The organism is Burkholderia sp. SIMBA_051 (assembly GCF_046534915.1).
In the GTDB taxonomy this organism is placed as follows: domain Bacteria; phylum Pseudomonadota; class Gammaproteobacteria; order Burkholderiales; family Burkholderiaceae; genus Burkholderia; species Burkholderia ambifaria.
Window position 1 is genome coordinate 1 of the sequence record NZ_JAWRXS010000009.1, and the last position, 56371, is coordinate 56371.

General features: G+C 67.6%; 50 protein-coding genes (1 of these 50 cut by a window edge). 18 read left to right on the plus strand and 32 right to left on the minus strand.

Annotation, left to right across the window (positions count from 1 at the left end; genetic code table 11):
- Window positions 1–258: 258 nt before the first annotated feature.
- From SB771_RS22050 to phnS, 7 genes are read right to left on the minus strand one after another with little or no spacing between them, the layout of a single operon-like run.
- Complete coding sequence (locus tag SB771_RS22050; protein WP_175660135.1) at window positions 259–810, minus strand: phosphonate degradation HD-domain oxygenase; 552 nt, start codon at window positions 808–810, stop codon at window positions 259–261.
- A gap of 4 nt (window positions 811–814) precedes the next feature.
- The gene (phnY, locus tag SB771_RS22055) at window positions 815–2269 is read right to left on the minus strand and encodes a phosphonoacetaldehyde dehydrogenase (RefSeq protein ID WP_175660134.1); all 1455 of its coding nucleotides are present in this window, start codon (window positions 2267–2269) and stop codon (window positions 815–817) included.
- Entirely contained in the window at window positions 2266–3576 is a 1311-nt protein-coding gene (gene phnA / locus SB771_RS22060) for a phosphonoacetate hydrolase (RefSeq protein WP_175660133.1), read from the minus strand. The genes phnY and phnA overlap by 4 nt, the downstream gene beginning before the upstream one ends.
- On the minus strand, window positions 3573–4433 hold the full coding sequence (phnV, locus tag SB771_RS22065; RefSeq protein ID WP_105830456.1) for a 2-aminoethylphosphonate ABC transport system, membrane component PhnV: 861 nt from the start codon (window positions 4431–4433) through the stop codon (window positions 3573–3575). The genes phnA and phnV overlap by 4 nt, the downstream gene beginning before the upstream one ends.
- Complete coding sequence (phnU, locus tag SB771_RS22070; protein ID WP_175660132.1) at window positions 4423–5343, minus strand: 2-aminoethylphosphonate ABC transporter permease subunit; 921 nt, start codon at window positions 5341–5343, stop codon at window positions 4423–4425. Before phnU ends, phnV begins: the two co-directional genes overlap by 11 nt.
- Window positions 5321–6424 carry a 2-aminoethylphosphonate ABC transport system ATP-binding subunit PhnT gene (gene phnT / locus SB771_RS22075; protein WP_175660131.1) on the minus strand — a complete coding sequence of 368 codons (1104 nt, stop codon included), beginning with the start codon at window positions 6422–6424 and terminating at the stop codon, window positions 5321–5323. Before phnT ends, phnU begins: the two co-directional genes overlap by 23 nt.
- A gap of 34 nt (window positions 6425–6458) precedes the next feature.
- Window positions 6459–7547, minus strand: a complete 1089-nt coding sequence (phnS, locus tag SB771_RS22080) for a 2-aminoethylphosphonate ABC transporter substrate-binding protein (RefSeq protein WP_006756348.1) — start codon at window positions 7545–7547, stop codon at window positions 6459–6461.
- Between the two features lie 253 nt (window positions 7548–7800).
- On the opposite strand from phnS, the gene SB771_RS22085 reads away from it, so the two are divergent.
- Window positions 7801–8910 carry a 2-aminoethylphosphonate--pyruvate transaminase gene (locus tag SB771_RS22085; protein WP_175660130.1) on the plus strand — a complete coding sequence of 370 codons (1110 nt, stop codon included), beginning with the start codon at window positions 7801–7803 and terminating at the stop codon, window positions 8908–8910.
- Window positions 8911–9012: 102 nt separating this feature from the next.
- On the opposite strand, the gene SB771_RS22090 is transcribed toward SB771_RS22085, so the two are convergent.
- The 3 genes from SB771_RS22090 to aroQ are packed head-to-tail and all read right to left on the minus strand — an operon-like array spanning window position 9013 to window position 11694.
- Window positions 9013–10353 carry an MFS transporter gene (locus tag SB771_RS22090; RefSeq protein WP_175705295.1) on the minus strand — a complete coding sequence of 447 codons (1341 nt, stop codon included), beginning with the start codon at window positions 10351–10353 and terminating at the stop codon, window positions 9013–9015.
- Between the two features lie 34 nt (window positions 10354–10387).
- Window positions 10388–11242 (minus strand): shikimate dehydrogenase, encoded by an 855-nt coding sequence (locus tag SB771_RS22095; RefSeq protein WP_175660128.1) that lies wholly within the window; start codon window positions 11240–11242, stop codon window positions 10388–10390.
- Entirely contained in the window at window positions 11239–11694 is a 456-nt protein-coding gene (gene aroQ / locus SB771_RS22100) for a type II 3-dehydroquinate dehydratase (protein ID WP_006756352.1), read from the minus strand. The genes SB771_RS22095 and aroQ overlap by 4 nt, the downstream gene beginning before the upstream one ends.
- 256 nt (window positions 11695–11950) lie before the next feature.
- Here aroQ and SB771_RS22105 point away from each other — a divergent pair, with 256 nt between their 5' ends.
- Both SB771_RS22105 and SB771_RS22110 read left to right on the plus strand, forming a co-directional pair.
- A complete protein-coding gene (locus SB771_RS22105; RefSeq protein ID WP_175660127.1) occupies window positions 11951–13843 on the plus strand; it encodes a bifunctional sugar phosphate isomerase/epimerase/4-hydroxyphenylpyruvate dioxygenase family protein in 1893 nt (630 codons plus the stop codon).
- Window positions 13844–14128: 285 nt separating this feature from the next.
- The gene (locus SB771_RS22110; RefSeq protein ID WP_011659625.1) at window positions 14129–14392 is read left to right on the plus strand and encodes a hypothetical protein; all 264 of its coding nucleotides are present in this window, start codon (window positions 14129–14131) and stop codon (window positions 14390–14392) included.
- A gap of 75 nt (window positions 14393–14467) precedes the next feature.
- Here the strand turns inward: SB771_RS22110 and SB771_RS22115 are convergent, their stop codons facing one another.
- Window positions 14468–15262, minus strand: a complete 795-nt coding sequence (locus tag SB771_RS22115) for an AraC family transcriptional regulator (protein ID WP_011659626.1) — start codon at window positions 15260–15262, stop codon at window positions 14468–14470.
- Between the two features lie 643 nt (window positions 15263–15905).
- Between SB771_RS22115 and SB771_RS22120 the strand changes: the two genes are divergently transcribed.
- Together SB771_RS22120 and SB771_RS22125 are read left to right on the plus strand one after the other, a co-directional pair.
- Window positions 15906–17042, plus strand: a complete 1137-nt coding sequence (locus SB771_RS22120; RefSeq protein WP_011659627.1) for a branched-chain amino acid ABC transporter substrate-binding protein — start codon at window positions 15906–15908, stop codon at window positions 17040–17042.
- Between the two features lie 320 nt (window positions 17043–17362).
- Window positions 17363–18673 (plus strand): MFS transporter, encoded by a 1311-nt coding sequence (locus SB771_RS22125; RefSeq protein WP_105830464.1) that lies wholly within the window; start codon window positions 17363–17365, stop codon window positions 18671–18673.
- A gap of 155 nt (window positions 18674–18828) precedes the next feature.
- On the opposite strand, the gene SB771_RS22130 is transcribed toward SB771_RS22125, so the two are convergent.
- The 3 genes from SB771_RS22130 to SB771_RS22140 all read right to left on the minus strand — a co-directional run bounded on the left by SB771_RS22130 (window position 18829) and on the right by SB771_RS22140 (window position 20418).
- Complete coding sequence (locus tag SB771_RS22130) at window positions 18829–19266, minus strand: DoxX family protein (RefSeq protein ID WP_105830465.1); 438 nt, start codon at window positions 19264–19266, stop codon at window positions 18829–18831.
- 224 nt (window positions 19267–19490) lie between these two features.
- On the minus strand, window positions 19491–19946 hold the full coding sequence (locus SB771_RS22135) for an RbsD/FucU family protein (RefSeq protein ID WP_006752322.1): 456 nt from the start codon (window positions 19944–19946) through the stop codon (window positions 19491–19493).
- A 79-nt stretch (window positions 19947–20025) separates the two neighbouring features.
- On the minus strand, window positions 20026–20418 hold the full coding sequence (locus SB771_RS22140; protein ID WP_175660126.1) for a nuclear transport factor 2 family protein: 393 nt from the start codon (window positions 20416–20418) through the stop codon (window positions 20026–20028).
- Window positions 20419–20590: 172 nt separating this feature from the next.
- Here SB771_RS22140 and SB771_RS22145 point away from each other — a divergent pair, with 172 nt between their 5' ends.
- Entirely contained in the window at window positions 20591–21076 is a 486-nt protein-coding gene (locus SB771_RS22145; protein ID WP_175660125.1) for a cysteine hydrolase family protein, read from the plus strand.
- A 68-nt stretch (window positions 21077–21144) separates the two neighbouring features.
- Here the strand turns inward: SB771_RS22145 and garD are convergent, their stop codons facing one another.
- Window positions 21145–22698, minus strand: a complete 1554-nt coding sequence (gene garD, locus SB771_RS22150) for a galactarate dehydratase (protein WP_105830468.1) — start codon at window positions 22696–22698, stop codon at window positions 21145–21147.
- 239 nt (window positions 22699–22937) lie between these two features.
- Here garD and kdgD point away from each other — a divergent pair, with 239 nt between their 5' ends.
- Window positions 22938–23852, plus strand: a complete 915-nt coding sequence (kdgD, locus tag SB771_RS22155) for a 5-dehydro-4-deoxyglucarate dehydratase (protein WP_006752326.1) — start codon at window positions 22938–22940, stop codon at window positions 23850–23852.
- A 136-nt stretch (window positions 23853–23988) separates the two neighbouring features.
- On the opposite strand, the gene SB771_RS22160 is transcribed toward kdgD, so the two are convergent.
- Both SB771_RS22160 and SB771_RS22165 read right to left on the minus strand, forming a co-directional pair.
- Window positions 23989–24540 carry a hypothetical protein gene (locus SB771_RS22160; RefSeq protein ID WP_175660124.1) on the minus strand — a complete coding sequence of 184 codons (552 nt, stop codon included), beginning with the start codon at window positions 24538–24540 and terminating at the stop codon, window positions 23989–23991.
- Between the two features lie 272 nt (window positions 24541–24812).
- Entirely contained in the window at window positions 24813–26390 is a 1578-nt protein-coding gene (locus SB771_RS22165; protein WP_175660123.1) for an aldehyde dehydrogenase (NADP(+)), read from the minus strand.
- Window positions 26391–26638: 248 nt separating this feature from the next.
- On the opposite strand from SB771_RS22165, the gene SB771_RS22170 reads away from it, so the two are divergent.
- Window positions 26639–28042, plus strand: a complete 1404-nt coding sequence (locus SB771_RS22170) for an MFS transporter (RefSeq protein WP_279607310.1) — start codon at window positions 26639–26641, stop codon at window positions 28040–28042.
- Between the two features lie 61 nt (window positions 28043–28103).
- Here SB771_RS22170 and SB771_RS22175 read toward each other — a convergent pair whose 3' ends face one another.
- Together SB771_RS22175 and SB771_RS22180 are read right to left on the minus strand one after the other, a co-directional pair.
- Window positions 28104–28829 (minus strand): site-2 protease family protein, encoded by a 726-nt coding sequence (locus SB771_RS22175; RefSeq protein ID WP_011659638.1) that lies wholly within the window; start codon window positions 28827–28829, stop codon window positions 28104–28106.
- Window positions 28826–29779, minus strand: a complete 954-nt coding sequence (locus tag SB771_RS22180; protein WP_175660122.1) for a DUF2167 domain-containing protein — start codon at window positions 29777–29779, stop codon at window positions 28826–28828. The genes SB771_RS22175 and SB771_RS22180 overlap by 4 nt, the downstream gene beginning before the upstream one ends.
- Window positions 29780–30044: 265 nt before the next feature.
- Between SB771_RS22180 and SB771_RS22185 the strand changes: the two genes are divergently transcribed.
- Window positions 30045–30893, plus strand: a complete 849-nt coding sequence (locus tag SB771_RS22185; RefSeq protein WP_175660121.1) for a helix-turn-helix domain-containing protein — start codon at window positions 30045–30047, stop codon at window positions 30891–30893.
- An 18-nt stretch (window positions 30894–30911) separates the two neighbouring features.
- Here the strand turns inward: SB771_RS22185 and SB771_RS22190 are convergent, their stop codons facing one another.
- Genes SB771_RS22190 through SB771_RS22215 form a run of 6 tightly spaced genes read right to left on the minus strand, consistent with a single transcriptional unit; the run spans window position 30912 to window position 37166 of the window.
- Window positions 30912–32123: an acyl-CoA dehydrogenase family protein gene (locus SB771_RS22190; RefSeq protein ID WP_175660120.1), complete on the minus strand. Its 1212-nt coding sequence runs from the start codon at window positions 32121–32123 to the stop codon at window positions 30912–30914.
- Window positions 32120–32977 (minus strand): hypothetical protein, encoded by an 858-nt coding sequence (locus SB771_RS22195; protein ID WP_175660119.1) that lies wholly within the window; start codon window positions 32975–32977, stop codon window positions 32120–32122. Before SB771_RS22195 ends, SB771_RS22190 begins: the two co-directional genes overlap by 4 nt.
- 56 nt (window positions 32978–33033) lie before the next feature.
- The gene (locus SB771_RS22200) at window positions 33034–33690 is read right to left on the minus strand and encodes a methionine ABC transporter permease (RefSeq protein WP_006752338.1); all 657 of its coding nucleotides are present in this window, start codon (window positions 33688–33690) and stop codon (window positions 33034–33036) included.
- Complete coding sequence (locus tag SB771_RS22205; protein WP_175660118.1) at window positions 33683–34858, minus strand: methionine ABC transporter ATP-binding protein; 1176 nt, start codon at window positions 34856–34858, stop codon at window positions 33683–33685. Before SB771_RS22205 ends, SB771_RS22200 begins: the two co-directional genes overlap by 8 nt.
- Window positions 34859–34876: 18 nt before the next feature.
- Window positions 34877–36295, minus strand: a complete 1419-nt coding sequence (locus tag SB771_RS22210) for an LLM class flavin-dependent oxidoreductase (RefSeq protein WP_175660117.1) — start codon at window positions 36293–36295, stop codon at window positions 34877–34879.
- A 10-nt stretch (window positions 36296–36305) separates the two neighbouring features.
- Complete coding sequence (locus tag SB771_RS22215) at window positions 36306–37166, minus strand: MetQ/NlpA family ABC transporter substrate-binding protein (RefSeq protein ID WP_105830478.1); 861 nt, start codon at window positions 37164–37166, stop codon at window positions 36306–36308.
- A gap of 434 nt (window positions 37167–37600) precedes the next feature.
- Between SB771_RS22215 and SB771_RS22220 the strand changes: the two genes are divergently transcribed.
- The 5 genes from SB771_RS22220 (at window position 37601) to SB771_RS22240 (ending at window position 43846) form a co-directional block, all read left to right on the plus strand.
- The gene (locus SB771_RS22220) at window positions 37601–38965 is read left to right on the plus strand and encodes a 2-hydroxycarboxylate transporter family protein (RefSeq protein WP_175660116.1); all 1365 of its coding nucleotides are present in this window, start codon (window positions 37601–37603) and stop codon (window positions 38963–38965) included.
- Between the two features lie 145 nt (window positions 38966–39110).
- Window positions 39111–41015: an ATP-binding protein gene (locus SB771_RS22225; protein ID WP_175660115.1), complete on the plus strand. Its 1905-nt coding sequence runs from the start codon at window positions 39111–39113 to the stop codon at window positions 41013–41015.
- Window positions 41005–42366, plus strand: a complete 1362-nt coding sequence (locus SB771_RS22230; RefSeq protein WP_166721234.1) for a sigma-54-dependent transcriptional regulator — start codon at window positions 41005–41007, stop codon at window positions 42364–42366. Before SB771_RS22225 ends, SB771_RS22230 begins: the two co-directional genes overlap by 11 nt.
- Window positions 42367–42391: 25 nt before the next feature.
- On the plus strand, window positions 42392–42733 hold the full coding sequence (locus tag SB771_RS22235; RefSeq protein ID WP_175660114.1) for a DUF3579 domain-containing protein: 342 nt from the start codon (window positions 42392–42394) through the stop codon (window positions 42731–42733).
- 261 nt (window positions 42734–42994) lie between these two features.
- A complete protein-coding gene (locus SB771_RS22240; RefSeq protein WP_011659650.1) occupies window positions 42995–43846 on the plus strand; it encodes an alpha/beta fold hydrolase in 852 nt (283 codons plus the stop codon).
- Window positions 43847–43938: 92 nt separating this feature from the next.
- Here the strand turns inward: SB771_RS22240 and SB771_RS22245 are convergent, their stop codons facing one another.
- Complete coding sequence (locus SB771_RS22245; RefSeq protein ID WP_175660113.1) at window positions 43939–44379, minus strand: PACE efflux transporter; 441 nt, start codon at window positions 44377–44379, stop codon at window positions 43939–43941.
- 98 nt (window positions 44380–44477) lie between these two features.
- Here SB771_RS22245 and SB771_RS22250 point away from each other — a divergent pair, with 98 nt between their 5' ends.
- A complete protein-coding gene (locus tag SB771_RS22250; RefSeq protein ID WP_175660112.1) occupies window positions 44478–45368 on the plus strand; it encodes a LysR family transcriptional regulator in 891 nt (296 codons plus the stop codon).
- Window positions 45369–45550: 182 nt separating this feature from the next.
- Here the strand turns inward: SB771_RS22250 and opcM are convergent, their stop codons facing one another.
- Genes opcM through SB771_RS22270 form a run of 4 tightly spaced genes read right to left on the minus strand, consistent with a single transcriptional unit; the run spans window position 45551 to window position 52458 of the window.
- Window positions 45551–47092: a multidrug efflux transporter outer membrane subunit OpcM gene (gene opcM / locus SB771_RS22255; protein WP_175660111.1), complete on the minus strand. Its 1542-nt coding sequence runs from the start codon at window positions 47090–47092 to the stop codon at window positions 45551–45553.
- 10 nt (window positions 47093–47102) lie between these two features.
- The gene (gene ceoB, locus SB771_RS22260) at window positions 47103–50303 is read right to left on the minus strand and encodes a multidrug efflux RND transporter permease subunit CeoB (RefSeq protein ID WP_175660110.1); all 3201 of its coding nucleotides are present in this window, start codon (window positions 50301–50303) and stop codon (window positions 47103–47105) included.
- Between the two features lie 45 nt (window positions 50304–50348).
- Window positions 50349–51566, minus strand: a complete 1218-nt coding sequence (gene ceoA, locus SB771_RS22265; RefSeq protein WP_011659655.1) for a multidrug efflux RND transporter periplasmic adaptor subunit CeoA — start codon at window positions 51564–51566, stop codon at window positions 50349–50351.
- A 31-nt stretch (window positions 51567–51597) separates the two neighbouring features.
- Window positions 51598–52458 (minus strand): alpha/beta hydrolase, encoded by an 861-nt coding sequence (locus SB771_RS22270; protein ID WP_011659656.1) that lies wholly within the window; start codon window positions 52456–52458, stop codon window positions 51598–51600.
- Window positions 52459–52628: 170 nt separating this feature from the next.
- Here SB771_RS22270 and ceoR point away from each other — a divergent pair, with 170 nt between their 5' ends.
- Window positions 52629–53633, plus strand: a complete 1005-nt coding sequence (gene ceoR, locus SB771_RS22275; RefSeq protein WP_006750356.1) for a putative multidrug efflux transcriptional regulator CeoR — start codon at window positions 52629–52631, stop codon at window positions 53631–53633.
- Window positions 53634–53686: 53 nt separating this feature from the next.
- Here the strand turns inward: ceoR and SB771_RS22280 are convergent, their stop codons facing one another.
- Together SB771_RS22280 and SB771_RS22285 are read right to left on the minus strand one after the other, a co-directional pair.
- Window positions 53687–54631 carry a hypothetical protein gene (locus tag SB771_RS22280; RefSeq protein ID WP_175660109.1) on the minus strand — a complete coding sequence of 315 codons (945 nt, stop codon included), beginning with the start codon at window positions 54629–54631 and terminating at the stop codon, window positions 53687–53689.
- Window positions 54603–54920: an H-NS family nucleoid-associated regulatory protein gene (locus tag SB771_RS22285; protein ID WP_175660108.1), complete on the minus strand. Its 318-nt coding sequence runs from the start codon at window positions 54918–54920 to the stop codon at window positions 54603–54605. The genes SB771_RS22280 and SB771_RS22285 overlap by 29 nt, the downstream gene beginning before the upstream one ends.
- Window positions 54921–55172: 252 nt before the next feature.
- On the opposite strand from SB771_RS22285, the gene SB771_RS22290 reads away from it, so the two are divergent.
- Window positions 55173–55859 (plus strand): response regulator transcription factor, encoded by a 687-nt coding sequence (locus tag SB771_RS22290; RefSeq protein WP_138849574.1) that lies wholly within the window; start codon window positions 55173–55175, stop codon window positions 55857–55859.
- 322 nt (window positions 55860–56181) lie between these two features.
- Window positions 56182–56371: the 5' portion of a DUF4148 domain-containing protein gene (locus SB771_RS22295; protein WP_175660107.1), read on the plus strand. It continues 107 nt past the right edge of the window; only the first 190 of its 297 coding nucleotides appear in the window; it begins with the start codon at window positions 56182–56184; its stop codon lies off the right edge, out of view.

Sequence of the window (56371 nt, forward strand, 5' to 3'; positions counted from 1 at the left end):
GTCTTTCTTCGCTCGTCAACAACTTTCTGAACTGCTTCGTTGCGACGGCGAGGGGTTCAACTTCGTGTGCGCCGGGGTTCCTACAGCAACCCTCGTCAGCACCGCTTCCCTTCCCTCCCGCGCCGCGTTTCCGTTAGCGCGAAAGAGGCGTGATTGTAGGCACCTGCCTCGAACCGCGCAAGGGGTTTCTCGAAAAAAATATAAGGCCCCGCACGCTACCGCGCACGGGGCCTTCCTTATATGGACGCACCCGGGCCGTCAGGCCACACGCACCTGGCGCGCCACTATCTCCATATAGTGATCGAGGTTCGGCGTCACCTTGCCCTCTTCCTTCGCCGTATCGTCCCAGCGGCGCAGACGCAGCGCATCCTCCGCGAACGGGCGTTGCAGGAATGCCGCCGTCTCCTTCTCGCTGAAAACGCCGCCTTGCAGTGCGAGACTGCGCACCGAATCGGGCGACAGGCTCTCGAAGTAGCCGGCGTCCGTCCGGCACAGGCAACGCTTCGCGTCGACGTGCAGCCGGATCGGCTCCAGCACCGCATCGTTGAACAGCGGCCGCAGGAACGGCAGCGCGTAATACTGATGAAGATCGTCGATTCCGCGTGCGCTCGGCGTCTCGCCCTGGCGATTCAGCAAATGACCGAGGTCGTGCAGGAATGCCGCCGCGACCAGCGCGTCGTCGGCGCCCGCCTCCTCCGCCAGCAAGCCGCTTTGCAACGCATGCTCCAGCTGCGTGACCGGTTCGCCGCTATAGGCGACATGGCCATGTTCGCGATACAGCCCGTGGATCTCTTCCACCGTCAGTGCCATCCGCTTACTCCCAAGGCAGCGAAAACGTCTTCAGGTTCGTGAAGCTCTTCATCGCTTCCTGAACGCCTTCCTTATAGCCAAGCCCCGAATCCTTGACGCCGCCGAACGGCGACAGCTCGATCCGGTATCCGGGCACTTCCCATACATTCACCGTCCCGACGTTCAGCTCGTTCACGAACCGCACGACCGCGGCCGTACTGTCCGTGCACACCCCCGACGACAGCCCGAATGCCGTGCCGTTGCTGATCCGGATCGCATCGTCGATCGTGTCGAACGTCATGACGGGCGATACGGGGCCGAAAGTCTCCTCGCGCACGATCGTCATCGACGGATCGACGTTGTCGAGCACGGTCGGCGAATACAGCGCACCGCGCCGCACGTTGCCGGTCAGCAGGCGCGCACCCTGCGCGAGCGCCTCGCTGACCCGCGCCTCGAACAGCCGCGCCGCCGCGTCGTCGATCACCGTGCCCATTTCGTTCGCGGGATCGAACGGATCGCCGTAATTCCATGCGCGCGTCTTCTCGACGAGCAGCTCGGTGAACGCCGGCGCGATCGAGCGCTGCACCAGGATCCGCTTGACGGCCGTGCAGCGCTGCCCCGAATTCCGGTACGAACCGAGCACGGCCAGCGATGCCGCACGTTCCAGATCGGCATCGTCGAGCACGATCAGCGGATCGTTGCCGCCCAGCTCCAGCACGATGCGCCGGTAGCCGGCCCGCGCGGCGATCGCCTTGCCGATCGACACGCCGCCCGTGAAGGTAATCAGCGATGCATGCGGATGCGTGACGAGTTCGTCCGCGATCTCGCGCGGGTCGCCCGTCAGCACCTGCAGCATCGGCTCGGGCAAGCCGGCCTCGTAGAGCAGGTCCGCCAGATAGAACGCCGACAGCGGCACCTTCTCCGACGGCTTCACGATCACGCGGTTGTTGGTCGCGATCGCCGGCGCGATCTTGTGCGCGACCTGATTCATCGGGTGATTGAACGGCGTGATCGCGACGATCACGCCATCGAGCGGCTGCCGTTGCGAGAACACGCGTCGCGCCTTGCCGTGGGGTGTCAGGTCGCACGAGAAGCTCTGCGCGTCGTCGCGCAGCGCCTCGACCGACGCGAACTTCAGCACGTCGGCGACGCGGCCGATCTCGTAGCGGGAATCCTGTTTCGACAATCCCGATTCGAGCGTGATCAGGTCGGATGCCGCCTCGGCACGCTCGCGCAGTAGCGCGGCCGCACGTTCGAGGATCTGCGAACGCTCGTAACGCGTGAGCGCGGGCCGGTATGCCATCGCGTAGTCGAACGCGGCACGCACGTCGTCGACGCTCGCCCGCGGCGCCGTACCGACACGCGTGCCGGTGTAGGGATCGGTGACGTCGAACACACGATCGCGCGTCGCACGCGTGCCGCACCAGCGCAGCGCCTCGGCGCGAAACGCGGGGTGGTCCTGGCGGGGATGAGCCATCATGACGCGACCCGGTTCAGCACGAAATCGAACACGTCGAAGTTGCGCGGCCGACGTGCGGGGTCGTCCCGCTCGATCCGACGGTTGAACAGCAACGGCACTTCCTGCTCGGACACGCCGCCGTGCGAACGCAGCGGCACGGTCAGGCCGGACAGGTCGTGTTCGCGCTCGCGCGTGCCGAGCGTCATGTCGCGTCGCGCGATCACGACGAGATCGCCGATCCGGTCGGCCGGCAGCTCGAAGCGGGCGGCCGCTTCCGCGTTGTCGAGCACGAGCTCGACGCCGTCGAGCCCGCCGACGCGCCACATCGCATCGGTCCGGTCGACACCCGGCGCCAGATACACGGTCGCGAACGAGCCGAGCGCGCCGTGGTGCACGACGTACGGATCGGTGATCGGCAGGATCACGCGCGCGGCCCGCGCACCGAACCAGCCGTCGAACGCGTCCTGCAGATAGATCACGTTCGGGCGGCCGGTTGCCGGATCGTGCTTCGCGTTCATCCCGTGGTCGGCCGTGAGCCCGAGCGCCCAGCCGAGCGCGTCGAGCTGCGCGAGATAGCCGTCCATCATTGCGTAGAACGCGTTCGCGCCGGCACTGCCCGGCTCGCACTTGTGCTGGACGTAGTCAGTGGTCGACAGGTACATCAGGTCGACCTGGCGCGTCTGCGCGAGCCGCACGCCGGCCGCGAACACGAATTCGGACAGCGCCGCGCTGTATACGTCGGGCGACGGCAGGCCGACCCAGTCGAGCACGTCGGCGATCCCGTTTTCCGCGAGATTCGCCTGCGCGGCCTTCTCCGCGGAAAAACAGATGCCGTTCATCTGCCAGCCGAGCAGCCGGCGCAGCTTGTCCTTCGCCGTGACGACGGCCACCCGCGCGCCGGCGTCGGATGCAGCCGCGAGCAACGTGCCAGCCCGCAGGTAGGCCGGGTCGTTCATCATCACTTCGGCGCCGCGACCGCCGTCGGCGGCCGGATCCCAGAAGTAGTTGCCGCAGATCCCGTGGACCGAGGGCGGCACGCCGCAGACGATCGACAGGTTGTTCGGGTTGGTGAAGGTCGGCACCACGCAGTCGGCGCGCCACGCGGTGCCTGCCGCGATCATCCGGCCGATGAACGGCGCGACGCCCGCCTCCACCGCACGCTCGAGATAGTCGTACTCGCAGCCGTCGACGCAGACCACGACGGTCGGTTCGACCGGCAGCCGGTAGCGCCGGCCGTTCACGTCGACGGAACGACCCGCGAGATCCGTCGATACCTTGCCCGCGGCCGCTTGCTCGCCGGGCAGCCGCAACGCGAACGCGGCGTTCATGATGCGGCCCGCGTGCCGCGCGGCACGCGCGCGGCGATCAGCAGCAGCGCCGCGAGCGACGCCCCGAGCATCAACAGCGACAGCGCCGATGCCGGCAGGTAGTAACCCCGCTCCACCTGGCCGATCACGACGATCGGCACGGTCGCGAAACCCGGCGGATAGACGGTCAGCGTCGCGCCGAGTTCGCCGAGCGACAGCGCGAAGCCGAGCGCGAGACTCGCACGCAGCGCCGGCACGAGCTGCGGCAGCAGCACGCGGCGCAGCACCATCGCGGGCGGCGCACCGAGGCTCGCCGCCGCTTCGCGCAGCACGGTCAGTTCCGGCCGCAGCGCGGCGGCCGCGCAGCGATAGCAGAACGGCAGAATCAGCGCGAGCTGCACGAGCACGACGATCGCCGCGGAGCTCGACAGGTCGAGCGGCTTCTGGTGATACGCGATCAGCACCGCGAGCCCGAGTACGACGCTCGGCACGCCGTTCGGCACCATCACGAGCGCGTCGACGAGCGCGCCGAGGCCGCGCCGGTCGCGCCCTTCGAGCGCGAGCGCGAGCCACAGCCCGAGGATCGTGCCGAGCGCCGACACGCCGAAGCCGATTTCGAGGCTCGTCAGCAGCGCGTCGTATTCCGGCGACGCCAGCCGCTCGAACCAGCGCAGGCTGTAGCCGGCCGGCAGAATCGTGCCCGACCACTGCGTCGACACGCTCGACAGCGCGACGACCACGACCGGCAGCACGAACAGCCAGAAGCAGGCGAACGCGGCCAGCGCGAGCGCGGCGCGCGACGCATGCTTGAGCAGCGTGTCGCCCCAGCCGATCTGGTGGCGCGGCACGGCTGCCCCGATACGGAATTCAGCGGACATCGTTCCCTCCCGTCGCACGCCGGTTCACCCGGCGATAAACCGCATAGAGCGCCAGCGACAGCGCGAGCATCACGACCGCGCCGGCCGATGCGGTCGGCAGGTCGAGGTCGACGGTCGCGCTGCTGTAGATCGCGACCGGCAGCGTCACGAGCCGCGCGCTGCCGAGCACGAGCAGGATCCCGAACTCGTTCAGCGTCAGCAGGAAACACAGCACGGTGCCGGCGGCGATGCCCGGCCACGCGATCGGCAACACGACGCGGCGCGCGAGCATCCAGCCGGACGCGCCGAGACTGCGCGCCGCCTCGATCAGGCGCAGGTCGAGCGTCGCGAACGACGCGAGCGTCGGCCGCACGACGAACGGCGTATAGAACACGGTCTGCGCGAGAATCACGCCGCCGATGCCGAACAGGAAGTCGAGCGGCGGGTTCTCGAGATGGAACAGCTGCTGCAGCGCGATGCTGATCGAGCCTTGCGAGCCGTACAGGAAGATCAGCGTGAACGCGACGAGGAACGACGGGAACGCGACGTACAGCTCCAGGAAGCGCGTGACGAGCGATGCGCCCGGGAACGGCCTGAAGAACAGCAGCGCGGCCAGCAGCACGCCGAGCACCGACGCGGTGCCGGCGCTCGCGAACAGCACGCCCACGCTCGTCAGCAGCACGCTGCGCGTATCGGGGTTGCCGAAGAACGTCCGGTACGCGGCGAAGCTCAGCCCGTGATCGCCGGACACGCTCAGCAGCACGAGCCGCACCAGCGGATAGATGACGAGCGGGCCCAGCACGACGAGCGCGAGCGCGGCGAGGTGCAGGTCGCCCCTGCGCTTGCGGCGCCGCGCGGCGGCGGCATGCGCGGCGGCCGACGCGAGCGCCCGCGGCGGCAGGCCGGCTTCAGGGCTCGATAAGGACGACATCGTCTGCCTCGCAATGCAGGGAAACGCGCGCACCGCGCTCGGGAGCCGCGCCGCGGCCGCGTTGCATCGTGACGCGCACGGGCTCGTCGGGCGCCGCGTCGATCACGACCGCGATCGACAGGTCCGCGCCCTGCCATTCGACGGACGACACCGTGCCGTGCAGGCCGCCCGCCGCGAGCGGCATCACGGTCAGGCGCTCGGGGCGCACGCAGGCGACCTTGTCGCGCACGTCGTGGCGCGGATCGCCGAGCGGGAAGATCACGTGCGGGGGCAGCAGGTTGGCGGGGCCGAGATAGCGCGCGACGTAGCCGTCCCGCGGCGTGTCGTACAGCTGCTGCGGCGTGCCGAGCTGCGCGATGTGGCCGTCGCGCATCAGCAGTGCGCGGTCGGACAGCACGAGCGCGTCGTCGCGGTCGTGCGTCACGCAGACGACGGTCAGGTTCGGCAGGCGCTCGTGCAGCGCCTTCAGTTCGCTGCGCACCGATGCGCGCAGGTTGGCGTCGAGCGCCGACAGCGGCTCGTCGAGCAGCAGCACGTCCGGTTCGATCACGAGCGCACGCGCCAGTGCGACGCGCTGCTGCATCCCGCCCGACAGTTGCGCGGGCAGATGATGGCCCGCATCGCCGAGCTGCACGAGCTTCAGCGCGTCGGCGACGCGGCGCGTCACGTCCGACGAGGCCATGCCGCGGGCGCGCAGCCCGAATGCGACGTTCTCGAACACCGACAGGTGCGGGAACAGCGCGTAATTCTGGAACAGCAGACCGAGATTGCGCTTGTGCGGCGGCGCATAGGTCAGGTCGCGTCCGGCCACGGTCAGCGTGCCGGTCAGGCCGTCGGCCTTCACGAACCCGGCGATGAAGCGCAGCAGCGTGGTCTTGCCGCAGCCGCTCTTGCCGAGCACGGTCAGAAATTCTCCGGCGCCGATCGACAGCGACAGATCTTCCAGCACCGTGCGTGCGCCGTAGCGCACGCTCAGGTGCTCGATCCGCACGCCGCCCGGCGCGCCGGACCGCAGCGTCGCTTGCGGTTCGGCGGCGCCGAATGCGCCGGGATGGGTCAGGGTGGTTTCCACCGGGTTCATCCTCTTGCTCACTAATACAGGCGGCGCGCGCCGATCACTTCGGCTTGACGACGTCGAGCTGCTTGCCCGAGCTGCCGATCACGTCCTTCTTCCAGCGCTCGATCCACACCGGCTTCTTCGCCATCACCTGGCTCCAGTCGACTGGGATCAGCTTCACGCCCGCGATCGCCTTCTTGACCGCCTCGCCGTTCTTGCCGGCCAGCGGAACGTCGGTGCGACCCGGGATGCCGTACATGTCCGGCACCTTCGACTGCACTTCCGTCGACATCAGGTAGTCGATCAACTTCTTGCCGACGTCCTGGTTCGGGCCGCTCTTGATCAGACCGATGCCGTACGGCAGCTGGAACGTGGTCGGCTGGTCGCCGTCCTTCGCGGCCAGGAAGATCGGCTTGACGGACAGCGCGCCGTGCTCGGCGTCGTCGAGGTCCATCTGCAGGTCGCCGTTCGCGACGCTGATCTCGTTGCGCGACAGCAGCACGTTCAGGTAGCCGGTGCCCTTCGTGTGGAACTTCACGCTCTGCGACAGTTTCGCGAGGTAGTCGAACGCCTTGTCCTCGCCCATCAGCGAGGTCGTCAGGATCAGCACGGCCATCCCGTCGCCGGCGGTCGCCGGGTTCGAGTACGCCACCTTGCCGGCATAGCTCGGCGACAGCAGGTCGGCGAACGTCTTCGGCTGGTTCTTCACGACGTCCGGGTTGATCGCGAACGAGAAGTAGTTGTTCACGAACGTCGCCCACGTACCGTCTTCCGCCTTCGCGATCGCCGGCACGTTCTTGTAGTTCACGCTCTGGTACGGCTGCAGCAGGCCCATCTGGCCGGCTTGCTGAATGAACGGCGGCAGCGTGACGATCACGTCCGCCTTCGGCGAGTTCTTCTCGATGTTCGCGCGGTTGACGACCTCGCCGCTGCCCGCCGTCACGATGTTGACCTTGACGCCTTCCTTCTTCTCGAAGGCCGGCAGCACATCGCGATAGAGGTTCTCGAGACCGTCCGCCGTATACAGCACGACCGCGTTCGCCGCATGCGCGGGCAATGCGACGCCCATCAGGCCGGCGACGCCGGCAGCCAGCGCGAGCTTGCGGAACGCGCCGGCAGCGGCGCGCGAGGAATTCTGCAGTGTCATCTCACTTCTCCGTAGGCGGAACACCAGCGGCCGGGGCACGATCCGGCTCGTTTCAGTCGGGCAGACCGACAACCGGCCGGCCTCGCTGCCGCGCTGCAGGTGGTGTCGCGCGGCAACCGAAGGATCACAGCGTTCGATGACAAAGCCGTGACGCGCGCCACAATTTCCACAAAATGACACATTTTGCCAATATCATGCAAGTCACTCAGAAATGCCGCCTCCCCGTTTCGTCCGACCTTTGCTGGAGAAAACCATGCCCGATCCGATTCTGCTCACGCCCGGCCCCCTCACCACGTCCGCCACAACACGCCACGCAATGCAACATGACTGGGGCTCGTGGGACGCCGCTTTCAATCAGTTGACGGCCAGCGTCTGCGCGGACCTCGTCGCGATCGCGCGCGGCGGCGACGAGTACGTGTGCGTGCCGATGCAAGGCAGCGGCACCTTTTCGGTCGAGGCCGCCCTCGGCACGCTGGTGCCGCGCGACGGCGTCGTGCTTGTGCCCGACAACGGCGCGTATTGCGCGCGCATCCTGAAGATCCTCGGCCGGCTCGGCATCGAAGCGATCGCGTTGCCGTTCGGCGAGGACGCAGCGGCCGACCCCGCGGCGGTGGAAGCCGCGTTCGCGCGCGAGCCGCGCATCACGCATGTCGCGCTGGTGCACCTGGAAACGAGTGCCGGCATCCTGAATCCGCTCGACGCGATCGCGGCCGTGTGCCGGCGGCACGGCAAGCGGCTGATCGTCGACGCGATGAGTTCGTTCGGCGCGCTGCCGATTACGCTGGCGGACAGCGGGATCGACGCACTGGTGTCGGCGAGCGGCAAATGCCTGGAAGGCGTGCCGGGGATGGGGTTCGCGATCGTGCGGCGCGACGCGCTCGATGCATGCGAAGGCAACTCGCCGTCGCTCGCGCTCGACCTCCACGACCAGCACGCGTACCTGCGCAGGACGGGCCAGTGGCGCTTCACGCCGCCGACCCACGTGATCGCCGCGCTGCGCGCCGCGCTCGACCAGTATCTCGCCGAAGGCGGCCAGCCCGCGCGTGGCGCGCGCTATGCGGAGAACTGCCGGACGCTGGTCGAATCGATGCGCGCACTCGGCTTCGCGCCGTTCCTCGACGCCAGCGTGCAGGCGCCCGTGATCGTCACGTTCCATGCGCCCGACCATCCGGCCTACGATTTCCGCCGCTTTTACGACGCGGTGCGCGACGCGGGCTTCATCCTGTATCCGGGCAAGCTGACGAAAGTGGAGACGTTCCGCGTCGGCTGCATCGGCGCGATCGATGCCGGCGACATCCGCCGCGCGGTCGCGGCGATCGCGCAGGCGCTCGAATCGCTCGGGATTGCCATGCAGCGCGCGTGAGCGCGGATGCATGAGCCGGCCCGCAATCCGGCGGCAGAAATAAAAACGCCCGGCGACCCAAGGTCGCCGGGCGAATGCACCGAGCGTGCGTGGAGCCGGTACTTACAATTCGATCCGCTTGATGTCGCCGACGACGAAGATGTACGACAGTGCGCCGATCAGCGCGATCACGCCGATGAACACCAGCGCGCCGACGAACGAACCGGTCGACGCGACGATGAAGCCGACGACGAGCGGCGTGACGATCCCCGCGAGGTTCGCCGCGAAGTTGAAGATGCCGCCCGTCACGCCGAGCAGGCCGTCCGGCGCGATGTCGGACACGAGCGTCCAGCCGAGCGCGGCCATCCCCTGCGCGAAGAAGGCGATCGACATGATCGCGATCACGGCTTCGTTGCTCTTCACGTAGTTCGCGAGAATGATCGTCGACGCGAGCAACAGGCCCGCGATGATCGGCAGCTTGCGTGCGAGGTTCGCCGACTTGCCGCGACGCAGCAGCCAGTCGGAGAAGATCCCGCCGAACATCACGCCAACCGACGCGGCGATGAACGGCATCACCGCGAAGAAGCCGATCTTCAGCCAGCCCATGTGGCGCTCGGTCGCGAGATAGGTCGGGAACCAGGTCAGGAAGAACACGAGCGTCGAGTTGCCGGCGAACTGGCCGAGGCAGATACCCGCGAGCTGGCGCTTCTTCAGCAGCTGGCCGGCCATCGACCAGCTGAACTTCTTCTGCTCGCCCTTGCCGCCCTTGTCGCCCTTGCGCGCAGCGTGCACGAGACCGCCGCCTGCCTCGATGTAGGCAAGTTCCTCCGAGTTCGCGGCCGGATGATCACGCGGCTCGTGATAGAACTTCCACCAGATCAGGCCGAACGCGATACCGACCGCGCCGACGACCCAGAACAGCGAACGCCAGCCGAACGCGCCCATCAGCGCGAACAGCACCGGGCTGAAGAACGCGAGGCCGATGTATTCGCCGACGGTATACGTACCGGTCGCCATCGCGCGCTCGCTCTGCGGGAACCAGGTCGCGACGACGCGGCTGTTGGTCGGGAAGCACGGCGCCTCCGTCACGCCGAGGCCGAGCCGGCACGCGAGCAGCGTCGCGATGCCCGGCACGAAGCCCTGCAGGAACGTGCACAGCGACCACAGCGTCATCGACCAGTAATAAGTGACCTTGCTGCCGAAGCGGTCGAGGAACAGGCCGCCGGGCACCTGCATCGCGACGTACGTCCACGAGAACGCGGAGAACATGATGCCCATCACCGCCGCGTTGATGCCGAGCTCCTTGGTGAGCTGCGGCGCAGCCACCCCCAGCACGGTACGGTCGAGATAGTTGATCATCGTGCCGATCGCGAGCAGCGCGAGAATCTTGTAGCGCGCCGATGTCCGCCGGACCGTGCCGGCCGCCTGCGCTGGCGCGGCGTTCGTGTGGGTGGTGTGCTGCATGGTTGTCTCCTGGTTTCTCTTTTGGATCGAAGGATCAGCGCGCGACGAGCGACTGAAAGTGTTCGAACATCCGCTCGTCGTCCGGCGTACGTCCGGTGAAGATCTCGAACGCATCGACGGCCTGGTACACGGCCATCCCGCCGCCCGGCAGCGTCGCGCAGCCGGCCGCCCGCGCCGCGCGGATCAGTTCGGTTTCGAGCGGGAAATACACGATGTCGGCCACCCACATTCCCGCGTGCAGCAGTTCGGCCGGCAGCGGCAGGCCCGGATGCTTGGTCATGCCGGTCGGCGTGGCATGGATCAGGCCCGTCGCGGCGCGCATCGCGGCCGCGAGATCGCTGCCCGGCGTGACCCGGGCGGCCGGGAAGCGCTGCTGCAGTTCGCTCGCGAGCGTGTCGGCACGCGTGCCGTCGACGTCGAAAATCGTCAATTCGGCGGCACCCATCTGCAGCGCCGCATGCGCGACGGCCGCGCCCGCGCCGCCCGCACCGAGCTGGACGACGCGCTCGAGCGACGCGCCGGGAAGCCCGCGGCGGAACGACTTCGCGAAACCCGACCAGTCGGTGTTGTGACCGATCCGCTTGCCGTCCTTGAACAGCACGGTGTTCACCGCGCCGAGCGCGCGCGCATCGTCCGACAGCGCGTCGAGGTGCTCGATCACGCGCTGCTTGCACGGGTGCGTGATGTTCAGCCCGTTGAAGCCCATCCGCTGCGCGGCCTCGAGCAGTTGCGGCAGCGCGTCGACGGTCAGGCCGAGTGCGTCGAGATCGATGCGCCGGTACACGTAGCCGAATCCCTGGCGGAATCCTTCTTCCTCATGCATCGCGGGCGACAGCGAACCGGCGATGCCCTGGCCGATCAGGCCGATCAGAAAAGACGGGCGGCTCATCGTGCGGCTCCCTGCGCAAAAAGGGTCGACAGGCGCTGCAGCGCGAATACGTAGCCTTCGGTGCCGCAGCCGCAGATCACGGCCTCGGCCACCGCCGACACATACGAGTGGTGACGGAACGCCTCGCGGCGATGCACGTTGGAGATATGCACCTCGATCACCGGTTTCGCGATCGCGGAAAGCGCGTCGGCCAGCGCGACCGACGTGTGCGTATAGGCAGCCGGGTTGATCACGATGCCGTGCGTGTCGTGACGCGCGGCATGCAGCCAGTCGATCAGCTGGTGCTCGGCGTTCGACTGGCGAAAGTCGATCTCCAGCCCGAGCCCGTCGGCCGCCGTGCGGCAACGCTGCTCGAGATCGGCGAGGGTTTCCGCGCCGTAGATATGGGGCTCGCGGGTACCCAGGAGATTCAGGTTCGGGCCGTTCAGTACCAGCACCTTGTGCTTGCTCATGACGATTTCTGCTCTTAAAAAAAGGGGGCGGAACGTTGCCCGCTGCGCCCGTGACATCAGGAAGTTGGCGCTAGTGTGCGCCGGCATGCAAGCGCTGTCTTTTCGGGTTTTCGCTAATTTGTACCAACTAGTTAGTTTGTATAATCCCTCTCACTTCCCTAGTAAATTCGGGATATGGCGTTCGTCGTGAATTCAACGACTGGTTCATTCGGGTCCGATCGGCCGACGCCACCCCGCTCATCCGCAGGATTCCCCCATGCAGCGCTCGATCGCCACCGTGTCACTGTCCGGCACCCTCGCCGAGAAGCTCGCCGCCGTCCAGGCCGCCGGCTTCGACGGTGTCGAAATCTTCGAGAACGACCTCGTCTACTTCGACGGATCGCCCGCCGACGTGCGGCGCATGGCCGCCGATCTCGGCCTCGACATCGTGCTGTTCCAGCCGTTTCGCGACTTCGAGGGCGTGAGCCCGGCCCAGCTCGCCCGCAATCTCGACCGCATCCGGCGCAAGTTCGACGTGATGCACGCGCTCGGCACCGACCGCATCCTGGTGTGCAGCAACGTGTCGCCCGACACGATCGCGGACGACGCGCTGCTGGTCGACCAGCTCGGCGCGCTCGCCGAAGCCGCGCGGCAGGCCGGCGTGGTCGCCGCGTACGAGGCGCTCGCGTGGGGCCGCGTCGTGAAGCGGTACGGCCATGCGTGGCAGCTCGTGAATGCGGTGAACAGCCCGCACCTCGGCCTCGCGCTCGACAGCTTCCATACGCTGTCGCTCGACGATTCGCCGGACGCGATCGCCGACATCCCCGGCGACCGGATCGCGTTCGTGCAGATCGCCGATGCGCCGAAGCTCGCGATGGACGTGCTCGAATGGAGCCGCCACTTCCGCTCGTTCCCCGGCCAGGGCGACTTCGACCTCGCGCGCTTCACGGCTCGCGTGATCGAGTCCGGCTATACGGGGCCGCTATCGCTCGAGATCTTCAACGACGGCTTCCGCGCCGCGCCGACCGCGATCACGGCTGCCGACGGCCACCGCTCGCTGCTCTATCTGGAAGAACTGACGCGCGCGCGGCTCGCACAGGACGGCCGCGCGCCGGCTGCCGACCAGCCGCTGTTCGCGCCGCCGGCGCCGCCCGCGCACGTCGGGTTCCAGTTCATCGAGTTCGCGGTCGACGCGCAGGCGGCGGCCACCGTCGGCGCATGGCTCGGCAAGATGCGGTTCCGGCTCGCGGGCCGCCATCGGTCGAAGGACGTGACGTTGTTCCAGCACGGCGCCGCGTCGATCGTGCTGAACGCCGAGCGCGACTCGTTCGCCGATGCGTTCTTCCAGCAGCATGGGTTGTCGCTCTGTGCGTCGGCGTTTCGCGTCGACGATGCGAAGGTGGCGTTCGAACGCGCGGCCGGTTTCGGCTACGCGCCGTTTTCCGGGCGCGTCGGCCCGAACGAGCGCGTGCTGCCGAGCGTGCAGGCGCCGGACGGCAGCCTCGAATACTTCGTCGACGAGACGCCGAACGCGCCGACGCTGTATGAATCGGATTTCGTGCTGACCGACATCGACGGCCCCACCGAGGTCGGGCCGCTGACGGGCATCGATCACGTCTGCCTCGCGCTGCCGGCGGACGCGCTCGATACGTGGATCCTGTTCTTCAAGACTGCATTCGGCTTCGAAGCCGAGCGCAGCTGGCTCGTCCCCGACCCGTACGGCCTGATGCGCAGCCGTGCGGTGCGCAGCGCGGACGGCTCGGTGCGGATCGCGCTGAACGCGTCGGTCGACCGCCATACGGCCGTCGCCGAATCGCTGGACCGCTATCACGGCACGGGGCTGAACCACGTCGCGTTCCGGACCGACGACATCGTGAAGACGGTCGCCGCGTTTGCAGCCGACGGCGTGCCGTTCCTGCGCATTCCGCCGAACTATTACGACGATCTCGCCGCGCGCTACGCGCTGCCGGACGAGCTGATCGACACGCTGAGCGCCCACCATCTGCTGTACGACCGCGATGAAAACGGCGGCGAATTCCTGCATGCGTATACGGAACTGGTCGACAACCGCTTCTCGCTCGAGATCGTCGAGCGGCGCGGCGGCTACGACGGCTACGGTGCGGCAAACGCGGCCGTGCGGCTCGCCGCGCAGGCCCAGCGCAGGAAATAAGGAAGCAACGGGAAGTTCGTTCCGGGTCGGCGCGGCAGGGGAAACCAGGGGCCTCCGTCGCGCCCGCCGCTCGGGCGCACCATCGTGGGGAATGTGGCCGCGACGCCCGCCCGGCAAGGTTGACGCTTGCGCATCCGACACGACCGGCCAGTGCGAGTTACATCCGGTAATGCTTGCCGCGCCGCAACATCGGCGCGGTGGCTGCCATTTTAAGAATCGCTTAAGTCTTTCTCGGCACCATCCGCAACCAGTACCCGATGGATATCTCGAAAAAGGAGGACAGCGATGAGCGCCGTAGATGCACCCGCGGGCCGCCAGCCCGCCCCCCCTGCGAAAAAGACGATGCTGCGCCGTTTGCTCAGCCATCACGAAATCGCGACGCTGCTCGTGCTGCTGCACGCGCCGATCGGCGCGAATGCCAAACCCGAATTGCCCGCGCTGCAGGAAGCCGGTCTCGTCGAGATGATCAAGCTCGACGCCGACACGTCACCGCGCTTCCGGCTGACCGAAGACGGCACGGCCGTCCTGAAAGGGCTCGGCTACCGCTGAGCCGACGCTTTCCCCGCTCCCCGTTCCCGCCACACCCCGATCATCGCGAACCGCCGGCCCGGCCGGCGCGTCGCTTCACCCCGCCCGATCCTGCAGCATCAGCCGGTATTCGGTCGGCGTCACGCCGACCGTCGCCTTGAACTGGCGCGTGAACGCGCTGTGATCCGTATAACCGCATAGCGCCGCCACGTCCGTCACCTTGTCGTGCGTGACGAGCAGCGCCGTGGCCGCGTCGAGGCGCGTCTTCAGCAGCACCTGGCGCGGCGTCAGGTGAAACACCTTGTGGAAGTAGCGTTCGAGCTGCGCGACCGACATCCCGGCCATCTGCGCGAGCTGCTTGAGGTTCAGCGGCTGCACGTAGTGATCCTGGATGTGCTGGACCACGTCGGCGAGCTTGCTGTACGCCGGATGCGAGCCCTCTTGCGCCTTCAGGTCGCGCGAAATGCCCGCGAGGCCGACCACCTTGCCGGCCGCGTCGCGCAGCGGCTCCTTGCAGGTCAGGCACCAGCCCGGCTGACGGCCCGGATACAGATGCAGCTCGAGCTGGTCCATCAGTTGCTGGCCGGCGGTGATCGTCGCCATGTCCTGCTCGAAATAGGTGCGGCCGAAGCGGCGCGGAAACACTTCGTCGGTCGTCTTGCCGAGCAGGTCGCGCTTGTCCTTGTAGCCGCAGCGCATGGCCAGCGTGCGGTTGACGAGCGCGTAGCGGCCGTTCGCATCCTTCACGAAGAACGCGACGTCGGGCAGCGCGTCGAACACCGGCTCGAGCAGGCGGAAGTGCGCGAGCATCGCGCCGAGATCGGCGTTGTCGGGCTGGTAGCGCAACGTATCGGACAGGCTCATGGGCGGTGCGGCAAGGAAGGTCGTCATCCCGGCATCTGCGAAGGGGGTGGCTGATGGCGTCGATTATAGGAGCGCCCTCTCGAACGCGTGTTGGCGATCGCGGGCGGGCGAGCGGGACGGCTCGGCTCGGCTCGGCGAACGGTGGGACGCGCAATGCGTCGCCGATCGGCGGTGATTCAGCGATCGCATACGTTGGCGCATCGTACGCCGTGAGGTTGTGCGCACAACCAACGCGCCACTCGCGTGTCCGGCGGGGACGATTTCGCGTCGGCCACCGCCGGCAGCGACATCCAGCGCCCTCCGCCGGCGCCGCGACCGCACACGCCCGACCCGCCATCCTAGAAATGCCGGCGTGTCGCGTCTTGGCGCGTTTGCGCACTCCTCATGACGATTTCAGCATATATCAGGGTTATCGACGATATGCCGAAATCGTCGCCGGCCGCGCACCGAACGCGCAAGACGCGGGCATTTTCGCTACCTAGACTTCGCTCAACGGTTACGAGACGACATCCCGCCGCCACCGCGCACGCCGATTCCGGCACAACCCGCGCGGCGCACGGCGAGCCGCACCGCCCTCCCATAGGCGTGCAAACCGATACGTCTCGCCCGGTTTACCGCACCGGCCCGCTGGCCGGCGGCGGCCCAACCACGCCATCAAGGGGAAGTGAAAGTGAAGCTGAAGGTATCGCACGTCGCGCTGGCTGCTGCCTGCGCACTGTCGGGCGCACACGCCATCGCCGCCGACGTCGTCAAGATCGGTTTCGCCGCACCGCTGACGGGGCCGCAGTCGAACTACGGCGCGGACATGCAGAAGGGCGTGCAACTCGCGATCGCCGATTTCAACGCGACGCACCCGACGATCGGCGGCAAGCCCGTCACGTTCCAGCTCGACTCGCAGGACGACCAGGCCGATCCGCGCACCGGTACGACCGTCGCGCAGCGGCTGATCGACGACAATGTCCGCGGCGTGATCGGCCACTTCAACTCGGGCACGAGCATTCCCGCGTCCGACCTGTACGATCGCGCGGGGCTGCCGCAGATCTCGATGGCGACGTCGCCGCAATACACGGCGCGCGGCTACAAGACGACCTACCGGCTGCTGACGAGCGACGCGCAGGCCGGCCGCATCGTCGGCACCTATGCGGTGAAGTCGCTGCACTTCAAGCGCATCGCGATCATCGACGACCGCACGGCCTACGGCCAGGGTATCGCCGACGAATTCGCGAAGGCCGTGCAGGCCGCGGGCGGCACGATCGTCAAGCGCGACTTCACGAACGACAAGGCGCTCGACTTCTCCGCGATCCTGACCAATCTGAAGGGCGTCAACCCCGACGCGATCTTCTACGGCGGCGGCGATGCGCAGTCTTCGCCGATGATCCGCAAGATGCGCCAGCTCGGCATGAAGTCGGCATTCGTGACCGGCGAGATGTCGCGCTCGCCGACGTTCCTGAAGGTCGGCGGCGAAGCGGCCGAAGGCGCGATCGTCTATATGGGCGGCCTGCCGAAGGAAAAGATGCCGGGCTTCGCCGGCTACGCATCGCGCTACAAGGCACGCTTCAATGAAGACGTGATCACCTACTCGCCCTACGCGTACGACGGCACGATCGCGCTGCTCACCGCGATGAAGGACGCGAACTCGACCGACCCGAAAGTCTATACGCCGTACCTCGGCAAGGTGTCGGTCAAGGGCGTGTCGGCGCCGAGCATCGCGTACGACGCGAAGGGCGACCTGAAGGATGCGCCGGTGACGATCTACAAGGTCGAGCACGGCGCGTTCAAGCCGGTCGACACGATCGCCGGCAACTGATCGCGGGGCCCATGCCCCGCGCGGCGCGGCAAGCGGTTCACCCCGCCTGCCGCGCCGCTTGCGTTTCGGCTCGATGAAGTCCGAAACACGCCTCGGCGCGCCCCCGCGCCCGCGCATTTCGCGCTCCTGTAGAATCCCCCCACCCGCTTTGACGCCTCGTCTGCGTTGCGCCCCATCCCGGTGCGACGGCGCGTGTTTCGTGCCCCATCCGGCACCCGGCACGCTTCGACGATGCAAGCCGCGCCTTGTCAGTCCATGCCGATAGCGGGCCCTGGAGACGCAGCACCGACAACTACATTCGAAAACCGATCGTCCTGACCATGCAAGCTTCCGAATTGAGCGGCGTGCCTCGCGCCGCCGAACGCGCGCTCACGCGCAGCGACTACAAAACCCTTGGCCTTGCCGCACTCGGCGGCGCCCTCGAGTTCTACGACTTCATCATCTTCGTGTTCTTCGCGCCGGCGATCGGGCAGCTGTTCTTCCCGCACGACATTCCCGACTGGCTGCGCCAGTTGCAGACGTTCGGCATCTTCGCGGCCGGCTATCTCGCGCGCCCGCTCGGCGGCGTGATCATGGCGCACTTCGGCGACCTGTTCGGCCGCAAGCGGATGTTTACGCTGAGCGTGCTGATGATGTCGGTGCCGACGCTGCTGATGGGTCTGCTGCCGACTTACGACACGGTCGGCATCCTCGCGCCGGTGTTGCTGCTGCTGTTCCGCGTGCTGCAAGGCGCGGCGGTCGGCGGCGAAGTGCCGGGCGCATGGGTGTTCGTGTCGGAGCACGTGCCGTCGCGCCACATCGGCTATGCGTGCGGCACGCTGACCGCGGGCCTCACGGCCGGCATCCTGCTCGGCTCGCTGGTCGCCGCCGGCATCAACAGCCGTTACTCGGGCGCCGAAGTCACCGCGTTCGCGTGGCGCATTCCGTTCCTGCTCGGCGGTGTGTTCGGCCTGTTCTCCGTGTACCTGCGCCGCTGGCTGCACGAGACGCCGGTGTTCGCCGAGATGAAGGCGAAGAAGGCGCTCGCGGCCGAGATTCCGCTGAAGGCCGTGCTGCGCGACCATGGCCGCGCGGTGATCGTGTCGATGCTGCTCACGTGGATGCTGTCAGCGGCGATCGTCGTCGTGATCCTGATGACGCCCGCGCTGCTGCAGAAGCAGTTCCATCTGACGCCCGCGACCACGCTGTTCGCGAACAGCGTCGCGACGCTGTGCCTGACGGCCGGCTGCGTCACCGCCGGCTCGCTCGCGGGCTGGATCGGCGCGAAGCGCGTGCTCGGCATCGGCGGCTTGGTGCTGGCCGCGTGCTACTACCTGCTGTTCGTGCAGGTCGCGGCCGACGCGTCGACGCTGCCGCTGTACTACGGGATCGCCGGCTTCGCGGTCGGCACGATCGGCGCGGTGCCGTTCGTGATGGTCCGCAGCTTCCCGGCCGTCGTACGCTTCTCGGGCATCTCGTTCTCGTACAACGTCGCGTATGCGATCTTCGGCGGCCTCACGCCGGTGATCGTGTCGCTGATGATGAAGTCGAATCCGCTCGCGCCGGTCGTGTACGTCGCGGCGATCTGCGTGCTCGGCGCGATCGCCGTGCAGTTCTCGAAGGATGCGCCGGATCTGAACGACGCACGCTGAACGCCGCCACGTCGGCGCGCACGCGCCGGCTCCATGAACGAAGGGCCGAATCCCGCGGCGTGCGGAATTCGGCCCTTCTGTTTTGCTTCAGTGCGACGACGTGCGTGGTGCGTGCGTTGCCCGGTTCAGCTCGAATCAGCCCGAATCAGGTCGACTCAGCGCAGCGCGCCATACGACGAACTCGGCCGGCGCAGCGCGTCGATGCTCGCGCCGCCCGCGCCGGTCACGAACAGCAGCAGGAAGCCGCCGGCGATCGCGACGTTCTTCCAGAAGTGGATGACCATGTCGTGCTGGACCGCTGCGTCGGTCGCGTCCCAGAAATTGTGTCCGACCATCGCGGTCGCGATCGTATAGAACGCCAGCAGCAACGCGAGCGGCCTGACCTTGTAGCCGACGATCAGCAGCAGGCCGCCGAGCGCTTCGATCGTCACGACGATCGGGCCCATCACCTGCGGATAGGGCACGTTCAGCGCGTGCAGATAGCCGATGAAATCGCTGTAGCCGAGCAGCTTCATCACGCCGCCCCACAAGAACAACGCCGCCAGCGCCAGGCGCGCGAAAAAAATGACGCCGGAATCGACGGAACGCGTCATGCCTCTCTCCTCGTATGCAATTCGGCCGTCCGCACGGGGCACACCCATGCGGTTCGGGGCCGCGTGGCCCTGCGGGGCCCGCGGCAAATGGGCCAGCATAGAGGGTCTTTCCGCGCTGTCCAAGAAAAAGGTTGTAGCAAATCTTTACACTGCGGCGGGGGCGCAGGCACGGCGGCGCTATGAAAAGCGGCGTTCGCCCGTGCCGCAAATAAAGGGAACCGGCCCTAAGCCGCGTCGCTCAGCAGCACGCCCTTCTTGAACAGAAAGCAGCCGTAGCCGCGCAGTTCGCCGGTGACGATCACCGCGTAGGCCTGCTGCGCGCGCTCGTAGAACGCGAAGCGATCGATGCCCGCGAGCGGCACCGCGCGACCTTCCGCACGATCGATCTCGGCCTGTACCTCGCGCTGCACCGGCGGCACCGCGGCCGGATCGCCGACGACTTCCATCCGCCACGCGGGCGTGTCGACGAACGTGTCGAGCGGCAGCACCGACAGCACCGCGCGCGCGACGCGCGCCGAATCGGCGCCGTCGATGCGCAACGCGCGGCCGACCACCGTGTGCTCGGCGACGGATTCCGCCGGGAAATTCGCATCGCAGATCGCCACTTCATCTCCGTGGCCCATTGCGCGCAGCGCGTGCAGGATGTCGGCGTGCAGCAGCGGATCGAGATTCTTCAGCATGTCGGCAAGTCTCCGGGATCAGGAACGAACCGCATAACGTTACCCGATCCCGGGCGCCGCCGCGCATGCGCGGTTCGCGTCACGACGCCGCGGCCGGCATTTCGTCGATGAAACCCGTGACCGACTTCAGGCGGCCCGATGCGTCGACGGTGCCGAAATCCGAACCCTTCACGATCGCCGCGCCGTCGGGCGACACGAGCGCCCACGAGAAGCGCAGGTGCTGGCCGAACCCGTCGACGTCGGTCGTGCGGCGGAAACGGAACGCGGGGAAGCGTTCCTGCACTGCCGCGATCATCGTGTCGATGCCCGCGTGGCCGTCGCCGGCCATCAGCGGATCGCGATAGGCCGCGTCGCTCGCGTAGGTCGCATCGATCAGCGCGCGCCGGCGCGCGGCGTCGGGTTCGTTCCATGCATCGAAATAGCGGTCGATCAGGTCGGCGTGAGCGGACTGGACGGTTTGGGCGGTGTTCATGCGAGGCTCCTGGTCTGGATGAAGGGAGGACAGCGCCGCGAACCTGTCGGGTTCGCGTGCCGCTATCGTCGCCGGCCCCGCGCGGGCGGTCGATTACGTTCGAGGTAAGGAAATCGCACCGCCGGCGCACACGCTAGAATCGGCCTGCCTGGACCTCCGGACGTCATCCGCCATGCAGCAAGCCCTCCTGATCGTCGACATCCAGCCGACGTTCGCGCCGCCCGAATGGCTCGTCACCCGCGTGCGCGCGCTCGTCGGGCGCCTGCCGAGCGTCGCGACGGTCGAGCGTCACGACGAAGCGCGCGTGCCGTTCGAGCGGCAGCTCGGCTGGCGCCCGTCCCGCGACGACGACAGCCTGATCGCCGCCGATCGCGTATTCGTCAAGCATGGCTACGGGCTGCCCGTCGAAGTCGTCGAGCACTTGCGTGCGCTCGCGCCGGAACGCGTGCTCGTCTGCGGCATCCAGACCGACACGTGCGTGCTCGCGGCCGGCTTCGCGCTGTTCGACGCGGGCCTGCACCCGACGCTGCTCGCGGATCTCACGGCCGGTTCGTCGCTCGATCGCAGCGGCGAACTCGGCGTGCGGCTGTGGAAGCATCATTTCGGCCGCGTCGAGTACGCGCATGCGTTGTTCGACCTGCCGAACGACCACGCGTAGCGCGCCCGCCGCCGCAATGAAAACGGGCGCCCGAAGGCGCCCGCATCGTCAGCCGTCGCAACCGTGCGTCAGGTCACCGGAGCCGGATTGAACAGCGTCAGCGCATTCGCGAGCTTCCATTGCTCGGCCCACGTGCGGCGCTTGCCGCTCGCGACGTCGAGCATCAGCCGGAACAGCTCCCAGCCCACGTCCTCGATCGACGCCGCGCCGGTCGCGATCTGCCCCGCGTCGAGATCCATCAGGTCGTGCCAGCGGCGCGCGAGATCGCTGCGCGTCGCGACCTTGATCACCGGCACCTGCGCGAGGCCGTACGGCGTGCCGCGGCCGGTCGTGAAAATGTGCAGGTTCATGCCCGCCGCGAGCTGCAGCGTGCCGCAGATGAAGTCGCTCGCGGGCGTCGCCGCGTACAGCAGCCCCTTTTGCCGGGCACGATCGCCGGGACGCACGACGCCGGCGATCGGCGCGCTGCCCGACTTCACGATCGAGCCCATCGCCTTCTCGACGATGTTCGACAGGCCGCCCTTCTTGTTGCCGGGTGTCGTGTTCGCGCTGCGGTCGACGCGGCCGCGCTCCAGGTAACGGTCGTACCAGTCCATCTCGCGGATGATCTCGCGGGCGACGTCCTCGTTCGCGGCGCGCGACGTGAGTTGCGCGACGCCGTCGCGCACTTCGGTCACTTCCGAGAACATGATCGTCGCGCCGGCGCGCACCAGCAGGTCGGCCGCGAAACCGACCGCCGGGTTCGCGGTCAGCCCCGAGAACGCGTCGCTGCCGCCGCACTGCACGCCGACGACGAGATCCGACGCCGGACAGGTTTCGCGGCGACGGCGGTTCAGCCGCTCGAGATGCGATTCGGCCATCTTCATGATCGAGTCGATCATCGAGTTGAAGCCGACGTGCGCGGCATCCTGCAGGCACACCACGCCGCCGTTGTCGGTTGCGCCGTCGGCTGTCAGCGGAATCGCGCCGGGCGGCAGCAGGCGCTCGGGCTGCAGCTTCTCGCAGCCGAGACTCACCGTCATCACCTCGCCGCCGAAGTTCGGGTTCAGGCTGATGTTGCGCAGCGTGCGGATCGGAATGTCGGCGTCGGGCGCATCGATCGCGACGCCGCAGCCGTACGTGTGCTCGAGCCCGACCACGTCGTCGACGTTCGGGTAACGCGGCAGCAGCTCTTCCTTGATCCGCTTCACCGCATGCTCGACGACGCCGGACACGCACTGCACGGTCGTCGTGATCGCGAGGATGTTGCGCGTGCCGACCGAGCCGTCGGCATTGCGGAAGCCCTCGAACGTATAGCCTTCGAGCGGCGCCAGCGGCGGCGCGGCACGCGTGGCGAGCGGCAGGTTGTCCAGGCCCGGCGGCTCGGGCATGCGCATCGTGCGCTCGTTGACCCAGCTGCCGCGGCGCAGCTCCGTGAGCGCATAGCCGATCACGACGTTGTAGCGGACGATCGGGTCGCCGGCCGCGAGGTCGGCCAGTGCGACCTTGTGCCCTTGCGGCACGCCTTCGCGCAGCGTCAGGCCGTCGGCGAACGTCGCGCCCTCGGGCAGGCCGCCGTCGTTGACGACGATCGCGACGTTGTCGTCCGGATGCACGCGGATGTAGAGAGGGGAAGCAGTCATCGGAATTCCTGGAGGCTACCGGTCAAATCGTTAGTCATCATACGACATTCAACGCCAACCTGGGATGTTGCGTAAACCCTTATCCGGAAAGACCCTAACCCCGGCCCGCCAGCAAACCGCTTGCGTCACCCCTTCCCTCGTTGTACGATGACATACAACGACATCGCCAATACGGCTCGGATGCCGTGCCCGACAAACCTGCACTCGCGCTGCGCTCGCGCTAGACGGACGACCCAACCATGACTTCACCGCAAGAACTCAAACAAATCATCTCCCACGGCCTGCTGTCGTTTCCGCTGACGGACTTCGACGCAGACGGCAGCTTCCGCCCGACCACCTATGCGGAGCGCCTGGAATGGCTGGCACCGTACGGCGCGACCGCGCTGTTCGCGGCCGGCGGCACCGGTGAATTCTTCTCGCTCACGCAGCGCGAGTATTCGGACGTGATCCGCGTCGCGACGGAAACCTGCAAGGGCAAGGTGCCGATCCTGGCCGGCGCCGGCGGCGCGACGCGCGTCGCGATCGAATATGCGCAGGAAGCCGAGCGCCTCGGCGCGAGCGGCGTGCTGCTGATGCCGCACTACCTGACCGAAGCCAGCCAGGAGGGCATCGCCGAACACGTCGAGCAGGTGTGCCGCGCGCTGAAGATCGGCGTCGTGGTGTACAACCGCGCGAATTCGAAGCTGAACGCCGACATGCTCGAGCGCCTCGCCGATCGTTGCCCGAACCTGATCGGCTTCAAGGACGGCGTCGGCGAAATCGAGAGCATGGTCACGATCCGCCGCCGCCTCGGCGATCGCTTCGCGTACCTCGGCGGCCTGCCGACGGCCGAAGTCTACGCAGCCGCGTACAAGGCGCTCGGCGTGCCGGTGTACTCGTCGGCCGTGTTCAACTTCATCCCGAAGACGGCGATGGAATTCTACGAAGCGATCGCGAAGGACGACCACGCAACGGTCGGCCGCCTGATCGACGAGTTCTTCCTGCCGTACCTGCAGATCCGCAACCGTCGCGCGGGCTACGCGGTCAGCATCGTGAAGGCGGGCGCGAAGCTCGTCGGCCACGACGCGGGCCCGGTGCGCGCGCCGCTCGTCGATCTCAACGACGCCGAAGTCGCCGAACTGGACGTGCTGATCAAGAAGATGGGCCCGCAGTAAGCGGGGACGGCCGGCGCGGTGCGCTCAGCGGCACCGCTGCCGGCTTGTCGTCAGTGTTGCGTCGCGGCCGGCTCTTGCCGGCCGCGGTCGTTTGCAGCGGCGGCAACGCGCTGCACCCCGCCGCGAAGGCGTGCGGTCACATCTGCGCGATGACGCCGATGATCCGGTGACGCACGTTGCCGAGCTTGATGCGGGTCGTCTCGATCTGCTCCTGCGCGCCCGAACGCACGCGTGCGCTCGACTCGCCGCCGAGAATCTGCCCCAGCACGTCGCGGTCGACGACCGCATCGAAGAACCGGCCGACCGTGATCGTCGCCGACTGCTTCGCGGTCAGCAGCGCGCTGTTGGCCTGCGTCAGCGCGTCGGTACGCAGGTTCTGGTCGCGTTCGTCGATGCCGCGGCGCTGCTCGAGCGCGAACACCAGCGCTTCCATGTCCTGCCTGAAACGGCGCACGGCGAGGCCGAACATGAGCGAATGCGCATCGGAGCCCGTCACGGGCCGCCCCTGGTTGATGGTCATGTCGAATTCGCTGCCGCCGAGGTCGCGCTGGAATTCGAGCAGCGCATTCGCGAGCACGCGCCCTTCGCTGTACTGGCCGATGCGGCTGCGCACGGAATGCGCGACGTCGCCGATCGCCTTCCATAGTCCGGCGGCGAACAGGTGGTCGCCGCGCTTGCTGATGTTCATCGGATGGTTCCTTGTTGGTCTTGTGTCGGTCTCTCAGGCTCGCCAGCGGGCCGGACGGCCCGCAGCCCCGCTACTGTAGGAGAAATTCAGGCGGCGCGGAAGGTGGGGGCGGCTCGTCGCGCGCTCGGCAGCATGCGCAACCCCGCGGCACGAAACCCCGCCATAAATGAAAACGGCGGACGCGCCCGTGGGCACCGTCCGCCGCCATCCATCAACGTACCGAATCGCGCCCCTGCCGGGACGCGGCCTTCAGCCCGTCACGTTCAGCCCCCTCACTCCGCCTTGCCGTCCCGCAGCCGCGGAATCGCGAGCGGATTGCTTTCCTGCAGCCCCTCGGGCAGCAGATCGTCCGGGAAGTCCTGATAGCACACGGGCCGCAGGAAACGCTCGATCGCGGTCGCGCCGACCGACGTGACGGACGAATTCGACGTCGCCGGGAACGGCCCGCCGTGCACCATCGCGTCGCACACCTCGACGCCGGTCGGATAGCCGTTGACGAGCAGACGCCCGGCCTTGCGTTCGAGGATCGGTAGCAGGCGGCGCGCGAGCGGCTTGTCGTCGGCGTCCATCTGCAGCGTGGCCGTCAGCTGGCCCTCCAGCGCGTCGAGCACGTGCGCGACTTCGTCGAGATCGCGGCAGCGCACGATCAGCGATGCCGGCCCGAACACCTCGTGGCTGAATGCCGGCTCCGCCAGGAACGCCTGCGCGGCGACTTCGTACAGCGCGCCGCCTGCCTGACATTCGGTCTGCGCCGTCTCGCCCGCGCCGATTTCACGCACGCCCGGCAGTTCGGCCAGCTTGCCGCGACCGTTGCGATACGCGTCCGCGATGCCGCGCGTGAGCATCACGCCGGCCGGCTTCTTCGCGAGCGCCTGCGCGGCGACCGACTCGAAGCGGTCGAGATCGGGACCGTCGATCGCCAGCACGAGGCCCGGGTTCGTACAGAACTGGCCGACCCCGAGCGTCAGCGAATCGACGAAGCCGGTCGCGATCGCGTCGCCGCGCGCGGCCAGCGCGGCCGGGAACAGCACGACCGGGTTGATGCTGCTCATTTCCGCATAGACGGGAATCGGCTGCGGACGCGCGTTCGCGAGCTGCACGAGCGCCATGCCGCCCTGCCGCGACCCGGTGAAACCGACGGCCTGGATCGCCGGATGACTGACGAGCGCCGCGCCGGTCACGCGGCCGGGGCCGACCAGCAGCGAGAACACGCCGGCCGGCATTCCGCATTTCGCCACCGCCGCGCGGATCGCGCGACCGACCAGCTCGGACGTGCCGAGGTGCGCCTCATGGGCCTTCACGATCACCGGGCAGCCGGCCGCCAGCGCCGACGCGGTATCGCCGCCGGCCACGGAGAACGCGAGCGGGAAGTTGCTCGCGCCGAACACGACGACCGGCCCGAGCCCGACCTTCTGCAGCCGCAGGTCCGAACGCGGCAGCGGCGTGCGCTGGGGCTGCGCGGGATCGATCGACGCGGCGAGGAAGCGCCCGTCGCGCACGACGCGCGCGAACAAGCGGAGCTGGCCGACGGTGCGGCCGCGCTCGCCCTGCAGCCGTGCGACGGGCAGGCCCGTTTCGGCGTGCGCGCGTTCGATCAGCGCGTCGCCGAGCGCGACGATTTCGTCGGCGATCGCTTCGAGAAACGCCGCGCGGGCCGCGAGCGGCTGGGCGCGGTACGCGTCGAAGGCGTCGCGCGCGAGTTCGCACGCGCGCTCGACGTCGGCCTGCGTCGCGACGCCGAAGGCCGGCGCGTCGATCGGCGCGCCCTTCGACGGGTCGAACGCGTGCAAGGTACCGGCCGAGCCGGCCACCGCGTCGGCGCCGATCAGCATCTCTCCAGTCAATTGCATGGGGTGTGCTCCGTGGTTCGGGAATGATTCGCTCATTGTAGCTCAACAGATATGATGTCTGCCGACGACATTTCGATATTTGCGTTGTGTGTCGGCAGTGCGGCCGCGTACCTCAAATCCTTATCCGTTCGGCCTAAGCACGATTTTCTGACCCTTTCGCGTCACCCGGCAAAGGGAAAACCCGAGGTTTCTGCGTGGCGGCGTTGCTCATAAACTCGCGGTCATGTCATACGACGACGTACCTTAACGTGCCCAACAATCAGACCACCTCCCGCGATCTTCCGATCGAACTCGCCGGCACCACGCGCCGGACCGCCGTGCGCTACTGGATCCTGGCGATGCTGTTCGTCGTCACGACGCTCAACTATGCGGACCGCGCGACGCTGTCGATCACCGGCACGCCGATCCGCAAGGCCTTCGGCATCGATCCGGTGACGATGGGCTACATCTTCTCGGCGTTCAGTTGGGCGTACGTGCTCGCGCAGTTGCCGAGCGGCTGGCTGCTCGACCGCTTCGGCGCGCGCCGCGTGTATGCGGCGAGCATCTTCCTGTGGTCGGCGTTCACGCTGCTGCAAAGCACGATCGGCCTCGGCGGCAGCGCCGCGTTCGCGGTGACCGCGCTGTTCGTGATGCGCTTCGCGGTCGGCATCGCCGAGGCGCCCGCGTTTCCCGCGAACGCGAAGGTCGTCGCGAGCTGGTTCCCGACCGCCGAGCGCGGCACGGCGTCGGCGATCTTCAACGCCGCGCAGTATTTCGCGGCGGTGGTGTTCTCGCCGCTGATGGCGTGGCTCACGCATGCGTACGGCTGGCACCACGTGTACCTGTGGCTCGGCCTCGCCGGCATCGCGCTCGCGTTCCTGTGGCTGCGCGTGATGAAGGACCCGGTCGACCATCCGGCGGTGAACCGCGCGGAACTCGAGCATATCGAGCAGGGCGGCGGCCTCGTGCGCTCGACGGCCCGGCCGAGCGCGGCGCGCGGTAGCGGCGCGGCGTCCAAGGCATCCGAAGGCAGCCGCGTCGCCGGCTGGTACTACGTTCGCCAGCTGCTGTCGAACCGGATGCTGCTCGGCGTCTATCTCGGCCAGTACTGCGTGAACGTGCTTACGTACTTCTTCCTCACGTGGTTCCCGATCTACCTCGTGCAGGCGCGCGGGATGTCGCTGCTGAAGGCCGGCTTCATGACGTCGCTGCCGGCGATCTGCGGGTTCCTCGGCGGTGTGCTCGGCGGGATGCTGTCGGACCTGCTGATCCGTCGCGGCGTGTCGCTGACGCTTGCGCGCAAGATCCCGATCGTCAGCGGGATGCTGCTGTCGATGGTCATCATCGGCTGCAACTACGTCGACAGCGAAGTGCTGGTGATCGTGCTGATGGCCGTGTCGTTCTTCGGCAAGGGAATCGGCTCGCTCGGCTGGGCCGTCGTCGCGGATACCGCGCCGAAGGAAGCGATCGGCCTGTCGGGCAGCCTGTTCAACATGTTCGGCAACACGGCCGGCATCGTCGCGCCGATCGCGATCGGCTACCTGGTCGGCGCGAGCGGCTCGTTCAACGGCGCCTTGGTGTTCGTCGGGCTGAACGCGCTCGTCACGGTGTTCAGCTATCTGGTGATCGTGAAGGACATCAAGCGCGTCGAACTGCGTCATCGCGACGCGTGAGCTGCGGCGGGAATGGAAGGAAGACGACGGCGGCCGCGTGCAAGCGGCCGCCGTTTTTGCGTCAGGCCGCCGAATGCGCAACGCGCAGCATGTCGTGCACGCCGGACGTCATCAGCGCGAGAAACGCGACCAGGCCGATGTAGCAGAGCGCGTAGGTGGTCTTCGTCTCGATCGACGTCGCGTAGTACGCGCGGTTCTCCGGCGCGGCGGGATCGTAGCGCCACGCGCGCTTGAGCTGCGGCAGCGCGAGGATCGCCATCACGATCAGCAGCGGGCTCGGCCGGTACACGAACAGTGCGATCAGCACGGGCACGCCCGCGAACCAGATGCGCGGCGACAGCACCGCGGTGATGCGCCCGCCGTCGAACGGCGACAGCGGAATCATGTTGAACAGGTTCAGGAAGAAGCCCGTGTACGACACCGCGAGCAGCAGGTTGCTGTCGTAGTGGCGCGCGGCCGCGTAGCAGGCCAGCGCGCCGAGCGTGCCGACGAACGGCCCGGCCAGCCCGACGTACGCCTCGGTTTCGGCATCGTGCGGCATCTCCTTCAACTGGATCCACGCGCCGACGAACGGAATGAACGTCGGCAGCCCCACGTCGAGCCCGCGCCGCTGCGCGGCCAGGTAGTGGCCGGCCTCGTGCACGAACAGCAGCGCGACGAAGCCGGCCGCGAAGCGCCAGCCGTAGAACAGCGCGTAGACCGCGATCGACGCGAGCATGGTGCCCGCGGACATGAGCACCTTGCCGAGCTTCAGGCCGCCGAAAATCAGCAGCAGCAGTTTCGTCATTCCTTGCGCTCCGTCTCCGGCATCCCGGACGCATCGGCGATGACCGGTACCGCGGCGGCCTTCGGCTTGCGGCCGAAAAAGCGCTTCAGCGCCGCCGCGCCCCCCAGCAGCGCGATCGCGCCGACCTTGAAGAACTTCAGCGCGAACGCGCCGATCAGCGCGAGCAGGCCGAGCTTCTTCGCGCCGACGCCGACGATCAGCGCCGCGAGACCGTACTCGGCGACGTGGTCGGTCGACTTGTTGAAATCGGCGTAGCGCTTGCCGTCGTTGAAGCGGATGTTCGCGAGCAGGTCGTCGGCCGAGGGCTTGTACTTCGGCAGATCGGCAAGCGTCGACGCCATCGTCAGCGACAGGTACCCGTCGCGGCCGAGCACGAGCGTGCGGTAGTTCACCCCGTCGTTCTCGGCGTTCGCGGCCGCGCCCTTGTCGCGGATGATCGCGGACCACACGAGCCGGTGCGTGGCCGCGTCGTATGCCGGCGCCTTCGCCCAGCCGGCCACCTCGGTTTCCGGCAGGCCGCGCTCCTTGCGCGCGGGGTTGCCTTCCTCGGTGCCGGCCTGCAGGCTCTTCAGCAATTCGTCGGGTTTCCAGTCCTTCGCGTCGTCGTCGCGGATGTAGCCGCTCGGCTCGAACGACACGACCGAGATCCAGTCGGCGTCCGGATCCTCGGGCAGCACGAGGCCGACCAGCTTCGATTCGTCGATCGAGTTGCCCATCGAGCGCAGGTAGCGGCCGGCTTCGGCGGCCGGCACGAACGATTCGCCCGCTTTCAGCTTCAGCACGGCTTCGTGCTTGATGTCGATATCGGCCGGCCCGCTGACGACGGCCTTGTTGGCGGCCGCGGCGGCGGCCCTCATTTCGACCTGCGCGGCTTCGGTTTGCGCGTGGCCGCTGGTCGCGGCGAATGCGAGCATCGCCACGCAGGCGACGCGGACGGCGAGTTTTTTCATTGTTGGATTCCCCTGGACTGCCTTGTTGTGAATGTGCACGGCGTCCGGCCCGAGCGTTGTGGTCGCGGGTCCGGCGCCGCCTCTCAGGTGGCACGGTGGCTATGGTAACGCAGCGTCGCCGTGCGTCAGGGGACGAGATGCGGGGGCGGAAGGGAGTCCCGGGCGGCAGCCGGTGGAACTGGCGGAACCGGCGACGCACGCCGTTCCGGAATGCTTACCTGTCAGGTAATGCCCGGCGCGTGCCGGATTGCCTATCATCTTCACCATGAACTCGACCGCCACCGTCCATTCGCTCCCTCCGTCCGCCGGCCGTGCGTCCGGCATCGGCCCGCTGCTGCGCACCTGGCGTCAACGCCGGCGCCTGAGCCAGATGGCGCTCGCGCTCGAGGCGGAGGTGTCCGCGCGACACCTGAGCTTCGTCGAATCGGGCCGCGCGCAGCCGAGCCGCGACATGGTGCTGCATCTCGCGGAGCGCCTCGACGTGCCGCTGCGCGAGCGCAATGCGCTGCTGGTCGCCGCCGGCTATGCGCCGCTGTTTCGCGAGCGGCCGTTCTCCGATCCGCAGCTCGATGCCGCGCGCCACGCGGTGGAGGCCGTGCTGCGCGGCCACGAGCCCTACCCGGCGCTCGCGGTGGATCGTCACTGGACGCTGCTGGCCGCGAACCGGATGCTCGGCGCGCTGGTCGCGCAGGCCGATCCGGCGCTGCTGCAGCCGCCCGTCAACGTGCTGCGCCTGAGCCTGCATCCGGACGGCCTCGCGTCGCAGATCGTCAACTGGCACGAATGGCGCGCGCATATCCTGCACCGGCTGCAACGGCAGATCGACGCGAGCGGCGACCGCGCGCTGCATGCGCTGCGCGACGAACTGGCCGACTATCCGGCACCGGCCGGCCAGCGCGACGACACGCATGCACGCACCGACTACGCGGACATCGCGGTGCCGCTGCGGCTGCGCACGGCGGCCGGCGAGCTGACGTTCTTCAGCACGACGACGGTGTTCGGCACGCCGGTCGACGTCACGCTGTCGGAGCTCGCGATCGAGGCATTTTTTCCGGCGAATCCGGAGACGGTGGATGCGATGCGGGCACTGGCGGAGAAGTTGCCAGTGCAGTGACGCGATGGCTGACCGCCGTCACGTATAAAGCGACGCTTGCGGCAACTCTCCCGTCAACGCAAACCGCCCGACATCGCGCAGCCGATAGTCGAGCGGATCGTGCAGCGTATGCGTGCGCGCGTTGCGCCAGAATCGGTCGAGGCCGAGCGACGCGGCCGTCGCGCGTGCGCCGCACGCATCGAACAGCGCCTCGCCATTGTCGAGCGCCGCGCGCTGCGCGACGATCTTCGCCTCCGACACGGCGAGCGCCACTTCGGCACGTTCGTCGGCCGTCAGCGCATCGCGCCGCGACCATGCGCGCTGCAACTCGAGCGCCGCGCGGTCGGCCAGCGATGCCGCCGCCACCGCCCGCACGCGCATGTCGCCGAAGCGCTGCAGCGTATAAGGATCGTCGCTCGCCTGCGCGACGCCCGAATGTATCCACGGCCGGCCATGCTTCAGCACATAGTCGCGCGCCTCGGCGAGCGCGCCTTCTGCAAGCCCGACGAACAGGTTCGTCAGCACCAGCTGCGACACCAGCGTGCGCAGCGTCGCGCGCGGCGTCGGCGGTGTTTCGGACCGGTGCAGCACGTCGTCCGACGCGAGCGTCACGCCGTCGAAGCGCACGCTGCCGCTGTCGGTCTGGCGCTGGCCGATCGGATCCCAGTCGTCGTTGACCGTGATCCCGTCACGATCGGTCGGCACCACGCCGAACACGGTGCGGCCCGTTTCCGGATCGTGCGCGGACACGGTCATGCGCTGCGAGCCGCGCGTGCCCGAGCAGAAGCCCTTCACGCCGTCGAGCCGGTAGCCGCCGTCCGGCGTCGCGGTCGCCACCAGCCGCGTGTCGAGCGGGTTGACCGCATTGCCCCACCACCAGCGATGCTCGACCGTGCCGCGCAGATGGCGTTCGCGCTGGGCCGCGCTGCCCCACACGTCGACGCTCACGATCTGCAGGATCTGGAACCCGACCAGATGCGCGAGCGCGCTGTCGACGCGCGCGATCTGCCGGATCGTGTCGTAGATCGCCGGCCACGCGGCTTCCTGTCCGCCGAATTCGCGCGGCACCGCGAGCGTTAGCAGGCCGGCGTCGGCGAGCCACTGCTTCTCGTCGCCCGCATGACCGCCCGCGCGGTCGCGCGCGGCCGCCGTCGCACGCAGCGAGTCGATCGCGCGCGCCAGCGCATCGGCGTCGATCGCGCGTGCATCGGAATCCGGCGCAAACGTCGCCGGGCTGCGCGGATCGTTCATGCGACGGCTTCCCGCGCAAGGGGTTCATGCGCCACGACTTCGCCGGACAGCGGCACCAGCGCGCCGAGCCGGCGGCCGGTCAGCCGCGACAGGATCTCGCGCCGCCAGTCGTCGTAGATCGCGCGGTACTCGGCGATATCCGCACCGAACACATGCGCGGTATGCGCGTACTCGTCATGCAGATAACCGTCGAGCCGCGCCTGCGTTTCCTCGTCGGCCGCGATCACGCGGTCGATCAGCGCCTCGCGCTCGGCGGCCGGCAGCGCTTTCAACGTGTCGAACCACCACTGGACGATCTGCACGCGATGCCACTCCTCGTCCGGGCGAATCCGGTTTTCGCCGTGCTCGCGCATCGCGCCATCCGCGATACGGCCGGTCTTGCGCTGGATCCACAGCTTCGCGAGGATGTGCAGCTCGTAATGCCATTCGAACGCGAGGAAGCCCGCGACGTCGCGCACCGCGATATCGCCGATGCGCGCCCAGTGGGCGGCGACGAGCCGCTCGACTTCCGGCAGCGGATCGCGGCCCGTCAGTTCGGTCACGCGCTCGCGGCCGATCACCGCATGCGCGCCGTCGTCGCCGAGCTGGCGCGACAGGATCAGCTGGAAATGCGGATCGTCGCGGAACAGCGTGTCGATCGCCTTCGCGACGACCTGCACGATGAACAGGTCGTGCGACGCCATCTTCGTGTAGTAGTCGGCGACGGCGGCCAGCTCGTCTTCGCTGCGCGGCTCGCGCGGCGGCGTCGCGAGCTTGTCGGGAAAGCCGGGACGATGGCGTCGCGCGACGTCCAGGAACAGCGCTTCCTCGAATTGTCCGTTCCATTCGCGCGGTGCGCCGATGGGCAAGGTCATGGGTATCGTTCTCTCAGGGTCTGGAAAAATGAAATGAGCCGCGCTTGTGGCGCCGCTCAGGTACGCCGGGTCACGTGTCGGACCAGGCGGTCGCCCGTGATTTGCACGGCCGATACGAGTGCGATGAGGATCACGATCACGGTCGCCATCACGGTGGTGTCGAAACGCTGGTAACCGTAGCGGATCGCGAGATCGCCGAGCCCGCCCGCGCCGACGGCGCCCGCCATCGCGGTCGAGCCGATCAGCGCGACGACGGTGATGGTGAAGCCGCCGAGCATGCCGGGCAGCGCCTCGGGCAGCAGCACGTGCCACACGATGTGGCGGCGTTTCGCGCCCATCGCGAGCGCGGCCTCGATCAGCCCGCGATCGACTTCGCGCAGGCTCACTTCGGCGATTCGCGCGAAAAACGGAATCGCGGCGATCGACAAGGGCACGACGGCCGCCCACACGCCGATCGTCGTGCCGATCAGCACGCGCGTGAACGGCAGCAGCGCGACGAGCAGGATGATGAACGGCGTCGAGCGGAACACGTTGACGAGCGCGCCGAGCACGGCGTTCACGCCGCGCCGCTCGTAGATGCCGCCGGGCGCGGTCGTCACGAGGATCACCGCGAGCGGGATGCCGATCAGCGCGGCGACGGCGGCCGACGCGGCGACCATCGACAGCGTGTCACGGATCGCGTCGAGCAGTTCGGGCCACCAGAGTTCAAACATAGCCGAGCACCTCCGCGTGGTTCGCATGGCGGCGCGCGCGCTCCAGCAACGCGGCGACCGCGCCGCCGTGTGCCAGCGACTGCCCGGGCGACGCGGCGATCACGAGGCGTCCCTGCGCATGCCCCTGGATCCGCTCGATCCCGCCATGCAGGAAACGCACCGAGCCGCCGAGCGCCGCCGCGAGCGCGCCGACGTCCGGCTCGCCGCCGCTTTCACCCGTATAGCGGACGTCGAGCACGACCTGCGCGCCGTCCGGCAGTGCGGCCTGCTCGGGCAACGGCCGCACGCGCGCGGCCAGTTCGGCCGGCAGGTCGTGCACGAGCGTGCTGAGCAGCGCGCGCGTCGCGCCGTGGCGCGGATCGCCGAACACGCGCCATACCGGACCCGTTTCGACGACCTCGCCCTGTTCGATCACCGCGACCGTGTCGCACACCGCGCGGATCACTTCCATCTCGTGCGTGATCAGCACGATCGTCAGCCCGAGGCGGCGATTGATATCAGCGAGCAGCGCGAGGATCGACTGCGTTGTCTCGGGATCGAGCGCCGACGTCGCCTCGTCGCACAGCAGCACCTCCGGATCGTGCACCAGCGCCCGCGCGATGCCGACGCGCTGCTTCTGGCCGCCCGACAGGCTCGCCGGATACGCGTCGCGCTTCGCGGCGAGCCCGACGAGATCGAGCAACGCATCGACCTTGCGCGTGCGCTCGGCCTTCGGCACGCCGGCGATCTTCAGCGGCAGCGCGACGTTCTCGAACACCGTCTTCGCCGACAGCAGGTTGAAATGCTGGAACACCATCCCGGTGCGGCGGCGCAGCGCGACGAGCCCGTCCTCGTCGAGCGCGCCGACGTCGACGCCCTGCACGCGCACGCTGCCCGAACTCGGACGTTCGAGCCCGTTCACGAGCCGCAGCAGCGTCGACTTGCCGGCGCCGCTGCGGCCGATGATCCCGAACACCTCGCCGCGCCGCACGTCGAGCGTCACGTCGCGCAGCGCCGCGGCGTGGCCGCGCGGCGTCGCGAATACCTTGCCGACGTGGACAAGCGACACGGCGGCGACCTCAGCCCGCGTGGCGGCTTCCCGATGCGCGCCATGCGCGTCGCGTGCCGCCGCGCCGGCCCGCACGGCCGATGCCTCGATGAAACCCAGCGTATCGAACAGTTGCGTCATCGCTTCGCTCCGTCACGTTCATGCATGCGCGGGATGCGCGGGTTCCGATGCTGGCGCGGCGGCCAGCCGTTGCCGCGCGCCCGTATGCCAGGCCGGCAGCCGCGGGCCGGCGCCGAACAGCTTCTCGCGCAGCGTCGGCGCGGGATCGTAGTCTTCCTTGTAGATGCCGCGGTTCTGCAGTTCCGGCACGACCCAGTCGACGAAATCCTCGAACGACTCGGGCATCACCGTGCGCGTCAGGTTGAAACCGTCGATGCCCGTCTCGTCGATCCACGACTGCAGTTCGTCCGCGACCTGCGACGGCGAACCGACGATCGGCGCGTAGCGCCCGCCGAGCGACATCTGTTCGAGCATCCGGCGCACGGTCCACGTGCCGGTCGTGCTCTTGCGCGAGATCGCGTCGACGGCCGACTGGATCGAATCGGTCTTCACGTACGAGATCGGCTCGTCGAGGCCGTACTTCGCGAAGTCGATGCCGGTCGAACTCGCGAAATGCGCGAGGCCGGCTTCGGGGCTCGCGTAGCGCCGGTATTCGTCGAACTTCTCGCGGGCGAGAAGCTCGGTCTCGGCGGTCACGACGCTCACACCGGCGAAAATCCTGATCGATGCCGGGTCGCGGCCCTGCCGCGCGGCGGCCGCGCGGATATCGAGCGCCGCCGCGCGCGCGGCGGCCTTGCTCTGCCCGTTCACGAACACGCACTCCGCATGCCGCCCCGCGAACTCGACGCCACGCGCGGACGAACCGGCCTGGTACAGCACCGGCGTGCGCTGCAGCGACGGCTCGCTCAGGTGGATCGCGTCGACCGAATAGAACGGCCCGTCGTGCTTGACGCGCCGCACCTTGCCCGGCTGCGCGAACACGCGCGCCTGCGCGTCGCGGATCACCGCATCGTCGTCCCAGCTTTGTTCCCACAGCTTGTAGACGACGTCCATGTAGTCGTCCGCGCGTTCGTAGCGGTCGTCGTGGCCGATCTGCTGCGCGAGGCCCATTCCACGCGCGGCGCTGTCGAGATAGCCGGTCACGATGTTCCAGCCGATGCGCCCCTTCGTCAGGTGATCGAGCGTCGACATGCGGCGCGCGAACAGGTACGGCGGCTCGTAGGTCAGGTTCGCGGTCACGCCGAAGCCGAGATGCCGCGTGACCTGCGCCATCGCGGGCACGAGCAGCAGCGGATCGTTGACGGGCACCTGGACCGATTCGCGCAGCGCGGCGTCGGGGCCGCCGCCGAACACGTCGTACACGCCGACGATGTCCGCGAGAAAGATGCCGTCGAACTTGCCGCGCTCGAGCGTCCTCGCGAGATCGGCCCAGTAGTCGAGATCGGTGTAGTGCGCGGAGCGGTCGCGCGGATGCGTCCACAGCCCGTGGTTGATGTGTCCGACGCAGTTCATGTTGAACGCGTTGAGCAGGATCTTCTTGCGGTTCGGCGTCGTCATGTTCCCTCCGTCACCACGCGATCGCGTAAAGCGAGCCGAACGCGTTGTCGAGCGCACGGCGCACCGCCGGCGAGTGCTGGTAGATCGCGATGAACTTGCGGATGCGCGGATCGTTCACGCTCTCGGGCCGCACGACCCACTGGATCGCGAAGTTCTTGTTCTCGGTGCCGTCGAACAGCAGCGCGCTGTTCGGGTCGGTCGTGCCGGCGAGCTTGATGAAGCTCGGGTAGCCCTGCGCGAGGTCGACGTCGTCGAGCGAGCGCGCAAGCTGCGACGCCTCGAGCGCGATGATCTTCAGGTGCTTCGGGTTGGACACGATGTCGTGCGTCGTCGCCCGGTAGTCGCTGCCCGGCTTCAGCGTGATGAGGCCCGCGCGCTGCAGCAGCAACAGCCCGCGCCCGCCGTTGACCGGATCGTTCGCGATCGCGACGCGCGCGCCATCCTTCAGCTCGGCAAAGCTTTTCACCTTCTTCGAATAGAGGCCGATCTTCATGATCGTGCCCGGCGCGATCGACACGAAGTTGTAGCCGCCCTGCTTCTTCGCGTTCTCGAGAAACGGAATGTGCTGGAAGTAGTTGACGTCGATGTCCTTGTTCGCGAGCGCCGCGTTCGGCGTATTCCAGTCGGTGAACTCGACGATCCGCACGTCGAGGCCCTGCTCCTTCGCCTCCTTCGCGGCGATCTTCAGCGCTTCGATCTGCGGGCTCGTCGAGATGCCGACCTTCAGCGGCGCGGTGTCGGCGCGCGCGCCGCCCGGCAGCGCGACGGCGAGCCACGCGGCGAGCAGCGCGGCCGCGGTCAGGCGGGCCGGCAGGACGAGCCGTGCGAGGCGGACGGCGCACGAGCGGGCGGAAAAAACGGCATGCGGCATGGGAACCACTCTCCTGTCCAAAGACGGTATCGACGGATGCGCGACGCCGCGGCGAACGCGTGGGCGTTCTCCGGACAGTCGTCGCATCGGAAAAGGATCAGCCGATGATAGAGAGCGGCAGGAAGGCGGTCTACGAAGCGATTGTGCGAAGAAAATCGCGCGCGGCGATATGGCGCGCGATCGCGGTCGGCGTGGCGCGCGGCGCCCGGCCGGCCGACTGGGCGACTGGCCGAAATCTCGGCCTCCCCCGCCGGGCGAATTCCGAAATCTCGGCCGGCCAAGGCGGCCACCCTTTCCGCAGACGAAACAAATCCCTTATGAATCAATGCATTAAAAATATTTAGGCAGGCTAGATTTCTGGCACGGGGGTTGCGTAATAGACGGCACACGATGCCGCGAAGCGATGCAGGCATCCCACAATCAGGAGACACGTCTTGCAGACCTCTATCCATACCCCGTCCCACCCGGAACCGATTGCCGAAGCCAGTGCCGCCACGCGCGCACGCTTCTGGCCGGAAGGCTGGTGGAAGCTGATGGAAATCCGCATCGGCATCATCCCGCTGCCGGTGTACGTGATCCTGTTCGCGCTGATCGTCGGTTTCTCGGTCACGGGCAAGGTGCCGGGCGAGATCTCGATGGCGATCGCCGTGCTCGCGTTCTTCGGCTTCACGTGCGCGGAACTCGGCAAGCGCCTGCCGCTCTTGCGCAACATCGGCGCGGCCGCGATCTTCGCGACCTTCGTGCCGTCGGCGCTCACCTACTATCACGTGCTGCCGAAGCCGGTGCTGAACCTGACCGTCGAGTTCACGAAATCGACGAACTTCCTGTACCTGTTCATCGCGTCGATCATCGTCGGCAGCATCCTGAGCATGGACCGGCGCGTGCTGATCCAGGGCTTCGTGAAGATCTTCATCCCGCTCGCCGCCGGTTCGGTCGCGGCCGCGATCGTCGGCACGGCAGTCGGCACCGCGCTCGGCCTCGGCGCGCGCCACACGCTGCTGTACATCGTCGTGCCGATCATGGCGGGCGGTGTCGGCGAAGGCGCGATTCCGCTGTCGATCGGCTATTCGGAACTGATGCACCTGCCGCAGGGCGAGATGTTCGCGATGGTGCTGCCGCCGGTGATGCTCGGCAGCCTGACGGCAATCATCCTGTCGGGTGCGCTCGACATGCTCGGCAAGCGCCTGCCGCACCTGACCGGCAACGGTCGTCTGCAGGTCGGCGAAAGTGGCGACCTGGCGCCGCAAAACGAAGAGATCCGCGGTCACGTCGACGTCACGCACATCGCGGGCGCCGGCATCACGGCGATCACGCTGTATCTCGTGGGCCTGATGGCGCACAAGCTGTTCGGCCTGCCCGCGCCGGTCGCGATGCTGTTCCTCGCGGTGCTGGTGAAGCTCGCTCGCGCGGTGTCGCCGCCGCTGCAGGAAGGCGCGTTCGTCGTCTACAAGTTCTTCTCGACCGCCGTCACGTATCCGCTGCTGTTCGCGATCGGCGTCGCGATGACGCCGTGGGACAAGCTGACCGCCGCCTTCACGATCGTCAACGTCGTCACGATCGTGTCGACCGTCGCGACGCTGATGGGCACCGGTTTCGTGGTCGGCCGCCTGCTGAAGATGTACCCTATCGACACCGCAATCGTGAACGCCTGCCACAGCGGACAAGGCGGCACCGGCGACGTCGCGATCCTGACCGCCGCGAACCGGATGCAGCTGATGCCGTTCGCGCAGATCGCGACGCGCATCGGCGGCGCAATCGTCGTCACGGTGACGCTGATCCTGGTCGCGCACTTCGGATAATGCACGGCCGCGCGCACCGTCGCGCAGGCTGCTTCGCACGCGCCGCCGCCGGCCCTGCCGGCGTGCGGCGCGCGTCATTGCGAAGGGCCGGTCGCGGACGGCCGGTTGCGGAGGGCCGGTTGCAGGTGACCGGTTGCGGGCTTCGATGAGGGCGAACGTGCAGAAGAGCTTCAAGGGAATCCCGTGGTGGGGGTGGGCGTCGGCCGCCGTGCTGTATGTCGGCGTGGCGGGCGCGGCCGTCGATTTCGCGTGGGAACGCGCGATCGACGCGCTGGAGGAAACCGGCGCGCACCGGCTCGATCTATATGCGTCGAGCCTGAAGAGCGAACTCGGCCGCTTCGAGATCCTGCCCGGCCTGGTCGCCCGTCAGGACGGCGTGCGCGCGCTGCTGAAGGCCGCGCCGCAAGACCGGCCCGCGCTCGCCCACACGGTGAACACGTACCTCGAAGCCGTGAACCGCGACGCGGGCAGCGGCGCCGTCGACGTGATCGACCTGCGCGGCGAAGTGATCGCTGCCAGCAACTGGAACGAGACGATCAGCTTCGTCGGCACGAACGTGTCGTACCGGCCGTACTTCAAGGACGCCCTCGCGCACGGCAGCGGCCGCTTCTTCGGGATCGGCACCAATACCGGCGTGCCGGGCGTCTACTTCGCGAGCGCGGTGCGCGACGACGGCGCGCCGATCGGCGCGGCGGCCGTGAAGATCAGCGTCGACCCGCTCGAATCCGCGTGGCGCGCGCCGGGCGTCGCGGCGCTGGTGGTCGACGGCAACGGCGTGATCGTGATCTCGACCGAGCCGGCGTGGAAATTCACCGCGCTGCGCCCGATCACCGCGCAGCAGCAGCGCGACATCCAGGCGTCGCGGCAATACGCGGGCCGCACGGTCGACGTGCTGCCGTACCGCCACATCGGCGACCGCAGCGCCGCCGCGTGGTTCGGCACGTTTCCCGATCCCCGTCACGCCGGCCGCAACACCCGCTATCTCGTGATGTCGCGCCCCGCCCCGCAGGCCGGCGATTCGCTGATGGTGCTGCTGGACATCGCGAGCGCGCGGCGCCAGCAGGAGACCGCGTTCGTGTTCGTCACCGGCGCGTTCCTGATCGCCGCGCTGCTGGCCGGCTACGCGATCCAGCGCCGCCGGGCGATCGTCGCGCGGCTGAACGCGCAGGACGCGCTGCGCCGCGCGAACGACCGGCTCGAGCTGACCGTCGCGCAACGCACCGCCGCGCTGACGGCCGCGAACGAGCGGATGCAGCGCGAGATCGTCGAACGCGAGCGCACCGAGCAGCGGCTGCGCGATTCGCAGCAGGAAGTCGTGCACGCGGGCAAGCTCGCGGTGCTCGGGCAGATGGCCGCCGGCCTCACGCACGAGCTGAACCAGCCGCTCGTCGCGATCCGCACGCTGTGCGACAACGCGCGCACGTTCTTCGAGCGCGGCCAGCCGGCGCCGGCATACGCGAATCTCGAACGGATCGGCAAGCTGGTCGACAGCATGGCGGTGCTTACCGGCGAGCTGAAGACCTTCGCGCGCAAGCCCGACGTCGAGCGCGTCGCCGTGTCGCTGACCGAGGCCGTCGCGCATGCACGGTTCATCTACGATGCGCGGATCCGCGACGAAGGCGTGCAGCTCGACGTGAACATCGCGCCCGGCACGACGGTGTCCGCCGAATCGAGCCAGTTGCAGCAGGTGATCGTGAACCTGCTCGGCAACGCGCTCGATGCGGTGCACGACGCGCCCGTGCGGCGGATCGTCATCGAAGCCGCCAAAGTGGACGACGTGAACGATGCAGATGAAGCCGGCCGCGTGCGCTTCACCGTCGCCGACAGCGGTGCCGGCATCGCGCCCGACGTGCTGCCGCACCTGTTCGAGCCGTTCGTCACCACCAAGCCGCGCGGCCAGGGCCTCGGGCTCGGCCTCGCGATCACGTCGCGCATCGTCGAGGCGTTCGGCGCGAAGATCGCCGCGACGAACCGCGACGCGGGCGGCGCGCAGTTCACCATCGAATTCGCGGCGGCGACGCCGCAACAAAGGACAGAGCATGGAAGATGAGATTCGCGTGCTGGTCGTCGAGGACGATGAAAACGTCCGGATCGGCGTCGAGCAGGCCGTCGCGCTCGCCGGGTTCCCGGTCGACGCATTCGCGTCGGCCGCCGACGCGCTCGCGCACGTCGCGCCCGGCGCGCCCATCGTGATCGTGTCGGACGTGCGGATGCCGGGCATCGACGGGCTGCAGCTGCTCGAACGCGTGATGGCCGTCGATGCGCAGATTCCGGTCGTGCTGATCAGCGGCCACGCCGACATTTCGACGGCCGTCGGCGCGATGCACGACGGCGCGTACGACTTCATCGAGAAGCCGTTCTCGTCGGACGTGATCGCCGGCCGCGTCGCGCGTGCGGTCGAGAAGCGCCGGCTCACGCTGGAGGTGCAGGGGCTGCGCGCGGCGCTCAACAACTGGCAGGGCATCGAGGCGTTCGTGCTCGGCAAGTCGCCCGCGATGGCCGACGTGCGCAAGAAGATACTGCGCCTCGCCGATACGTCGGTGTCGGTGCTGATCACCGGCGAGACGGGCACCGGCAAGGAACTGATCGCGCGCAGCCTGCACGACTTCGGCAGCCGGCGCGACGCGCATTTCGTCGCGCTGAACTGCGGCGGGCTGCCCGAGCAGATCTTCGAGAGCGAGCTGTTCGGCCACGAGGCCGGCGCATTCACCGGCGCGATCAAGAAGCGCATCGGCAAGATCGAATGGGCGCACGGCGGCACGCTGTTCCTCGACGAGATCGAGACGATGCCGATTCCGCTCCAGATCAAGATGCTGCGCGTGCTGCAGGAGCGCGTGGTCGAACGGCTCGGCGCGAACGAGCTGATTCCGGTCGACTGCCGCGTCGTCGCCGCATCGAAGGCCGATCTCGCCGAGCTCGCGGCCGACGGACGCTTCCGCGCGGACTTGCTGTATCGGCTCAACGTCGCGCAGATCGAGCTGCCGCCGCTGCGCGAACGGCGCGAGGACGTGCCGCTGCTGTTCGAGCATTTCGTGCTCGCGGCCGCGCGTCGCTTCGGGCAGCCGGCGCCCGTCGTCACGGCTGCGCAGGTGTCCGAACTGATGACGCATGCGTGGCCCGGCAACGTGCGCGAACTGCAGAACGTGGCCGACCGCTTCGTGCTCGGCCTGACCGGCGACAGCCTGCTGTCGTCCGGCAGCGCGCCCACGGCGGGCGGCACGCTCGCGGAGCAGCTCGCGTATTTCGAGCGGATGCTGATCGAGGACATGCTGCGGCGTCACAACGGCAACGTTGCGGACGCAAGCGTTGCACTCGGCATGCCGAAGAAGACGCTTTATCACAAGCTGCGCAACCTGCGGATTCCCGCGCGCGGCGACGCGGCGGCCGACGGCGGCGAATGACGCGAACGAGGATACGCACAACGGCATGGATTGCATCGACATCACCCAAAGCGGCCGCCTCATTGGCCAACCCCGCGGCCACCTGATCCGCGGCATCACCCGCGCGCAGAAAACCTTCCGCCCGAGCGACTGGCCCGAACGGCTCGCGGGCGTCATCACGCTGTTCGTCGGCGAGCGGCGGCCCGGCTATCCGTGCGCGTTGTCGCGGCTCGCGATGCCGGTCGTCGACGGCGGTGCCAAATGCCTGTTCGTGTCCGACGAATTGCGCATCGTATGTGCCGATGCATTCGACTTCGCGATGCAGTTCGCCGCCGACAACGATCTGCCCGTCGAGCTTCAGACCGCGCCCGCGCTGGCGGTGCGGTGATCTGGGGGCCGCGTTCGGCGGCCTTTCCCCTTTTTCCTTCTGCCCCTCCGATGCGCGTGTGCGCAGGCGTTCGCACGCGCGTTCGGCAGCGAAACGAATCGTCAGATGATTGAAGGCTTCGATACATCCCCACGCTGCGACAAGGGTTTTCAGCCGAGCCATCAATAAAATTGATCGTCGCGATGAAAATTATGCGTTTTCCTTGCAGGTCGCCGTGGTGCATAGTTGCGTCGTGTTGACGCACCTTTGAGCCTTTCAGCCATGAACATGCGAATCGAGCCGTCGGTGCTCGCGAACCCGGACCTGCAATTTGCGACGCTTTCGTCGGGCATCAGCCTGCCGTATGTCGAGCGGGGCAGCGGCGCGCCGATGGTGTTCGTGCACGGATCGTTGTGCGACTATCGCTACTGGGATCCGCAACTCGCATCGCTGTCGGCACACTACCGCTGCATCGCGCCGAGCCTGAGCCACTACTGGCCGGCCGTCGAAGCGGGCATCCAGGACGAGTTCAGCTGGCAGAACCACGTCGACGAGCTCGCCGAATTCATCGACGCACTCGATCTCGGCCCCGTGCATCTCGTCGGGCATTCGCGTGGCGGCAGCGTCGCGTTCAACGTCGCGCGCCAGCATCCGCACCTCGTCGAGTCGCTGACGCTCGCCGATCCGGGCGGCCCGCTGCAACAGCCGGGCGTGCGCGAAGCCGCGCTGCCGGCCGCCGCGATCGCGCTGCGCACGAAGGCCGTGAACCTGATCGGTCAAGGTGAAGTGGAAGCCGGCCTCGAGATGTTCGTCGACTCGGTGAGCCTGCCGGGCGCATGGAAGAAGAGCACGTCGCGCTTTCGCACGATGGCGATCGACAACGCGAGCACGCTGCCGAAGCAGCTGCGCGATCCGCTGCCCGCGTATTCGCAGCACGCGGCGTCGGATATCGCGTGCCGCACGCTGCTGATCGACGGCCAGCGCAGCCCGAAGATGTTCCGCAACAACGTCGACACGCTGTCGCAGTGGATCGGCGATGCGCAACGGCAGACCGTCGCCGGTGCGTCGCACGGGATGAACGCGGCAAGCCCCGCGGTGTTCAACCGTTTCGTGCACGAGTTCGTCGCCGCGTAACGCACTCGGGCGGAATTCGTTCCGCCCGCTACTCCCCTTCTCTTTCGACGCGAAACGATGCGGGCTCCCGCATCGTTTCGCGTTCTCATGCGTCACGCGACCGGTTCGGCCTTGCGCGTCACCGCATCCGGCAATCCGAACACGCTGTCGAACGACCAGTTGTACACGAACGTGAAGATCGGGAAGAACACGATCAGCACCGCGTCGTACAGGAACGCCTGCAGCAGCGACACGTCGAGCCACCACGCGATCAGCGGAATCAGGAACGTCACGAGCGCGATCTGGAATCCGATCGCATGCACGACGCGCCGGCTGATGGTGCGCGTGATTTCCGCACGCCGCCGCTCCGACGCCTCGAACCCGAAGTTGTAGAGGAAATTGACGGTGACGCCCGTCGTCGAGATCATCACGCCGAGCAGGCCGCTCGACGCCGCGCTCGCGCCGCTCAGCATGCCGAGTACCGACGACGCGACGAGGATGCCGAGCACCTCGAACATCACGACGTAGACTATGCGTCTCTTCCATCCTTGCATCACTCATCACCTTCGTATCGAACCAGGTGGCGAGACTACAGCGGGCACTTCGCCCGCAAAAGTCAGGTTCTTTCAATTTTTCTGACAGGAGGCCGCACGTGCTGACCAGCGACCACATCGACATGCTGCTGACCGTCATCGACAAGGGCTCGTTCTCGGCAGCCGCGCGTGCGCTCGGCCGCACGCCGTCGGCCGTCAGCATGGCGATCGCGAATCTCGAGGCCGAGCTGGACCTCGTGCTGTTCGATCGCGGCACGCGCGAGCCGACGCCGACCGCCGCGATGGCCGCGCTGCTGCCCGACGCGCGGTCGATCGCCGAACGGCTGCAGGCGCTGCGCGCGCATGCGCAGCATCTGTCGGAAGGCGTCGAGGACACGCTGCGGCTCGGGCTCGCGGCGGAACTCGACAGCGCACCCGTTGCGCGCGCGCTGACCGCCGTCGCCGCGAAGTATCCGGCGCTCGCGATCAGCATCGTCACCGCGCCGCAGGACGCGATCGTCGACGCGCTGCATCGCGGCGCCGTCGATCTGTGCGTCGCGTACGGCGGGCTCGATCTTCATCCGCAGGAACAGATCCACGCATTGTGGACCGAGAGGCTGATCGCCGTCGCCGCGCCCGGTCACCCGTCGATTGCCGAAGCCGCGCATCCCGAGGCGATCGAGCGGTTGTCCGGTTTCCGGCAGATCGTGATCGCCGATCCGGAACGGCCGCTCACCGACGTGCGGCCGGTGATCGGCAATCGCACGTGGAAAGTGACCGACATGGCGACCGCGATCGCGTTGGTCAAGGCCGGCCACGGCTGGGCCAACCTGCCCGAATCGACGATCGGCCGATACGTCGATGCCGGCGAGCTCGCGCCGCTCGTGTTCGCGAACATCCGCAACGGGCTGCTGCTGCCGGTGTATCTGCGGCGGCCGAAGCACACGGGGCTTGGCAAGGCGGCGAGCGAGCTGGTGCGGGCGTTGCGGGCTGAAGGCCAAGCAACCTGATCGGGGCGTGCGGCGGGGCACCGCCGCCGCACGCCCGGTCCGCAGGCGCTGGATGAACCTGACCGTTAGTTGCGGCATAAGCCGGCGTACCATGAAAAAACCCCGGTCACGCAGGCCTGAGCCTGCATGCCGGGGTTCTTCGATTCGCGGCTGACGAGCGACGAATCGCCCGCCGTTCACGCTCAGCGCGCCGCCACGTCCGCATTGCCCGTCGCCGCATCGCCCACCGCCGTCGGCGCCGGTGCATTCCCCCACCCGCCGCCCAGCGCGCGAATCAGATTGACGGTCGACACCGCCTGCGCACCCGTCAACTGGTTCGCCTGCAATTGTGACTGCAGCACCGACCGCTCGCTGTCGATCACGTCGAGATAGGCGACTTCGCCTTCCTGATACTGCGTACGCGACAGCGTCGCCGCACGGCGCGACGCGTTGACGGCCGCATCCTGCGCGCGAATCTGGTCGTCGAGCAGACGCAGATCGGCGAGGTTGTCCTCGACCTCGCGGAACGCGACGAGCACCTGCTGCCGGTAGTTCGCGACCTGCTCGTCGTACTGCGCGCGCGCCTGCTGCACGCCGGCCGCACGCCGCCCGCCGTCGAACAGCGGCAGCGTCAGCGCGGTACCGGCGAACGGCCCGAGCAGGAACGTGCGGCTCGACCACAGGAACAGGTTGCCGAGCGTCGACGCCTCATACCCGAACGCGCCCGTGATATCGAGCTTCGGGAAATACGCCGACTTCGCGAGGCCGATCCGCGCGTTCGCCGCCGCCATCGCGCGCTCGGCCGCCGACACGTCCGGGCGCCGTTCGAGCAGCGCGGACGGCAGTCCTGCCGGGACCTTCACCGCGACCGGCACGATCGGCGTTTCCTTGAACGCGAAGTCCGCGGGCGCCTTGCCGAGCAGGATCGCGAGCGCATGCTCGGACGCCGCGCGCCGGCGCGCAACACCGACCGCATCGGCCTGCGCGGTCGCCAGTTCGTTCTTCGCGCGCGACACGTCGAGCTCGCTGATGTCGCCTTCGTTGAAGCGACGCTGCACGAGCTTCAGCGCCTGGTCGCGCAGCTCGACCGTGCGGCGGTACAGGTCCTGGTCCGAGTCGAGCTGGCGCAGTTCGAAGTAGTTCTGCGCGACGTCCGCCTGCAGCGCGAGCTGCACCGAGCGGAACAGCGCTTCGCTCTGCGCCTGGTCGGCGCGCGACGCCTCGACATTGCGGCTCACGCGGCCGAACAGGTCGGCCTCGTAAGACACCGTGCCCTGTGCGCGCCACAGCGTCGCGTTGGTCGGGCCCGTGCCCTGCGGCTGGAGCTGCGACGCCGACGACAGCCCCTGGCGCGTCGGCCCGAACCCGGCGCCGACCTGCGGGAACCACTGCGAGCGCGCGGTGCGGGTCGCCGCACGCGCTTCCTCGACGCGCGCCGCCGCGGCCTTCAGGTTCTGGTTCGCGGCGAGCGCCTGCGCCTCGAGCGAGTCGAGCACCGGATCGCCGAACACCTTCCACCATTCGCCGCGATGCTCGCCGTCCGCCGGTTCGGCGGTCTTCCACGTGCCGGCCTGTTCGCCGGCCGCGAGCGTCGGCGCTTCCTTGAACGCCGCGGGCGTCGACACGTCCGGGCGCTTGTAGTCCGGGCCCACCGCGCACGCGGCGAGCAGCGTCGCGAGCAGGGTGCTCGCGGCCGCCACCTTCGCGAAGCGCATCAGGCCATTCGAGTTGTACATGTTGTCCATCTTGTTGTCCTCAAGCATCCGTAGCCGACGCGCCCGACGGCGACACGCCATAGCCGGCGGAGTCCTTCCCGGCGACGTGGATCTTGCCGCCCGCGAGCGTGCGCAGCACCACGTAGAACACCGGCGTCAGCATCAGCCCGAACAGCGTCACGCCGAGCATCCCGAAGAACACCGCGATACCCATCGCATGCCGCATCTCCGAGCCCGCGCCTGTCGACGTGACGAGCGGCACGACGCCCATGATGAATGCGATCGACGTCATCAGGATCGGGCGCAGCCGTAGCCGGCTCGCCTCGATCGCGGCCTCGAGCGGCGTCCTGCCGTCATGCTCCAGTTCGCGTGCGAATTCGACGATCAGGATCGCGTTCTTCGCCGACAGCCCCACCAGCACCATCAAGCCGATCTGCGTGAAGATGTTGTTGTCGCCCTGCGTGAGCCACACGCCCGTGAGCGCCGACAGAATGCTCATCGGCACGATCAGGATCACCGCGAGCGGCAGCGTCAGGCTTTCATACAGCGCGGCGAGCACCAGGAACACGAGCAGCACGCTGATCGGGAACACCCACATCGCCGAATCGCCCGCCAGAATCTGCTGGTACGTGAGGTCGGTCCACTCGAACCGCACGCCGCGCGGCAGCGTTTCATGCGCGATGCGCTCGACCGCGGCCTGCGCCTGCCCCGACGAGAAGCCCGGCGCCGGGCCGCCGTTGATGTCGGCCGCCGTGTAGCCGTTGTAGCGCACGACCATTTCCGGGCCGAACGTCGGCGTCACCGTGACGAGCGACGACAGCGGCACCATCTCGCCCTTGTCGTTGCGCGTCTTCAGTTGCAGGATGTCGTCCGCGCGCTGGCGGAACGGCGCATCGGCCTGCACGCGCACCTGGTACACGCGCCCGAAGCGGTTGAAGTCGTTCACGTACAGCGAGCCGAGATACACCTGCATCGTGTTGAACACGTCGGTGACCGGCACGCCGAGCTGCTTCGCCTTCACGCGGTCGAGATCGACGTTGAGCTGCGGCACGTTGATCTGGTAGCTCGTAAACAACGGGCCCAGTTCAGGCGCCTGCTGCGCGCGCTTGATGAAGTCGTTGGTCGCGTCCGACAGCTTCGCGTAGCCCACTGCCCCGCGATCCTCGATCTGCATCTTGAACCCGCCGAGCGTGCCGAGGCCGAGCACCGGCGGCGGCGGGAACACCGCGACGAACGAGTCCTTGATCGCGCCGTACTGCTGGTTCAGCGCACCGGCGATCGCACCGGCCGACAGCGCCTTGCCGTGCCGTTCCGAGAACGGCTTCAGCGTGACGAACACGATGCCCGCGCTCGAGCTGTTCGTGAAGCCGTTCACCGACAGCCCCGGGAACGCGACCGCGCTCTCGACGCCCGGCTGCTTCAACGCGATCGAGCCCATGTCACGGATCACCTTCTCGGTGCGGTCGAGCGACGCGCCGTTCGGCAGCTGCGCGAACGCGATCAGGTATTCCTTGTCCTGCGCGGGCACGAAACCGCCCGGCACGACCTTCGACACCAGCACGGTCGCGCCCACCAGCACGAGGTACACGCCGAGCATCAGCGTCTTGCGCGACAGCACGCCGCGCACGCCGCGGCCGTAGTTCTCCGCGCCGCGATGGAACACCTTGTTGAAGCGCTTGAAGAAACCGCCGAGCACGCGGTTCATCACGCGCGTGAGCCAGTCCTCCTTGTCGCCATGCCCCTTCAGCAGGATCGCGGACAGCGCCGGCGACAGCGTCAGCGAGTTGAACGCCGAGATCACCGTCGAGATCGCGATCGTCATCGCGAACTGCTTGTAGAACTGGCCGGTCAGGCCCGACATGAACGCGAGCGGCACGAACACGGCGACGAGCGTCAGCGCGATCGCGATGATCGGCCCGCTCACTTCCTGCATCGCCTTGTAGGTCGCCTGCCGCGCGTTCATCCCGCTTTCGATGTTGCGCTCGACGTTCTCGACCACCACGATCGCATCGTCGACCACGATACCGATCGCGAGCACCATCCCGAACAACGACAACGCGTTGATCGAATAGCCGAAGCCGAGCAGCAGCGAGAACGTACCGATGATCGACACCGGCACCGCGATCAGCGGAATCAGCGACGCGCGCCAGGTCTGAAGGAACACGATCACGACGATCACGACCAGCGCGATCGCTTCGAGCAGCGTATGCACGACGGCCTTGATCGACGAACGCACGAACTGCGTCGGGTCATAGACGATCTTGTAGTCGATACCGGCCGGCATGTCCTGCTTGAGCTCGGCCATCGTCTTGCGCACTTCGTCGGAGATCTGCAGCGAGTTCGCGCCCGGCGACTGGTTGATCGCCATCGCGACGGCCGGCTTGTTGTCGAGCAGCGAGCGCAGCCCGTACTCGGAGGCGTCGAGCTCGATGCGCGCGATGTCGCGCAGGTGCGTGACGCCGCCGTCCGGCGTCGTCTTCACGACGATGTCGCCGAACTCGTCTTCCGTCTGCAGACGGCCGCGCGCGTTCACCGACAGCTGCAGCGGCGTGCCCGGCAACGACGGCGACGCGCCGATTACGCCCGCCGCGACCTGCACGTTCTGCTCGCGGATCGACCGCACGACGTCATCGGCGGCCAGCCCGCGCTGCGCGACCTTCTGCGGATCGAGCCACACGCGCATCGCGTAGTCGCCCGAACCCCACAGCTGCACCTGGCCGACGCCCTGGATCCGCGACAGGCGATCCTTCACGTTGATCAGCGCGTAGTTGCGCAGGTAGGTCATGTCGTAGCGGTTGTCCGGCGAGATCAGGTGGACCACCATCGTCAGCGTCGGCGAGCTCTTCACCGTGGTGATGCCGAGCCGCTGCACGTCTTCCGGCAGGCGCGGCAGCGCCTGGTTCACGCGGTTCTGCACGAGCTGCGTGGCCTTGTCCGGATCGGTGCCGAGCTTGAACGTGACGGTGATCGTCATGTTGCCGTCGCTGTTCGCCTGCGACTGCATGTAGAGCATGTCCTCGACGCCGTTGATCTGCTCTTCCAGCGGCGACGCGACCGTCTCGGCGATCACTTTCGGGTTCGCGCCCGGGTATTGCGCCTTCACGATCACGGAAGGCGGCACGACTTCCGGATATTCCGAAATCGGCAGCAGGAACATCGCGATCACCCCGCCGAGCAGGATGATCACCGATAGGACTCCTGCAAAGATCGGCCGGTCGATAAAGAATTTGGAAATGTTCATGGGTTGCTCTGTCTGGTTGAACGCGGAAGCGAAGCGGCGGGCCGCTTACGAATCCGCCTTCGCCGGTGCGGCCGGCTTCGCAGTGCTCGCGAGCGGCGCGGACGGCGCATCGCCGCCCGTCATCGGGACCATGTGCGGCTTCACCTGCTCACCGGGTCGTACGCGCTGCGTGCCGTTCACGATCACGCGGTCGCCGGCGGAAAGTCCGCTCACGATGACGCGCCGGTTGCCGTGCTGCATCCCCTGCTGCACTTCGCGATACGACACGCGGCCCTGCTGGTCGACGACGAACACGAACTTCTTGTCCTGGTCCGTGTTGATCGCCGCGTCGTCGACGAGCAATGCCTGGTGCGGCGCGCTGCCGCCCACCTTCACGCGCGCGTAAAGGCCGGGCACGAGCGCACCGTCGGCATTGTCGAAGCGTGCGCGCACGCGGATCGTCCCGGACGACGTGTCGAGCCGGTTGTCGACCGAATCGATTTCGCCGCTGCGCGAGTAGCCGGTTTCGTTCGCTAGACCGAGCTCGACCGGCACCTTGCGACCGTTGCGCGCGCCGTTGATGTATTGCAGGTAGGTCTGCTCGTCCGCGTCGAACGATGCGTAGATCGGCGACACCGACACCAGCGTCGTCAGCGGCGCGGCCGACGCGCCGGCCGACACGACGTTGCCGAGCGTGATTTCCGCGCGCGACACGCGGCCCGAGACCGGCGCCGTGATCCGCGTATAGCCGAGGTTGATGCGTGCCGTTTCCAGCGCGGCTTCGGCGGCCTTCAGGTTCGCGCTCGCCTCGCGCGCGGCGTTCTGCTTCTCGTCGTAGTCGCGCTTGGCGATCGCGTTGTCGCCAATCAGCCGCTGCGCGCGCTGCCAGTCGCTCTGCGCGTAGCCGTTGCGCGCCTGCGCGCCGGCGAGCTGCGCTGCGGCACGGTCGACTTCCGCCTGGTACGGACGCGGATCGATCACGAACAGCACGTCGCCTTTCTTCACGAGCGCGCCGTCCTTGAAGTTCACCGCGACGATCGTGCCCGACACCTGCGGGCGCACGTCGACTTTCTCGACCGCTTCGAGGCGGCCCGAATAGCTTTGCCAGTCGGTGACGGTCTGCGGCACGACGGTCGCGACGTCGACTTCGGGCAGCGGCGCCGCCGCCTTTTCGGGCGCGTTCGCGCTCACGCGCATCGCGCCGAACGTGCCGAGGCCGACGACGGCGAGCGTCACGATCGCCGCGGTGGCGATTCGGGAACGGGAGGTGCGTAGGATGGCCATGTGGATCTCCAGTAAGCGTGGATTGGTCTGGTTATTCGGAACGGTTCGGCTGGCGCGCCTGGAAGCGGCACTGGAAGAAGCGCACGGCCTCCTCGAGCGCGGCTTCGTGCGTCGCGAGCGCCGCGTGCGTGACGTCCGGGTAGCGGATCACCTGCGTGAGCACGCCCGATGAAATCAGGCAGCCCGCATATTTCTCCGCTTCGACGTGCAGCACGTCGTTCTGCGCGGTGACGACGAGCGTCGGCGGCAGGCCCGCGAGGCGCACCGATTCGAGCGGCGCCGCATACGGGTGCATGCGCTGCGCCGCCTGCGGCAGATAGGCGCGATAACAGGCCGCGCATTCGCGCGCGGTGATGTCGGATGACAGGCGTTCGGCGTCGCCGATGCGCGTCATGCTCGGGTCGAGCATCGGCCCGAACAGCGCCTGCGCGGCGATCGACACTTCGCCGCGATCGCGTGCGATGAACGCGAGACAGTTCGCGAGCTGGCCGCCCGCGTCGTGGCCCGCGACGCCGATCTTCTTCGGATTGCCGCCGAACGCGCGGGCGCGGGTCGCGGCCCACACGGCGGCGCGATACGCATCCTCCGGCGCGGCCGGAAAGGGAAAGGCCGGCGCGAGCGAATAATCGACCGACACTACGAGAGCTGGTAAGCGTTCTGCTAAAAAGCGCGCGGCGAAGTCGGCGTCGTCGAGCGAGCCGCGCACGAAGCCGCCGCCGTGGAAGTAAAGCACTACCGGCAGTCCGGTCTTGTCCGCGCGCCGATACAGGCGCAGCGAGATGTCCTGCGCGTAGCCGGGGATTTCCACCTCCGCGACCGTCAGTGCCGCGCCGGCTCTGGCTTCGGCGGGCAATGCGGCTTTCAGGAATTTGCTGAATTCAGAAGCGTCCATGACGATGCAGGATCCATTTCGAGATGGAACGAATTCTGGGTCCGGCAGACATCGGGATAAATGCCTATAATCCGGCAACACAATTCAACACCCCCGAACAATCCCAGGCTGCGTTTACCCATGAGGTAGCGCAGCCTTGTTGTTCCGGTCATAAGATTGCGGAGGTTGTGATGGACCGGCTTCAGGCCATGCAGGTGTTTACTCGCGTCGTCGATACAAGCAGCTTCACCAAGGCAGCAGAAACGCTCGGCCTGCCGCGGGCGTCCGTCACGACGATCATCCAGAATCTGGAAGCTTTCCTCGGCGTGCGCCTGATGCACCGGACCACGCGCCGGCTGTCGCTCACGCCGGACGGCGCCGCGTACTACGAAAGGTGCGTGCGGATCCTCGCCGATGTCGAGGAAACCGAAGCGAGCTTCCAGGCGAACAACCGGAAGCCGCACGGAAAGTTGCGTATCGACATGCCGGGCTCGATCGGGCGGCTGCTCGTGATCCCGTCCCTATGCGAATTCCATACGCGCTATCCGGACATCGATCTGCAGCTCGGCCTGTCCGACCGGCCGGTCGACCTGCTGCAGGAAGGCGTCGACTGCGTGATCCGCGTCGGTGCGCTGCAGGACTCGTCGCTGGTCGCGCGCCGCGTCGGCCTGTTCGAATGCGTTTCGGTCGCGGCGCCCGCGTATCTGGAGAAGTACGGTGAACCGCAGACGATCGAGGACCTGAGCGATCACAAGGCCGTCAATTACTTCTCGAGCCGCACGGGCCGCACGATCGACTGGACGTTCCTGACCGACGGCAAGGAAGTCGAGGTCAAGATGAACGCGATCGTGTCGGTCAACGACGCCGACGCGTACGTGACCTGCGGGCTCGAAGGCTTCGGGCTGATCCAGCCGCCGCTGTTCATGGTGCTGCCGCACCTGCGCGACGGCCGGCTCAAGGAAGTGCTGCCCGGCCTGAAGCCGCTGCCGATGCCGATCTCGGTCGTGTATCCGCACAGCCGGCACCTGTCGCCGAAGGTGCGCGTGTTCGTCGACTGGATCGCCGAAGTGTTCGACCGCTGCCCGCTGCTGAGCGGCAAGGGCAGCCTCGACGCGACGTGCAGCAAGCGCACGTTCGAGGAAGCCGAGCGCGCGCCGGTGCTCGACACGCCGGTCATCAACGAGTGGGTCGCGTAAAGAGCGACGGTGGGGCAAGCGCTCCGCTTGCCCTCTACGCTTCATCCGCGCGCTCACCGGCCTGACGAGCGCGCGGCGCGGCCGGACCGCCTCACCACCCGCGCGAGCGCCCTCGCCGCGCCGACGCGCTGCCCGCGCACCTGCCGTCCACAGTGACGTTCGACCACGCCGATCTGGTTGCTGAGGAACGCAATCGTCTGCTCGATCCCGCCGCGTACGCTCGGATGGCATCGAGCCAGCAGCTGGTATTCCGCCATCAGCGTGCGCGCGAGTTGCCGCCGGCGCTGCACCAGCGCCTGGACATGCTGCAGTTGCGGGTCGGCAAGCGGCTCGGCAAACCGGGCGTTCGACGGCGCGTCATCGAGTATGCACGCCAGTTCCGTCATCATTCGCGCATGGGCCCCTTTCCCCTCGAGCGGCAAGTCGAGCGAGCGCGCGATGAACGCGCGGGCCTGATGCAGGTGAACGACCGCCACCGGCAAGCGTGCCGCCTGCAGCGCGCACGCCGCTTCGCACTCGTAGCCGCCGGCCGATTCCACCACCACGAGCGCCGGTGACCACTCGGCAATCGCATCGGTCAACGATTCGATGCCGAACGTCTCGTTCCGGTAGCCGAAGACGAGTCGCATCGACGAAGCGCACACTTCGATGATCTCGCGCGTCACGCCGACGCCGACACAAATGCGCTCGGGCATGAGGTCCCCGCCGTCCGGCTGGTTCACGTCCGCGATCATCGACGCCCCCTTCCCATGCGCCGGGAGCAGCAACCGGGGTGACCATTGCGAGAACTGATACAATGGAATTGTAATCTCGAATGGAACCGGTTCCATTTTCGCTCCGCTTCCGTCGATCGTGCGGCCGTTCTCCGCCCCCGTGCGTTGGATTGCCAACGATTCGCGGCCACATCGACCCGGCAAGCGGCGCGGGCACCCTCGATGGCCATTCGATGTTTTTTTATCGACTTCATGATCAGGATTCCTCATCTTCAGGTTGTTCATGCGATTCCGCGTCGATCAGAAATCGGTCTCGATCCTGACCGCGCAACCATACCGGTTCCCGCCCCACTCCCGACCAGGCCTGCCCCGTTTCCGGGTTGAAGTATTTCACCCGTCTCCGCTTCCCCGGCGCACCGCTCTGGGCGGGAAACACGTCCTTGACGCCAAATCCGAATTCCTCGATGCACTGCCGGATTTCGAGCAACACCATGGTCGCAATCGCGAGTCGCTCCCGAACCAGTTGCTCCTCGAGCAGCGCCTTCTTTTCCATGAACGACTTGTACACCAGCATGACCATCCTCCCCGAGCAACTCCTCCAGAATCCCATTGATTTGGATTACTAAAATGCTACGACACTCGATCCGAAGCTTCCATGTTCATGGCCGCCGCGTTCAGAATTGTTGACAATTTCCCGAATCGGACCCATGCGAACATGCGCCGCGGATCGCCGGCCGACATCCGGCGCCAAGCCGGGCGCGAATCCGCGCTATCCGCGTTGCGTCCGGCTCGATATCACCACACGCGACAAATAGGTGCACCCACCATGCACGTTCTATATCTCGAGGACGACACGACGTATGTCGAACTCATCAATTCGATACTGGGAGAGGCGGGACACAGCGTGCATTCCGTCGCCAACGGCCATGAGGCGATCCGCCATCTCGAACGCACGGTCGTCGATCTGCTGATCCTGGACTGGGAGGTACCGGGCCTGTCCGGCTTCGAAGTGCTCAAATGGGCACGCGAGCGGATCGGCGGCACGCTGCCGATCCTGTTCCTGACGATCCGCGCGCACGAAAACGAGGTTTTTTCCGCGATCACGGCGGGCGCCGACGACTACATGATCAAGCCGATCAATCATTTCGAATTGCTGGCGCGCATCAACGCATTGCTGCGCCGCGCCTATCAGGGCGGCGATATCCAGCAGGACGTGCTGGACATCGGCATCTATCGGATCGATACGAAGGCGCGCGAGATATGGGTGAACGGCACCCCGGTGAAGCTGACGCCGCGCGAATTCGAACTCGCCGTCCTGCTGTTTCGCCATTTCGGCCGCATCATGCCTCGCGAAGCGCTGATCCGTTCGCTATGGGGACGCGACATGGCCGGCGCGTCCCGCAGCCTCGACACGCACATCTACCGACTGCGCACGAAACTCGCGCTTCAGCCGTCGAACGGCGTGCGTCTCAGTGCGGTCTACACGCTCGGCTACCGGATCGAAGCGGTCTGACGCACGAGCATTCGATGCGCGGCACAGAAGAGACCTTTACGCCGGCAAGGACAATCGCATCAGCCCACGCGCGATACGCGTCGCACCGCTGTCGCCCTTGCGGCATGGGGCTGCGGGGCGCGGTTCGCCGCCCTGATGGCCGTGTGGAATGCGATTGTTCCGCGCTGACGACAATTCAATTCGCGGCAGTGCCATTTATCGCAGCCGGGCGGACACCTAGAGTAAACCCTGTCGCGCACCTCGTTGCGCATCGAACAGCCCCGTTTGACGGGACCGGAGCCAGCGCCCGCGCGCCAACTCCGACCAACACAGGAGTTACGTCATGAACCGCCGCCACCTTCTTTCCGCGCTCGCCCTCGCACTCGCCGTGTCCGCACCGGCCTTCGCCGATACGAACACCCGGCAAGCCGGCGATTACGGCAACACGTCGTCGTACACGCAGCACAACAATGGTCCGCGCACCCGCGCCGAAGTCAGCGCGGAAGTCGCGCAGGCCCGCCGCGACGGCACGC

What these genes read in the sequence shown, in the direction of transcription:
- ceoR (WP_006750356.1), top strand. Translation starts at nt 52,629, where the DNA reads ATGGACCGGCTTCAGGCCATGCAGGTGTTTACTCGCGTCGTCGATACA.
- SB771_RS22190 (WP_175660120.1), bottom strand. Translation starts at nt 32,123, where the DNA reads ATGAACGATCCGCGCAGCCCGGCGACGTTTGCGCCGGATTCCGATGCA.
- SB771_RS22290 (WP_138849574.1), top strand. Translation starts at nt 55,173, where the DNA reads ATGCACGTTCTATATCTCGAGGACGACACGACGTATGTCGAACTCATC.
- SB771_RS22085 (WP_175660130.1), top strand. Translation starts at nt 7,801, where the DNA reads ATGCCCGATCCGATTCTGCTCACGCCCGGCCCCCTCACCACGTCCGCC.
- aroQ (WP_006756352.1), bottom strand. Translation starts at nt 11,694, where the DNA reads ATGAGCAAGCACAAGGTGCTGGTACTGAACGGCCCGAACCTGAATCTC.
- SB771_RS22140 (WP_175660126.1), bottom strand. Translation starts at nt 20,418, where the DNA reads ATGAACACCGCCCAAACCGTCCAGTCCGCTCACGCCGACCTGATCGAC.
- SB771_RS22245 (WP_175660113.1), bottom strand. Translation starts at nt 44,379, where the DNA reads ATGCAAGGATGGAAGAGACGCATAGTCTACGTCGTGATGTTCGAGGTG.
- SB771_RS22125 (WP_105830464.1), top strand. Translation starts at nt 17,363, where the DNA reads ATGCAAGCTTCCGAATTGAGCGGCGTGCCTCGCGCCGCCGAACGCGCG.
- SB771_RS22225 (WP_175660115.1), top strand. Translation starts at nt 39,111, where the DNA reads ATGAGGGCGAACGTGCAGAAGAGCTTCAAGGGAATCCCGTGGTGGGGG.
- SB771_RS22180 (WP_175660122.1), bottom strand. Translation starts at nt 29,779, where the DNA reads ATGAAAAAACTCGCCGTCCGCGTCGCCTGCGTGGCGATGCTCGCATTC.
- SB771_RS22130 (WP_105830465.1), bottom strand. Translation starts at nt 19,266, where the DNA reads ATGACGCGTTCCGTCGATTCCGGCGTCATTTTTTTCGCGCGCCTGGCG.
- ceoB (WP_175660110.1), bottom strand. Translation starts at nt 50,303, where the DNA reads ATGAACATTTCCAAATTCTTTATCGACCGGCCGATCTTTGCAGGAGTC.
- phnT (WP_175660131.1), bottom strand. Translation starts at nt 6,424, where the DNA reads ATGAACCCGGTGGAAACCACCCTGACCCATCCCGGCGCATTCGGCGCC.
- SB771_RS22145 (WP_175660125.1), top strand. Translation starts at nt 20,591, where the DNA reads ATGCAGCAAGCCCTCCTGATCGTCGACATCCAGCCGACGTTCGCGCCG.
- SB771_RS22095 (WP_175660128.1), bottom strand. Translation starts at nt 11,242, where the DNA reads ATGAGCCGCCCGTCTTTTCTGATCGGCCTGATCGGCCAGGGCATCGCC.
- phnU (WP_175660132.1), bottom strand. Translation starts at nt 5,343, where the DNA reads ATGTCGTCCTTATCGAGCCCTGAAGCCGGCCTGCCGCCGCGGGCGCTC.
- SB771_RS22090 (WP_175705295.1), bottom strand. Translation starts at nt 10,353, where the DNA reads ATGCAGCACACCACCCACACGAACGCCGCGCCAGCGCAGGCGGCCGGC.
- SB771_RS22280 (WP_175660109.1), bottom strand. Translation starts at nt 54,631, where the DNA reads ATGAACAACCTGAAGATGAGGAATCCTGATCATGAAGTCGATAAAAAA.
- SB771_RS22285 (WP_175660108.1), bottom strand. Translation starts at nt 54,920, where the DNA reads ATGCTGGTGTACAAGTCGTTCATGGAAAAGAAGGCGCTGCTCGAGGAG.
- SB771_RS22050 (WP_175660135.1), bottom strand. Translation starts at nt 810, where the DNA reads ATGGCACTGACGGTGGAAGAGATCCACGGGCTGTATCGCGAACATGGC.
- SB771_RS22205 (WP_175660118.1), bottom strand. Translation starts at nt 34,858, where the DNA reads ATGACGCAACTGTTCGATACGCTGGGTTTCATCGAGGCATCGGCCGTG.
- SB771_RS22135 (WP_006752322.1), bottom strand. Translation starts at nt 19,946, where the DNA reads ATGCTGAAGAATCTCGATCCGCTGCTGCACGCCGACATCCTGCACGCG.
- phnY (WP_175660134.1), bottom strand. Translation starts at nt 2,269, where the DNA reads ATGATGGCTCATCCCCGCCAGGACCACCCCGCGTTTCGCGCCGAGGCG.
- SB771_RS22165 (WP_175660123.1), bottom strand. Translation starts at nt 26,390, where the DNA reads ATGCAATTGACTGGAGAGATGCTGATCGGCGCCGACGCGGTGGCCGGC.
- opcM (WP_175660111.1), bottom strand. Translation starts at nt 47,092, where the DNA reads ATGGACAACATGTACAACTCGAATGGCCTGATGCGCTTCGCGAAGGTG.
- SB771_RS22210 (WP_175660117.1), bottom strand. Translation starts at nt 36,295, where the DNA reads ATGACGACGCCGAACCGCAAGAAGATCCTGCTCAACGCGTTCAACATG.
- garD (WP_105830468.1), bottom strand. Translation starts at nt 22,698, where the DNA reads ATGACTGCTTCCCCTCTCTACATCCGCGTGCATCCGGACGACAACGTC.
- SB771_RS22115 (WP_011659626.1), bottom strand. Translation starts at nt 15,262, where the DNA reads ATGACGACCTTCCTTGCCGCACCGCCCATGAGCCTGTCCGATACGTTG.
- SB771_RS22230 (WP_166721234.1), top strand. Translation starts at nt 41,005, where the DNA reads ATGGAAGATGAGATTCGCGTGCTGGTCGTCGAGGACGATGAAAACGTC.
- SB771_RS22270 (WP_011659656.1), bottom strand. Translation starts at nt 52,458, where the DNA reads ATGGACGCTTCTGAATTCAGCAAATTCCTGAAAGCCGCATTGCCCGCC.
- kdgD (WP_006752326.1), top strand. Translation starts at nt 22,938, where the DNA reads ATGACTTCACCGCAAGAACTCAAACAAATCATCTCCCACGGCCTGCTG.
- SB771_RS22185 (WP_175660121.1), top strand. Translation starts at nt 30,045, where the DNA reads ATGAACTCGACCGCCACCGTCCATTCGCTCCCTCCGTCCGCCGGCCGT.
- SB771_RS22175 (WP_011659638.1), bottom strand. Translation starts at nt 28,829, where the DNA reads ATGACGAAACTGCTGCTGCTGATTTTCGGCGGCCTGAAGCTCGGCAAG.
- SB771_RS22240 (WP_011659650.1), top strand. Translation starts at nt 42,995, where the DNA reads ATGAACATGCGAATCGAGCCGTCGGTGCTCGCGAACCCGGACCTGCAA.
- SB771_RS22235 (WP_175660114.1), top strand. Translation starts at nt 42,392, where the DNA reads ATGGATTGCATCGACATCACCCAAAGCGGCCGCCTCATTGGCCAACCC.
- phnV (WP_105830456.1), bottom strand. Translation starts at nt 4,433, where the DNA reads ATGTCCGCTGAATTCCGTATCGGGGCAGCCGTGCCGCGCCACCAGATC.
- SB771_RS22160 (WP_175660124.1), bottom strand. Translation starts at nt 24,540, where the DNA reads ATGAACATCAGCAAGCGCGGCGACCACCTGTTCGCCGCCGGACTATGG.
- phnS (WP_006756348.1), bottom strand. Translation starts at nt 7,547, where the DNA reads ATGACACTGCAGAATTCCTCGCGCGCCGCTGCCGGCGCGTTCCGCAAG.
- phnA (WP_175660133.1), bottom strand. Translation starts at nt 3,576, where the DNA reads ATGAACGCCGCGTTCGCGTTGCGGCTGCCCGGCGAGCAAGCGGCCGCG.
- SB771_RS22200 (WP_006752338.1), bottom strand. Translation starts at nt 33,690, where the DNA reads ATGTTTGAACTCTGGTGGCCCGAACTGCTCGACGCGATCCGTGACACG.
- SB771_RS22215 (WP_105830478.1), bottom strand. Translation starts at nt 37,166, where the DNA reads ATGCCGCATGCCGTTTTTTCCGCCCGCTCGTGCGCCGTCCGCCTCGCA.
- ceoA (WP_011659655.1), bottom strand. Translation starts at nt 51,566, where the DNA reads ATGGCCATCCTACGCACCTCCCGTTCCCGAATCGCCACCGCGGCGATC.
- SB771_RS22195 (WP_175660119.1), bottom strand. Translation starts at nt 32,977, where the DNA reads ATGACCTTGCCCATCGGCGCACCGCGCGAATGGAACGGACAATTCGAG.
- SB771_RS22105 (WP_175660127.1), top strand. Translation starts at nt 11,951, where the DNA reads ATGCAGCGCTCGATCGCCACCGTGTCACTGTCCGGCACCCTCGCCGAG.
- SB771_RS22110 (WP_011659625.1), top strand. Translation starts at nt 14,129, where the DNA reads ATGAGCGCCGTAGATGCACCCGCGGGCCGCCAGCCCGCCCCCCCTGCG.